General features: G+C 33.6%; 43 protein-coding genes, 1 rRNA gene and 1 pseudogene. 27 read left to right on the top strand and 18 right to left on the bottom strand.

Features of this window, described 5'->3' with window-relative positions:
• Nucleotides 1-92, top strand: a 5S ribosomal RNA gene (gene rrf, locus IWX80_RS16835); the annotation flags it as partial.
• A gap of 152 nt (nucleotides 93-244) precedes the next feature.
• Here the strand turns inward: rrf and IWX80_RS17115 are convergent.
• Complete coding sequence (locus IWX80_RS17115) at nucleotides 245-388, bottom strand: transposase (RefSeq protein WP_442899856.1); 144 nt, start codon at nucleotides 386-388, stop codon at nucleotides 245-247.
• Nucleotides 389-1,250: 862 nt separating this feature from the next.
• Between IWX80_RS17115 and IWX80_RS16825 the strand changes: the two genes are divergently transcribed.
• Nucleotides 1,251-1,793 (top strand): DUF1697 domain-containing protein, encoded by a 543-nt coding sequence (locus IWX80_RS16825; RefSeq protein ID WP_196854465.1) that lies wholly within the window; start codon nucleotides 1,251-1,253, stop codon nucleotides 1,791-1,793.
• A 423-nt stretch (nucleotides 1,794-2,216) separates the two neighbouring features.
• On the opposite strand, the gene IWX80_RS16820 is transcribed toward IWX80_RS16825, so the two are convergent.
• Nucleotides 2,217-2,954, bottom strand: coding sequence for a diphthine--ammonia ligase (locus IWX80_RS16820; RefSeq protein ID WP_196854464.1), 738 nt, complete (start codon nucleotides 2,952-2,954; stop codon nucleotides 2,217-2,219).
• A gap of 103 nt (nucleotides 2,955-3,057) precedes the next feature.
• Here IWX80_RS16820 and IWX80_RS16815 point away from each other — a divergent pair, with 103 nt between their 5' ends.
• Nucleotides 3,058-5,121, top strand: a complete 2,064-nt coding sequence (locus IWX80_RS16815) for a M1 family metallopeptidase (protein WP_196854463.1) — start codon at nucleotides 3,058-3,060, stop codon at nucleotides 5,119-5,121.
• A 36-nt stretch (nucleotides 5,122-5,157) separates the two neighbouring features.
• Here IWX80_RS16815 and IWX80_RS16810 read toward each other — a convergent pair whose 3' ends face one another.
• The gene (locus IWX80_RS16810) at nucleotides 5,158-5,679 is read right to left on the bottom strand and encodes a DUF7935 family protein (protein ID WP_196854462.1); all 522 of its coding nucleotides are present in this window, start codon (nucleotides 5,677-5,679) and stop codon (nucleotides 5,158-5,160) included.
• A gap of 126 nt (nucleotides 5,680-5,805) precedes the next feature.
• Here IWX80_RS16810 and IWX80_RS16805 point away from each other — a divergent pair, with 126 nt between their 5' ends.
• The 3 genes from IWX80_RS16805 (at nucleotide 5,806) to IWX80_RS16795 (ending at nucleotide 9,940) form a co-directional block, all read left to right on the top strand.
• Nucleotides 5,806-6,570, top strand: coding sequence for a sulfite exporter TauE/SafE family protein (locus tag IWX80_RS16805; RefSeq protein WP_196854461.1), 765 nt, complete (start codon nucleotides 5,806-5,808; stop codon nucleotides 6,568-6,570).
• Between the two features lie 328 nt (nucleotides 6,571-6,898).
• Nucleotides 6,899-9,235, top strand: coding sequence for an ATP-dependent helicase (locus IWX80_RS16800; RefSeq protein ID WP_196854460.1), 2,337 nt, complete (start codon nucleotides 6,899-6,901; stop codon nucleotides 9,233-9,235).
• An 84-nt stretch (nucleotides 9,236-9,319) separates the two neighbouring features.
• A complete protein-coding gene (locus IWX80_RS16795; protein WP_113633899.1) occupies nucleotides 9,320-9,940 on the top strand; it encodes an L-threonylcarbamoyladenylate synthase in 621 nt (206 codons plus the stop codon).
• A 277-nt stretch (nucleotides 9,941-10,217) separates the two neighbouring features.
• Here the strand turns inward: IWX80_RS16795 and IWX80_RS16790 are convergent, their stop codons facing one another.
• The 3 genes from IWX80_RS16790 to IWX80_RS16780 all read right to left on the bottom strand — a co-directional run bounded on the left by IWX80_RS16790 (nucleotide 10,218) and on the right by IWX80_RS16780 (nucleotide 12,618).
• The gene (locus IWX80_RS16790) at nucleotides 10,218-11,051 is read right to left on the bottom strand and encodes an OmpA/MotB family protein (RefSeq protein WP_196854459.1); all 834 of its coding nucleotides are present in this window, start codon (nucleotides 11,049-11,051) and stop codon (nucleotides 10,218-10,220) included.
• A 52-nt stretch (nucleotides 11,052-11,103) separates the two neighbouring features.
• A complete protein-coding gene (locus IWX80_RS16785; RefSeq protein ID WP_196854458.1) occupies nucleotides 11,104-12,105 on the bottom strand; it encodes a glycosyltransferase family 2 protein in 1,002 nt (333 codons plus the stop codon).
• A gap of 66 nt (nucleotides 12,106-12,171) precedes the next feature.
• Entirely contained in the window at nucleotides 12,172-12,618 is a 447-nt protein-coding gene (locus IWX80_RS16780; RefSeq protein ID WP_113633896.1) for a type I restriction enzyme HsdR N-terminal domain-containing protein, read from the bottom strand.
• Between the two features lie 91 nt (nucleotides 12,619-12,709).
• Here IWX80_RS16780 and holA point away from each other — a divergent pair, with 91 nt between their 5' ends.
• From holA to ettA, 3 genes are all read left to right on the top strand, one after another.
• The gene (gene holA / locus IWX80_RS16775) at nucleotides 12,710-13,714 is read left to right on the top strand and encodes a DNA polymerase III subunit delta (RefSeq protein ID WP_196854457.1); all 1,005 of its coding nucleotides are present in this window, start codon (nucleotides 12,710-12,712) and stop codon (nucleotides 13,712-13,714) included.
• A 75-nt stretch (nucleotides 13,715-13,789) separates the two neighbouring features.
• Nucleotides 13,790-13,972 carry a CAL67264 family membrane protein gene (locus IWX80_RS16770; RefSeq protein WP_113665712.1) on the top strand — a complete coding sequence of 61 codons (183 nt, stop codon included), beginning with the start codon at nucleotides 13,790-13,792 and terminating at the stop codon, nucleotides 13,970-13,972.
• 86 nt (nucleotides 13,973-14,058) lie between these two features.
• On the top strand, nucleotides 14,059-15,753 hold the full coding sequence (ettA, locus tag IWX80_RS16765) for an energy-dependent translational throttle protein EttA (protein ID WP_196854456.1): 1,695 nt from the start codon (nucleotides 14,059-14,061) through the stop codon (nucleotides 15,751-15,753).
• Nucleotides 15,754-15,817: 64 nt separating this feature from the next.
• Here ettA and IWX80_RS17075 read toward each other — a convergent pair whose 3' ends face one another.
• From IWX80_RS17075 to IWX80_RS16755, 3 genes are all read right to left on the bottom strand, one after another.
• Nucleotides 15,818-15,943, bottom strand: coding sequence for a hypothetical protein (locus IWX80_RS17075; protein WP_256371164.1), 126 nt, complete (start codon nucleotides 15,941-15,943; stop codon nucleotides 15,818-15,820).
• A gap of 78 nt (nucleotides 15,944-16,021) precedes the next feature.
• Nucleotides 16,022-16,438, bottom strand: a complete 417-nt coding sequence (locus IWX80_RS16760) for a thiol-disulfide oxidoreductase DCC family protein (protein ID WP_196854455.1) — start codon at nucleotides 16,436-16,438, stop codon at nucleotides 16,022-16,024.
• A 70-nt stretch (nucleotides 16,439-16,508) separates the two neighbouring features.
• A complete protein-coding gene (locus IWX80_RS16755; RefSeq protein ID WP_196854454.1) occupies nucleotides 16,509-18,674 on the bottom strand; it encodes an endonuclease MutS2 in 2,166 nt (721 codons plus the stop codon).
• A gap of 146 nt (nucleotides 18,675-18,820) precedes the next feature.
• Here IWX80_RS16755 and ung point away from each other — a divergent pair, with 146 nt between their 5' ends.
• Nucleotides 18,821-19,501 (top strand): uracil-DNA glycosylase, encoded by a 681-nt coding sequence (gene ung, locus IWX80_RS16750; RefSeq protein ID WP_196854453.1) that lies wholly within the window; start codon nucleotides 18,821-18,823, stop codon nucleotides 19,499-19,501.
• Between the two features lie 220 nt (nucleotides 19,502-19,721).
• Here ung and IWX80_RS16745 read toward each other — a convergent pair whose 3' ends face one another.
• The 5 genes from IWX80_RS16745 to IWX80_RS16725 form a co-directional block, all read right to left on the bottom strand.
• Complete coding sequence (locus IWX80_RS16745) at nucleotides 19,722-20,096, bottom strand: DUF4258 domain-containing protein (protein ID WP_196854452.1); 375 nt, start codon at nucleotides 20,094-20,096, stop codon at nucleotides 19,722-19,724.
• Between the two features lie 36 nt (nucleotides 20,097-20,132).
• Complete coding sequence (locus tag IWX80_RS16740) at nucleotides 20,133-21,332, bottom strand: alanine dehydrogenase (RefSeq protein WP_165151261.1); 1,200 nt, start codon at nucleotides 21,330-21,332, stop codon at nucleotides 20,133-20,135.
• A 94-nt stretch (nucleotides 21,333-21,426) separates the two neighbouring features.
• Nucleotides 21,427-21,900: a GNAT family N-acetyltransferase gene (locus IWX80_RS16735; protein WP_196854451.1), complete on the bottom strand. Its 474-nt coding sequence runs from the start codon at nucleotides 21,898-21,900 to the stop codon at nucleotides 21,427-21,429.
• An 8-nt stretch (nucleotides 21,901-21,908) separates the two neighbouring features.
• Nucleotides 21,909-22,316: a tRNA (adenosine(37)-N6)-threonylcarbamoyltransferase complex ATPase subunit type 1 TsaE gene (gene tsaE, locus IWX80_RS16730; RefSeq protein WP_196854450.1), complete on the bottom strand. Its 408-nt coding sequence runs from the start codon at nucleotides 22,314-22,316 to the stop codon at nucleotides 21,909-21,911.
• A gap of 72 nt (nucleotides 22,317-22,388) precedes the next feature.
• On the bottom strand, nucleotides 22,389-23,942 hold the full coding sequence (locus IWX80_RS16725) for a T9SS response regulator signal transducer PorX (protein WP_113633886.1): 1,554 nt from the start codon (nucleotides 23,940-23,942) through the stop codon (nucleotides 22,389-22,391).
• Nucleotides 23,943-24,345: 403 nt separating this feature from the next.
• Between IWX80_RS16725 and IWX80_RS16720 the strand changes: the two genes are divergently transcribed.
• The 4 genes from IWX80_RS16720 (at nucleotide 24,346) to IWX80_RS16705 (ending at nucleotide 26,916) form a co-directional block, all read left to right on the top strand.
• On the top strand, nucleotides 24,346-24,747 hold the full coding sequence (locus IWX80_RS16720; RefSeq protein ID WP_196854449.1) for a hypothetical protein: 402 nt from the start codon (nucleotides 24,346-24,348) through the stop codon (nucleotides 24,745-24,747).
• Between the two features lie 202 nt (nucleotides 24,748-24,949).
• Nucleotides 24,950-25,816 (top strand): alpha/beta hydrolase, encoded by an 867-nt coding sequence (locus tag IWX80_RS16715; protein WP_442899855.1) that lies wholly within the window; start codon nucleotides 24,950-24,952, stop codon nucleotides 25,814-25,816.
• Nucleotides 25,817-25,865: 49 nt separating this feature from the next.
• Nucleotides 25,866-26,405: a GNAT family N-acetyltransferase gene (locus tag IWX80_RS16710; RefSeq protein WP_196854448.1), complete on the top strand. Its 540-nt coding sequence runs from the start codon at nucleotides 25,866-25,868 to the stop codon at nucleotides 26,403-26,405.
• A 31-nt stretch (nucleotides 26,406-26,436) separates the two neighbouring features.
• Nucleotides 26,437-26,916: a GyrI-like domain-containing protein gene (locus IWX80_RS16705; RefSeq protein WP_196854447.1), complete on the top strand. Its 480-nt coding sequence runs from the start codon at nucleotides 26,437-26,439 to the stop codon at nucleotides 26,914-26,916.
• 116 nt (nucleotides 26,917-27,032) lie between these two features.
• Here the strand turns inward: IWX80_RS16705 and IWX80_RS16700 are convergent, their stop codons facing one another.
• From IWX80_RS16700 to IWX80_RS16685, 4 genes are read right to left on the bottom strand one after another with little or no spacing between them, the layout of a single operon-like run.
• A complete protein-coding gene (locus tag IWX80_RS16700) occupies nucleotides 27,033-28,433 on the bottom strand; it encodes an efflux transporter outer membrane subunit (RefSeq protein ID WP_196854446.1) in 1,401 nt (466 codons plus the stop codon).
• Nucleotides 28,423-31,593, bottom strand: coding sequence for an efflux RND transporter permease subunit (locus IWX80_RS16695; RefSeq protein ID WP_196854445.1), 3,171 nt, complete (start codon nucleotides 31,591-31,593; stop codon nucleotides 28,423-28,425). The genes IWX80_RS16700 and IWX80_RS16695 overlap by 11 nt, the downstream gene beginning before the upstream one ends.
• Before the next feature lie 33 nt (nucleotides 31,594-31,626).
• Nucleotides 31,627-32,733: an efflux RND transporter periplasmic adaptor subunit gene (locus tag IWX80_RS16690; RefSeq protein ID WP_196854444.1), complete on the bottom strand. Its 1,107-nt coding sequence runs from the start codon at nucleotides 32,731-32,733 to the stop codon at nucleotides 31,627-31,629.
• A gap of 22 nt (nucleotides 32,734-32,755) precedes the next feature.
• Nucleotides 32,756-33,253, bottom strand: a complete 498-nt coding sequence (locus IWX80_RS16685) for a GbsR/MarR family transcriptional regulator (protein WP_196854443.1) — start codon at nucleotides 33,251-33,253, stop codon at nucleotides 32,756-32,758.
• A gap of 241 nt (nucleotides 33,254-33,494) precedes the next feature.
• On the opposite strand from IWX80_RS16685, the gene IWX80_RS16680 reads away from it, so the two are divergent.
• The 13 genes and pseudogenes from IWX80_RS16680 to IWX80_RS16625 form a co-directional block, all read left to right on the top strand.
• Nucleotides 33,495-34,289: a 3-keto-disaccharide hydrolase gene (locus IWX80_RS16680; RefSeq protein WP_196854442.1), complete on the top strand. Its 795-nt coding sequence runs from the start codon at nucleotides 33,495-33,497 to the stop codon at nucleotides 34,287-34,289.
• 121 nt (nucleotides 34,290-34,410) lie between these two features.
• Nucleotides 34,411-35,640 (top strand): HD domain-containing protein, encoded by a 1,230-nt coding sequence (locus IWX80_RS16675; RefSeq protein ID WP_196854441.1) that lies wholly within the window; start codon nucleotides 34,411-34,413, stop codon nucleotides 35,638-35,640.
• A gap of 40 nt (nucleotides 35,641-35,680) precedes the next feature.
• Nucleotides 35,681-36,724 (top strand): UDP-3-O-(3-hydroxymyristoyl)glucosamine N-acyltransferase, encoded by a 1,044-nt coding sequence (gene lpxD / locus IWX80_RS16670; RefSeq protein ID WP_196854440.1) that lies wholly within the window; start codon nucleotides 35,681-35,683, stop codon nucleotides 36,722-36,724.
• The gene (locus tag IWX80_RS16665) at nucleotides 36,717-38,105 is read left to right on the top strand and encodes a bifunctional UDP-3-O-[3-hydroxymyristoyl] N-acetylglucosamine deacetylase/3-hydroxyacyl-ACP dehydratase (protein ID WP_113633957.1); all 1,389 of its coding nucleotides are present in this window, start codon (nucleotides 36,717-36,719) and stop codon (nucleotides 38,103-38,105) included. Before lpxD ends, IWX80_RS16665 begins: the two co-directional genes overlap by 8 nt.
• An 87-nt stretch (nucleotides 38,106-38,192) precedes the next feature.
• A complete protein-coding gene (gene lpxA / locus IWX80_RS16660) occupies nucleotides 38,193-38,978 on the top strand; it encodes an acyl-ACP--UDP-N-acetylglucosamine O-acyltransferase (RefSeq protein WP_196854439.1) in 786 nt (261 codons plus the stop codon).
• A gap of 58 nt (nucleotides 38,979-39,036) precedes the next feature.
• On the top strand, nucleotides 39,037-39,603 hold the full coding sequence (gene efp, locus IWX80_RS16655; protein WP_113633875.1) for an elongation factor P: 567 nt from the start codon (nucleotides 39,037-39,039) through the stop codon (nucleotides 39,601-39,603).
• A gap of 68 nt (nucleotides 39,604-39,671) precedes the next feature.
• Complete coding sequence (locus tag IWX80_RS16650; RefSeq protein ID WP_196854438.1) at nucleotides 39,672-40,601, top strand: UDP-3-O-(3-hydroxymyristoyl)glucosamine N-acyltransferase; 930 nt, start codon at nucleotides 39,672-39,674, stop codon at nucleotides 40,599-40,601.
• Between the two features lies 1 nt (nucleotide 40,602).
• Nucleotides 40,603-40,965 carry a nuclear transport factor 2 family protein gene (locus IWX80_RS16645; RefSeq protein ID WP_196854437.1) on the top strand — a complete coding sequence of 121 codons (363 nt, stop codon included), beginning with the start codon at nucleotides 40,603-40,605 and terminating at the stop codon, nucleotides 40,963-40,965.
• 94 nt (nucleotides 40,966-41,059) lie between these two features.
• Nucleotides 41,060-41,932, top strand: a complete 873-nt coding sequence (gene sucD, locus IWX80_RS16640; RefSeq protein WP_035672307.1) for a succinate--CoA ligase subunit alpha — start codon at nucleotides 41,060-41,062, stop codon at nucleotides 41,930-41,932.
• Nucleotides 41,933-42,149: 217 nt separating this feature from the next.
• Nucleotides 42,150-42,572 (top strand): hypothetical protein, encoded by a 423-nt coding sequence (locus IWX80_RS16635; protein WP_196854436.1) that lies wholly within the window; start codon nucleotides 42,150-42,152, stop codon nucleotides 42,570-42,572.
• 114 nt (nucleotides 42,573-42,686) lie between these two features.
• Nucleotides 42,687-44,780, top strand: a complete 2,094-nt coding sequence (locus IWX80_RS16630; protein WP_334682383.1) for a leucine-rich repeat domain-containing protein — start codon at nucleotides 42,687-42,689, stop codon at nucleotides 44,778-44,780.
• A 27-nt stretch (nucleotides 44,781-44,807) separates the two neighbouring features.
• Nucleotides 44,808-44,963, top strand: a complete 156-nt coding sequence (locus IWX80_RS17070; RefSeq protein WP_334682382.1) for a T9SS type A sorting domain-containing protein — start codon at nucleotides 44,808-44,810, stop codon at nucleotides 44,961-44,963.
• An 11-nt stretch (nucleotides 44,964-44,974) separates the two neighbouring features.
• A pseudogene (locus IWX80_RS16625) lies at nucleotides 44,975-46,484 on the top strand (leucine-rich repeat domain-containing protein); the annotation flags it as partial.

Raw genomic sequence — 46,484 nt, 5'->3', positions numbered from 1 at the left:
GGGGCTCACCTCTTCCCATCCCGAACAGAGTAGTTAAGCCCGCCTGCGCAGATGGTACTGCAGTTATGTGGGAGAGTATGTCGTCGCCTTTCTTTTTGGAACCCCAGCTTGAAAAAGCTGGGGTTCTTTTTTTTATAATCTTACCATCGTTAGGATAATGATGGAGCAAGTTTGTAAGTTAGGGCCTATTCAAATATTTTAATAATCTGAACAAGAAAATTAATTTTCTTACCCCACTAAATTTCTACCTAAAAGCTTTAATTTTAGTATTCAAAGATTCCGCTGAAGTATTTGTACTTCTATTGTCAAAGTAATTTAATATGGTTTGGTATTGATTAATTATTGTTTTAAACGACTTGGATCCAGATTGATTTCGTGCGTTTGGTATAATTTGGAGAGCTGATTTTTTATCATTTGTTTTTCAATGATAGTACGCAAGACTTGTGTTAGATTGTATGCTTTTTGAACATCGGGATACAATTCAAACAATAAATTGGCGCTTTTTATTTGGTCATCATATCATATCATTTTTGATTTAGTTTTGTATATAATAAGATATTTCTAACTAGTAATTGTTTTATGTTATCTCCATTTGTCAAGATTTATAACTCGAATCTTTTCCTGGCTGCTTCTATGACTACATTCTCTTGCAATACTTGTTGTAGCGATTTTTGATTCTGATTTCTTGTGAAGCTTATAAAGCTACTTTTTGTATATGGAAACAATCGGTTTTTGATACTGATTTCAGGATTTTTTTTGTAATATAGTCCATAGTTTCTGCCGTATTCAGGGTGATTTCATTACACAAGTTTCGTTATTTTAGAGTTTTTTTTCAGTGATTGAAATTATTGAACCAGCTCTAGTAGCTATTCCTACTATATCCCATTTTTACTTTTGGCTTCTTTGTTGTTTAAAATTGTATAAGTTAACCAATAGATAAGGATGTTTGGTCTAGTGATAAAAGTTTGCAAACGTTTTGGTAAAAAACAACCATTTTTTAGTGTGTTTTATTTGATTCATTTTTAACTTTATCTAAGAATGTTGTTAATTTAGTTTTATCTTTTGAGCTTTAAAGACTATTTTTTTCGGCAGATAAATCACTATGAATTTCATTTTAATTATATACGTTTTTATGTCACTTATTTATCGTTCAAACATCTGATTTTTTGTTGAGACCTGTACATAAATTGCTAAATTTACGATCTGAAAAAATTAAAAATTTATTTTAAATATAAATAAAAAATCAAAGTATGGTTCACTTATGCTTACTTCGCGGCATCAATGTTTCCGGTCACAGTATGATAAGAATGGAGGCGCTAAAAACGACTTTGGAAGACATTGGTTTTCAAAATGTGCAAACCTATATTCAATCTGGTAATGTTTTTGTGGATACCGAGGAGGAAAATCCTGCGGCTGTTGGTTTCAAAATAAAGCAGGAGATTTTCAAGGCTTTTGGTCATGAAGTTCCTGTTGTGGTGATTGGTTCCGCTGATTTAGAAGCGTGTTTCAAGAACAATCCTTTCTTGAAGGAAAAAGATATTGATACTAAGAAGCTATATGTGGCTTTTATTTCAACCACGTTACAAAGTACCAGTATAAATGATTTGAAAATTAGTCAATTCAAACCGGATGAAGCCAGTATTGATGGCAACAGAATTTTTATAAAATATGCTGTTGGCGCCGGAAAAACCAGATTCGACCAAAAATACATCGAGAAAAAACTGAATGTTATTGCAACAATCCGCAATTGGAATACGGTTACGCAATTGCTTAAAATGTACGAGGAAAGATAGTAAAATAAGGACTTTAAGTTTGTTACGACCGCTAATTCGCTAATTATAAATGGTATTGACCATCTTAAATTTGCGAATTAGCGGTATTTTTTTTGAGTCAAAACGAGGATGTTTCAGAATCTATTTTTCACATAGAAAAAAACATTTATAACTTGACGCAACCTTTTGAAAGAAATGGCATCTTAATAATGTATGTATAAAAAATGATATACTATTTTTAGTTTTTGGTAATTAAGTTAATTATAAGTGCTTATTGAACATTTTCATAAGGTTTAGTTTTGGTTAATTTTAGGATTATGAAGCACTTTTGCTAAAGAGTACTCAGAAGTTGAAAAACTTTTGATGCTCTTTTTCTATTTTCAAACCCTAATTAAAAAAATTAAGTCAATCCTAAAGTGTAAAGCTTATTAACTATTAAATGTATTATTTTCCAACCAAATCACAATACCAAAATCCATAATCAAAAGCATCAGAAGCGCTCGTATCGCAGGCGGTATCTGAGGTATCTTCTTTTTCTGGTTTTTCATATTTTCGATACACGACTTCACCAATTTCAAAATCAATTGGTTTCGAGAAAATGGGACCATCAAATGTGAACGTGTGAAATTCGCCATTTTCACCACAAACATCTACATTTTCAGGCAAATCATTGATGAAATCCTGATCAAGCACGCGACCGACAAAGCTCTTATCCAAAAATCGTTCGTTGACACAAACCACAATCGTTTTAAAACCTAAAGCTAGGAATTCTTGAATGATTTCGTGAGTTGGGATTTTCCAAAGCGGAAAAATACCTTCAAAACCTATTTCGGCCAATTTATCTTCACGGTATTTACGTAAATCTTCCAGAAAAATATCACCAAAAATAGAATGTGTTACGCCTTGGTTTTTTAGTTTATCCAATGTTTCTCGCATCACATTTTCATAGACTTCCATCGTGGGCATTTCGGGAATTTGCATGATTTCAAGCGGTAACCCAATGCTTTCTGCTTGTTGTTGTAATAATTCAACTCTTACGCCATGCATCGAAATACGCTGATGTTGTTGGTTTACACTGGTCAATAAACTGGTAATTTCAATTTCTGGATTTTGCAGTGTTTTATATAAGGCGAGCGCAGAATCTTTTCCGCTGCTCCAGTTAAATAAGGCTTTCTTTTTCAATGTAATTATCTTCTGATTTTCTGGAGGTAAACTTACAAAATTAGTCGGATTAGTTTGGGAAACCTTTGTAACTTTGGAAATCGAAGCATCAAATACCCTAATAATGAAATACCTATTCTTTTTTATTTCCACGTTCACATTTGCCCAACAAACCCAATTTTTTGATTTTAAATCGGTTCTGGGGAAAATTTCTGTAAATCCAATTGAAAAAACAGTTTCTGGAGATGTCAATTATGATTTTGACGTTTTGAAATCCATTGATACCATTAAAATTGATGCACAAAATATGGAATTTTCAGATTTGAAATTGAACGGGAAATCTATTAAATTTCTCAATACACAAAAACAATTACAAATTATTTTTCCGTTTAAAAAAGGGAAAAACAACCTAACTTTTCAGTATTTGGCTAAGCCAAAACAAACAATGTATTTCGTTGGTTCAGAAGTCAATGACAATTTACAAATTTGGACCCAAGGACAAGGAAAATATACCAGTAATTGGTTTCCCAGTTTTGATGATGTGAATGAAAAAGTGGTTTTCAATTTGAATATTGTATGCAATAAAAAGTATCAGGTAATTTCAAATGGAATATTGAAATTTAAATCAACACTTGATGGACTTTCGGTTTGGCAATACCAAATGCAAAAACCGATGAGTTCTTATTTGCTAATGCTTGCCATCGGAAAATTTGAAAAAATCAGTCAAAAATCTAGGTCCGGAATTCCTTTAGAAATGTATTTGGAACCAAAAGACGCTACAAAATTTGAACCAACCTATAGAGATTCAAAACGGATGTTTGATTTTTTAGAAAAGGAAATAGGAGTAAAGTTTCCTTGGGAAATATACAAACAAGCGCCAGTTAGGGATTTCTTGTACGCAGGAATGGAAAATACATCAGCAACACTTTTCAACACGCGTTATGCAGTCGATTCTACAGGTTTTGAGGATAGAAGTTACACAAATGTCAATGCGCATGAATTAGCGCATCAGTGGTTTGGAAATTTAGTCACTGCCGAAAGCGGAAAACACCATTGGTTGCAGGAAGGTTTTGCAACGTATTATGCGCTGCTGGCCGAAAAGGAAATTTATGGAGAAGATTATTTTTATTCCAAATTATATGAGTCGGCTCAACAATTAAAATTCGCTTCCAGAACCGATACCATTCCTGTTTTGAATGCCAAAGCCAGTTCATTGACTTTCTATCAAAAAGGCGCTTGGGCACTTTTTGTTTTACATGAAGAAATAGGAGATAAGGCGTTTAAAAAAGCGGTGAAAAACTATTTGAAAAAACATGCGTTTCAGAGTGTGAATACACAAGATTTCTTTGCTGAAATCAAAAAAGTATCAAGTTATGATTTGGATAATTTTAGTAAAGTATGGCTTGAAACTACTGTTTTCAACACACAACAAGCCAATAGTTTATTGCTAAAAAATAAAGTAATTCAGACGCTGTTTGAAGTTGATAAATTGAAAAATAAACCGTTATCAGAGAAAAGAGATTTTCTGGAAAAAACAATGCAATCTGACGTTTATTTTTCTGTAAAAGAAGCGATTCTGAATCAATTGAAAAATGAAAAATGGGAGGATAAAAAGAGTCTTTTTATTTTAGCTTTAGCAACTAAAAATGTGCAATTACGTCAAACAGTTGCTGCAGCATTGAATGAAATTCCAGAGAGTTTCAGAACGCAATATGAAACTTTATTAGAGGACAAATCGTATCAAACACAAGAACTGGCGCTCTATAATTTATGGAACAATTTTCCAGAGCAGCGCATTCAATACCTTGAAAAATCAAAATATTGGATGGGTTTCAATGATTACAATTTGAGGACTTTGTGGCTGTCTTTAGCACTTTCAACACCAAATTATACGGTAGATAAGCAAGCTTTGGAAACCGAATTAATGCAATATTCATCAATTGATTATGAAGCGAATACCAGGCAAAATGCTTTGGAGAAATTGCTTGCTTTCAAAATAATAAATGATATTGTTTTGAAAAACCTTGTAAATGCTACCACGCATCACATGTGGCAATTCACTAAATTTGGTAGAGATAATATTAGAAAACAACTTAAAAATCCTGAAATGAGAGTTTCTTTCGAAAAAATTGTCCCGGATTTAAATGAAGCCGAACAATTTCAGCTGAACCGATTATTGAAAGAATAAGTTTTGAATCAAAAGGGATTTAACAAACTTATATGTTTACCACATTTGGCTCACTTCATTTTTGATGTAAGCTAAAGCCGCATTGCTAGGAGATTGCTTTTCCATCAAATCACTTAAAAGTACCTCACGCAATTTATCGGCATTGTCAACACGATCACTCATATTCGCTTTTCGAATCATTTGAATAGTACTGTTTTTTGCCGTGACAATGATTGTCCAGCATTCGTCTGACATATATATTTGCTGCGTTAAATTATGCTCAAATTCCTGTTCGATTTGTGCAATTATCAAATTTTCGTAATCGTTTTTATCATTAGAAATAGGAGCAATTCGAATCAATAATTTAGTAGGATTGATGCGTTCCATAAATAAAACCATGCGTTCATAAGCTTGTAAACGCAGCGGTAAAGCGTCTTTTTGAGCTTCTTTTTGCAACAACCAGCGTCTGGTATTTTGTTGGTCTTTAAAATAAGAATTGAACAAATAATAAGCTACTCCTCCGGTAACTAATGAAGGTAGTGTGTAAGCCAATATTTCTATAAAATTGATTGAATCCATCTTTGATTTGAAATTTTAAAAGCAAAAATATACTATTTCGAATAGAAATCAATATCTATTTAATAGCAATAAACCGATCCGAATAGTATTTTTGTCCATCAAACAGGAATATTTAAAATTAATAAAATGGAAACCTACATTTTAGTTTTACTTTGTTTAGCGGCCTTTGCTGCAGGATTTATTGACGCAATTGTGGGCGGTGGCGGATTGATTCAAACACCCATGGGATTGATTTTGTTACCCAATCTTCCTGTTTCAACCGTAATTGGAACCTTGAAAGTTCCTGCTTTTAGTGGTACTTCCTTTGCGGCATATCAATATCTGAAAAAGGTAGATATGAACTGGAAACTATTGTCGATTATGATGCTTTTGGCCTTTCCTTCGGCATTTTTGGGTTCTACTTTATTGACGTATGTGAGTAATGATTTCATGAAACCGTTATTACTGGTTGTTCTTTCTTTTTTAGTGATTTATACGTACGCTAAGAAAAATTTCGGGCAACACATAGAAAAAAATCATTCCCCAAGAACCCAAATTTGGAATGCTGTCGGAATCAGTTTTGTAGTTGGTTTGTACGATGGATTTATCGGACCGGGAACCGGAAGTTTTTTGGTTGTGGCTTTTATTGCTATTATGGGTTTCGATTTTTTGCACGCTTCCGCAAATGCTAAAATGGTGAATCTGGCGACAAATTTTGGTTCTATTTGTTTGTTCATTTTAAAAGGAAAAATCATTTGGGCAATAGCACTGCCCATGGCCGCCAGTAATGCTTTGGGAGGCTGGATTGGTGCAAAATTAGCCATCAATAAAGGCAATAGCTTCATTCGGATTTTCTTTTTGGTTGTGGTTGTGGGGACTTTAATCCGTTTTGCGTACGATGTGTTTTCTTAATTATGGATGTTAAACATATAAGTCAGATAAGTTTTTAGTTTAAATTAAAGCAATTAAAATCACTATTTCATTTAGGCAAAACATAACTTCACAAAGATCGATTTAGCTTATATGAGCACTAATATCAATTATTTGAAAAATAATTTTCTTTAACTTATATGACTTATATGTGGAAAATCAAATATGGTTTTTTATAAAATATAGTGCATAAACGTACTACTATTTCTTATCTGGTTCAACAAATAAAGAATGGTTTTTTAGCTTCATTTAAAATTACACTTTTACATCTTTAATGCTTATTTTTGCATACAATACTATAAAAATTTCCATGCACAAATATATCGATCAACTTAATGAAGCCCAACGCGAACCCGTTCTCCAAAAAGACGGCCCCATGATAATTATTGCGGGTGCAGGTTCCGGTAAAACACGGGTGTTGACTATTAGAATTGCTTATTTGATGAGTCAGGGTATCGATGCATTCAGTATCCTATCGCTTACATTTACAAACAAGGCGGCCCGAGAAATGAAAAAACGTATCTCGGATATCGTAGGCGCTGGTGAGGCAAAAAATCTTTGGATGGGAACATTTCACTCGGTTTTTGCTCGAATTTTACGCTCGGAAGCCGAACATCTTGGCTATCCTTCTAATTTTACTATATATGATTCTCAAGATTCTTTGCGTGCCATTTCCGGTATCATCAAAGAAATGCAGTTGGACCGCGATGTGTACAAACCAAAACAGGTTTTAGGGCGTATTTCGAATTTTAAGAATAGTTTGATTACCGTAAAAGCGTATTTCAACAATCCAGATTTACAAGAAGCTGATGCGATGTCGAAAAAGCCTCGAATGGGTGAAATATATCAAAATTATGTAGACCGTTGTTTTAAAGCAGGTGCTATGGACTTTGATGATTTATTATTAAAAACCAACGAATTACTGACTCGTTTTCCAGAAGTTTTGGCCAAATATCAAAACCGTTTCCGTTATATTTTGGTGGATGAGTACCAAGATACGAATCACTCACAGTATTTAATCGTGCGGGCTTTATCTGATAAATTTCAGAATATTTGTGTGGTAGGCGATGATGCGCAAAGTATCTATGCCTTTCGCGGTGCAAACATCAATAACATTTTGAACTTCCAGAAAGATTATGAAGGCGTAAAAACCTTTAGATTGGAACAAAATTACCGTTCGACAAAAAATATTGTTGAAGCTGCAAATACCATCATAGATAAAAATAAAGTAAAACTGGACAAAATAGTTTGGACCGCGAATGATTTTGGTCCAAAGATAAAAGTACACCGCAGTTTAACGGATAATGAAGAAGGCCGTTTTGTTGCTAGTACTATTTGGGAGCAAAAAATGCAAAATCAGTTGCCTAATGGCGCTTTTGCTATTTTGTATCGTACCAATGCACAATCTCGTGCGATGGAAGATGCGCTGAGGAAAAGAGACATTCCGTACCGAATTTATGGCGGACTTTCATTTTACCAAAGAAAAGAAGTGAAGGATGTTTTGTGCTATTTGCGATTGGTTATTAATCCAAAAGATGAAGAAGCTTTGGTTCGGGTAATCAATTATCCGGCACGTGGAATCGGGAATACAACGATCGAAAAACTGACTATTGCAGCCAATCACTACAAGCGTTCGATTTTTGAAGTCATGCAAAACATAGAACGAATTGACTTAAAACTGAATTCGGGAACCAAGCAAAAACTGTTGGATTTTGTTACGATGATTCAGAGTTTTCAGGCTATAAATGAAAATCAGGATGCGTTTTATTTAGCTGATCATGTTGCCAAAAAAACTGGATTGATTCAGGAATTAAAAAAAGATGCTACTCCGGAAGGAATGGCTAAAATTCAGAATATTGAGGAGTTATTAAACGGGATCAAAGATTTCACTGATGGCCAAAAAGAAGTAGATGGAGCTCGTGGCGCTTTGTCTGAATTTATGGAAGATGTGGCTTTGGCAACCGATTTGGATAAAGACACTAGCGATGAAGATCGTGTGGCCTTGATGACCATTCACTTGGCAAAAGGATTAGAGTTTCCACATGTTTTTGTAGTTGGAATGGAAGAAGATTTGTTTCCGAGTGCCATGAGTATGAGTACGAGAAGTGAATTAGAAGAGGAACGACGCTTGTTTTATGTAGCTTTGACCCGAGCCGAGCACCAAGCGTATTTAACGTATGCACAGTCAAGATACCGTTGGGGGAAATTGACCGACAGTGAACCTTCCCGTTTTATTGAAGAAATCGACAGTCAATATCTGGAATATATGACACCTCCTGAAAATAATTACAGGTACAAACCGATGATTGACAGTGATATTTTTGGAGATGTAGATAAGTCCAAACTGCGTTTGGCAAAACCAGCGAATGGAACTCCTCCGACCAAATATAGTTCAGATAATGAACCAAAAGCAGAGATAAATGTTCGTAAATTGAAGCCTGTCAGCAATAATGCTGCTTCAGGAAGTGCTAATTTATTTGATAATAAACTCGTTGCCGGGAATATTGTAATGCACGAACGCTTTGGAAAAGGCGAAGTTTTAAACCTTGAAGGAGTAGGAGCAGACAAAAAAGCCGAAATCAAATTTGAAGTTGGCGGAATAAAAAAATTATTGTTGCGTTTTGCGAAACTGGATATTATAGGGTAAAAATTTGTTTCAAGTTTAAGGTTTAAAGTTGTCAGTTAAAAGAACTTTAAGCCTTAAATATTTTAAACTTTAAACTAAAATAAAATGGCTCAATTTATAAAAATATACGAAGACAAACCCAATGAAGCTGCAATTGCTAAAGTGGTTAAGGTTCTAAAAGAAGGTGGTTTGGTGATTTATCCAACGGATACCGTTTACGGTTTGGGATGTGATATTACCAATACGAAAGCGTTGGAACGCATTGCAAAGATAAAAGGAGTGAAGCTGGACAAAGCTAATTTTTCCTTCGTTTGCCATGATTTAAGTAACATCTCTGATTATGTGAGACAAATTGACACAACCACTTTTAAAATTTTAAAAAGAGCGCTACCGGGACCATATACCTTTATTTTACCGGGAAATAATAACTTACCTAAGGAATTCAAAAAGAAAACAACTGTGGGAATCAGGGTTCCTGATAATGCTATTGCTTTAGAAATTGTAAAGTTGCTAGGAAATCCTATTGTTTCTACATCGATTCATGATGATGATGATGTGATAGAATACACCACTGATCCGGAACTTATTTTTGAGAAATGGCAAAACTTGGTTGACTTAGTTATTGACGGTGGTTATGGTGATAATGTTGGATCTACCATTATAGATTTATCGGGTGACGAACCAATTGTAGTTAGAGAAGGAAAAGGAAGTTTAGATATTTTATAAAATCTAAATCTTTGGCAAAATATTTGCTTCTGTATTATAAATTTCTATATTTACCTAGAAATTACATTATATTAATTACAAAATAATAGCATGTTATTCTTAATTATATTTAATTGGTTGTTAAAGAAAAATTGAGGATACATAGAGGCAGGTCTTTGGACCTGCTTTTTTCGTTTATATATTGGTCGAATTTAAACAATTTGTTAATTTAAATAAACTTAAGCATAAAAAAAACGCCTCAATTTTGAGGCGTTTACTTTTGAATATAAAAACAAAATTACGGTCTTTGTTTTTTCATTTCTTTTTCAATCATTTCGTAAAACTGATCAATTTTAGGTAAAACTACAATACGAGTTCTTCTGTTACGAGATCTGTTTTCAGCAGAATCATTTGCTACTAAAGGAATGTAAGAACTTCTTCCTGCAGCGATTAATTGCTCTGGTTTAACACCCAATTGATTCGTTAATACACGAATGATAGAAGTAGAACGTTTCACACTTAAATCCCAGTTGTCTAATAAAACACCTGAACCATTGTAAGGAACGTTATCAGTGTGTCCTTCTACCATACATTCGAAGTCTGGTTTGTCATTAACTACTTTTGCAACTTTCGCCAAAACCATTTTAGCTCTGTCTGTTACTTCGTAGCTTCCGCTTTTGAATAATAATTTATCAGCAATTGAGATGAAAACAACTCCTTTTTCAACATTTATTTCGATATCTGGATCAGATATTCCTACTGAACTTTTCAAACTAGTTACTAATGCAAGTGTTACACTGTCTTTTTTAGTTAAAGCATCCTGCATTCTACTTATTTTTAAATCTTTCTCTTTGATAGACTCTAAAGCTTTTTCAATGTTTTGAGCACCCTTAGTTGACAATACAGTCATGTCTTTCGAAACGCTGATTAAACCTTGATTTTGCTCTTTTAAAGTAGCCGCTGTTGCTGCAAGACCTGCTTTTTCTTCTAAGCAAGTATTTAATTTTACAGTTGCTGTATTTAGTAAATCTTGAGTTTCTTTGTTTCTAGCTTCTAATTCAGTGTATTTCTTTTTAGAAACACATGAAGTTAAAAGGGCCATTACTGATAAGGCAATTACGATTTTTTTCATAAATTTTTTAAATTTAGATTAAAGGTTAAGGACAAATTTAGCTTTTTAAAATTTATTTGATTCTAAATAAATCGTTAAAAACTTTTAATTTTCTAATGAAGTATAAGTAAACGATACTTTTAACGGTATAGTATGCTGATTCTTGAAATTCATCTCTTTTTTTATAATTATCAGAAAAATGGCTATAAAAAGACCCATGTGCTTTCAATATTGCCCAAAAATGTTTGAACTTTCCTTGGGTTAAAAACTGAATTCCTGCAATTCCGTCCAAAAGCATTCTGCCTAAAAGTATCTTGTATAGTTGCTCTTTCGGAAGATTTTTGGTCAGCATCAATAAAGAGTTTCTAAAATTTAAAAACGTTTTCATTGGATGGCCTTGCTGTAAAGTGGCGCCTCCTACATGATAAACCACTGCTTCCGATGTGTATTTTATTTTGTAACCCTTGTTAATGGCGCGCCAAGACAAGTCAATCTCTTCCTGATGCGCGAAAAAATCATCATCAAAACCATTTAGTGTTTTATAAACAGAACTTCGGATAAAAAAACAAGCTCCTGATGCCCAAAATATTTCACGAGTATCATCATATTGACCGTTATCTTTTTCTAAAGTATCAAAAATACGGCCCCGACAAAAAGGATAACCATATTCGTCAATAAACCCACCAGCAGCACCAGCATATTCAAAGTATTCCTTGTTTTTGAAATCAAGTATTTTGGGTTGAATAATAGCAGTTTTTGGTTCGTTCTCGAAAGTATCAAGAATAGGTTGCAGCCAATTCTCTGTCACTTCAATATCAGAGTTTACTAATGCATATATTTCAGCATCAATGTATTTTAAAGCTTCATTGTAGCCACTTGCAAAACCTAAGTTACTGTCGTTTTTTACAATTTTTACCGATGGAAAAAAAGCTTTGATATAAGAAATAGAATCATCAGTTGAAGCATTATCAGCAACATAAATTGTAGCTTGTGGAGAGTAATTAACTATAGATGGCAGAAACTTTTCAAGCAATAAAATTCCATTCCAATTTAGTATGACAACAGCTATATTCATTTTTGTTTTTATATTTTCAGATTTTAGACTTTATAAATTTTAAAATTTCAAGAAGTCGAAAGTAAGCTAATTATTATAATTTGGTAGATTCTCTAGAAATGCATATTTCTCGTTTTCAAAATCCATTTGGCAAAAGTAATGATTCAATCCATTGGTTACCATCAGGAATTGGGCTTTCATCGTCATGTTATAACGGGCAATTTGGTCGAAAGTCGCTTGTGCAATTTTGATTTCTGGCGCTTTGCATTCAATTAAGATGAAAATAGAGCCATCAGGATTGAAAACCACGACATCGTATCTTTTGCGCAAGCCATTGACTTTTAAAACTTTCTCGACATTAATCAATGATTTTGGATATTTTTTTTCTTCCAATAAAAACTGAACTACATGTTGACGAACCCATTCTTCGGGAGTAAGAATGATAAATTTTTTCCTGATTTCATCAAAAATGGAGACTTTATTTTCGCTATTTTTGAACCGAAAGTTATAAAGTTGAAAATTTAGTTTTTGCATATAGCAAAAGTATTAAATAAGTTTAAAATTTAAAGTTTAAAGTTTCATTCGAATCAACAAACTTTAAACTTCAAACTTTAAACAAAAAGGAATGGACGAGGTTATAAAAATTGTAAATGATATAAAAAGCGGGAACATCAAACCCATCTATTTTTTGATGGGTGAAGAACCGTATTATATTGACAAACTATCAGATTATATTGAAGAAAAAGTCTTATCCGAAGAGGAAAAAGGTTTCAATCAAACGGTTTTATACGGAAGGGATGTCACTATAGAAGACATTATTTCGACAGCCAAACGCTATCCAATGATGGCGGAACGTCAAGTGGTCATCGTAAAAGAAGCTCAGGATTTAATCCGAACTATAGATAAGCTCGAAAGTTACGCTGATAATCCAATGGCAACAACAGTATTAGTTTTTTGTTATAAATACAAAACATTGGATAAACGCAAAAAAGTAACCAAGTTATTAGCGAAAAACGGTGTCGTTTACGAAAGTAAAAAACTATACGAGAACCAAGTAGGAGATTGGATCAAACGTGTTTTGTCAGGCAAAAAATATTTAATTGAGCCTAAAGCAAATGCCATGTTGGTAGAATTTCTTGGGACAGATTTGAGTAAAATAAATAATGAACTCGAAAAATTACAAATTATTTTGCCAGTTGGAAGTACGATAACTCCAAAGGATATTGAGGAAAATATAGGGTTCAGCAAAGATTTTAATGTTTTTGAATTGCGAAAAGCACTTGGCGAACGCAACCAATTAAAAGCCTATACGATTGCTGAAAATTTTGCCCAGAACCCTAAAGATAATCCAATGGTGGTAACGACGAGTCTGGTTTTTAGTTTCTTTATTCAATTATTGAAATATCATGGTTTGAAAGATAAAAATCCTAAGAATGTAGCAGCAGTTATTGGTGTAAATCCATTCTTTTTGAAAGAGTATGATGTGGCTTTGAAAAATTATCCAATGAAGAAAGTCAGTCAAATTGTAGGTGCTTTAAGAGACATTGATGTCAAAAGTAAAGGAGTTGGCGCAAATGCGATGTCCCAATCTGATTTGTTACGAGAAATGCTTTATAAAATATTTAATTAAAGGGCAAAAATTTCCGATATTTGCACTCCCGTTCCGAGGCTTCGGAATTGGATCATTAAAATAAATTCCACAATTATGTCAATGAATAAAAATACGATTCTGGGTTGGGCCACTCTGATAATGATAATCATGGGCTTATTGCTTATTGCATTAGGTGCTTTTAGATATGATGATGTAGCAGGATGGGGCTTCGCAGCAGTAGGTGTTGGCTTTTTAGCTAATGCGTGGGTGTTTAGTTCACTCAAGGGAAGACTTTAGTTAATCAAAAATTACGAATTTAAAATTGAAAAAATTAGATAAGAACTAATTATCTAAAAGTATAATAATCAGAAAATCTATAAAAAATGGCAGACGATAAAAAAGTGATATTCTCAATGTCAAAATTGAGCAAGACCTATCAAGGAGCAGATAAACCAGTACTTAAAAACATCTATTTGAGTTTCTTTTATGGAGCTAAGATTGGTATTTTGGGATTAAATGGTTCTGGGAAATCCTCCTTATTAAAAATTATAGCAGGTGTTGATAAAAACTATCAAGGTGATGTAGTGTTTGCACCAGGTTACACAGTTGGTTATTTAGAGCAAGAACCTATTTTAGATGACAGCAAAACAGTAATCGAAATTGTAAGAGAAGGAGTTGCTGAAACAATGGCTGTTTTAGATGAGTTCAATAAAATCAATGATAGTTTTGGTTTGCCGGAAGTCTATGAAAATGCCGATAAAATGGAGCAATTGATGGATCGTCAAGCGCTTTTACAAGATAAAATTGATGCATTGGGTGCTTGGGAAATCGATACCAAACTGGAAATTGCCATGGATGCATTACGCACGCCAGAAGGAGATACGCCAATCAAGAATTTATCTGGTGGTGAGCGTCGTCGTGTAGCTTTATGTCGTTTGTTGTTGCAACAACCTGATGTTTTGCTTCTGGATGAGCCTACGAATCACTTGGATGCGGAAAGTGTACTTTGGTTAGAAGAACATTTAGCACAATATGCAGGAACTGTAATTGCAGTAACGCACGATAGATATTTCTTGGATAATGTTGCTGGTTGGATTTTGGAATTAGACAGAGGTGAAGGTATTCCTTGGAAAGGGAATTATTCTTCTTGGTTGGACCAAAAATCAAGCCGTATGGCATTAGAAGAAAAAGTAGCTTCGAAACGTAGAAAAAACTTAGAACGCGAGTTGGACTGGGTTCGTCAAGGTGCCAAAGGACGTCAAACGAAACAAAAAGCGCGTTTGCAGAACTACGATAAATTATTGAATGAAGACCAAAAACAATTGGATGAAAATCTGGAAATTTACATTCCAAATGGTCCACGTTTAGGTACTAATGTAATTGAAGCTAAAAATGTTGCTAAAGCATTTGGAGATAAATTACTGTATGATAATTTAAATTTCACATTGCCTCAAGCAGGAATTGTTGGGATTATCGGACCAAATGGTGCTGGTAAATCAACAATTTTCAAAATGATCATGGGTGAAGAGAAACCAGATTCAGGAGAGTTCTTAATTGGGGATACTGTAAAAATCGCTTATGTAGATCAAGCGCACTCCAACATAGATCCTAATAAATCAATTTGGGAAAACTTCGCTGACGGTCAGGAATTGATTATGATGGGCGGAAAGCAAGTAAATTCAAGAGCTTATTTGTCACGATTTAATTTTGGTGGTGGAGAACAAAACAAGAAAGTTTCGATGCTTTCTGGTGGAGAACGTAACCGTTTACATCTTGCAATGACTTTGAAAGAAGAAGGAAACGTACTTTTGCTGGATGAGCCTACCAATGATTTAGATATCAACACACTTCGTGCATTAGAAGAAGGTTTGGAGAGTTTTGCAGGTTGTGCGGTAGTTATTTCTCACGACAGATGGTTTTTGGACAGAATTTGTACACACATTCTAGCTTTCGAAGGAAACTCTGAAGTATATTATTTTGAAGGTGGTTTCTCTGATTATGAGGAAAACAAGAAAAAACGTTTAGGTGGTGATTTAACTCCAAAACGATTGAAATACAGAAAATTAATTAGAAGTTAGTTTTTCTAAATATAGATAATAGCAGCAAGAGGATGTCCGTAAAGGCATCCTCTTTTTTATGCTGTTATTTTTTTCTGTCGGAATTCATCATAATGAAAACTGCTGAAATAATTCCTACGATGACTAATCCGAATACGACAACCATTATAAAAGTTCCGTTATCCCAAGAAAAAAGTGTGGTGTCTTTCATGATCCATTTATTTTTAAGATTTTTCAAATATATTATTCTTGTAAAATAAAAGGTATGATAATTATCATGATTGGGTGTTTAATCTAAAAATTTGGCTTGGAGCTCCTTTGTAGGAATCAAGCAAGTTTCCTTTTCCCCATACCATTTGTACCGGTTTTTAGCGATATAATCATAAATATAGTTACTGAAAGAAGTGGGTAATATTGAAAACAGTGAAGCAAAATAAAATATTCCTCCCAAATGTTTAGCAATTTCTAAGGCAGCTTCTGATTTATAGTAGTAAGCAAAACCAGGCTGATACAAAATAATACTATCTGTTTTTTGTGTGTCAATACCCAAGTGTTTTATTATTTTTTGACCTAAATCAGATTGCAAAGCTACAAACCGGAAAACATCTTTAGTATCATGCTTAATAATCGTTTGCACCGCCGAATCACACAGATTGCAAACGCCATCAAAGAGAATTATTTTTTTGTCTTTAGGAATATTGAGCATAATTTAAAATTTAAAATTCAACATTTAAAATTATTAACGGAGTTGAAATTTATTTTCGTCTGAACACTCCTTACTTTTTCCCCGCTTCAACAAATTCTAGTGCTTCCAGACTGACTTTTGAAGTAAATACCCCGTAGTTCACTGTTACTTTGTTTTTTTCAATAGAATCAATCGTTCCTACTGCTTTTCCATCAAACATTCTCACGCGATCACCTACTTTTAGAATTGGTTTTGGTTTTTCAATCACGACTTTCAATTTCTTCTCTTTCTTTTCTTTTCTGATTTCCTCCACTTGAACCGTCACTTCTTGAATCACTTCTTTTTTCTTTTCAATCAGCGCTTTTGTCTCTTTTGTTGTGGCTTTCTTGCGCTTTGAATTTTCAATTTCAATGATTTTCAAAAACTCACCAAGCAGTTCTTTCTTGTTTTTATTGTTGAAATATTTCTCCGAAATGTCTTCAATTTTTTGGCCAATATAAATGGTTTTCTGGTTGCTGTCGTACAATTCTTGATAGCTTTCCAGTTTCTGTTTGATTTTTACATTAATGGTTTCCATTTTCTTGCCTTCTTCACGCGCTTTTGTTTCTTCTTCTTTAAGCGTTTGCGAAGTTTTCTCCATTTTAGAACGTTCTTTCTGAAGTGTTGCAATCGTTTTATCAAAACGTACTTTTCCAACTTCAATTTTCTTTTTCGCCCGATTGATTAAGCTGAAAGGAATTCCATTTTTTAAAGCTACTTCAAACGTAAAGGAACTTCCTGCTTGGCCCAAAACTAATTTGTATAATGGCTCTAATGTTTTTTCATCAAAAAGCATGTTGGCATTGGTGGCAAAAGGCAGTTCGTTCGCCAGAATTTTTAGATTTGAATAATGCGTTGTAATAATCCCAAAAGCTTCTCGATGATAGAATTCTTCTAAGAAAATTTCGGCTAAAGCACCTCCTAATTCTGGATCTGAACCGGTACCAAATTCATCAATAAGGAACATGGTTTTTCTATTGCACTTCTTTAGAAAGTAGTTCATGTTCTTTAATCGGTAACTGTATGTACTTAGATGATTTTCAATAGATTGATTATCACCAATATCTGTTAAAATTCGATCGAATAAAAACGTTTCACTGCGTTCGTGCACTGGAATCAACATTCCGGATTGCAGCATTAATTGCAGTAGTCCTACGGTTTTTAACGAAATAGTTTTCCCTCCCGCATTAGGCCCTGAAATCACTATGATTCTACTTTCCTGACTTAATTCAATAGTTTGCGGATGCGTAATTTCGTTTTTTTGTTTGTTGTTCAAATACAGAATTGGATGGAAAGCATCTCTAAAATAAAGGCGGCGTTCCTCTGTAATTGTTGGCAAAATTCCATTGATTTTATTGGCATATTTTGCTTTCGCAGCAATTACATCAATATCACTAAGAAAATCCTGGTATTTGATTAAAAGCGGTAAATATGGGCGAATATAATTAGATAACTGTTTTAAAATTCGGGTAATTTCTTCTTTCTCTTCGTATTCAAGATTACTCAATTCTCGGGAATATTGTAAAGTAGCTTCTGGTTCAATATAAGCAATACTTCCTGTTTTGGAACTGCCCAAAATTGATCCTTTTACTTTACGGCGATACATCGCTAAAACTGCTAAAACTCGCCTGTTTTGAACAAAACTTTCTTTGATATCGTCTAAATATCCTAACGAATTGTAGTGCGTCAAAGCAGTTCCAAAACTTTGATTGACTTTTCCACGAACAGCATTCATACTGCGACGGATGTTCAATAAATCCGGTGATGCATTGTCTTTAATTTCGCCATATTTATCGACTACTTCGTCCACCATCGTGATGATTTCTTTAGTCAGTTCGACTTGGTTTGCTCTTGCGTTTATATTTGGATAATAATCCTCGAATTTTCTCAAAAAACTCAACAGGAAATTTACCGTTGAAGAAATGGTAGCGATTTTTCTAAAACTGCCCACTTCCAAGAAACTGTCTTCAATGGCCAGAAACTTTATTTCATGCGTGACAGCATCAAAACCATGATTGGGAATCGCATTGTTATTTTGGAAAGACGAAACATATTCTGAGGTTTGCATTAATGCTTGCATCAACGTTTCCTTGTCTTTAAAAGGGGTTATTTCTAATGCTTTTTGTTTTCCAATGTCAGTATTACAAATGGTCGAAATGGTTTCGAGAACCGTTGGAAATTGTAAATCTTGTAATGTTTTTTCGGTGATGGATATCATTTATCGTATAATTCTTTTCAACACAAAAATAGCTAATAGTTAAGACTATTTAACAGACTTTCACAAAGAATTAATGAATGTTTATTATCCTTTTTATGATTCAAAAAAAATATTCTCTCTGTATCTTTGCTTTTTAATATTTAACTATGCAAATCAATCTAAATCCCACTTGGCAATCCATTTTATCAGATGAAATCCAGAAACCCTATTTTCAGGAATTAATGGAAACGGTTGATGAAGAATATAAAAATCATACTTGTTATCCTCCTAAAGAATTGATTTTTGCTGCATTTAATTATTGCAGTTTCAATGATGTAAAAGTGGTTATTATTGGTCAAGATCCTTATCACGGCAAGGGCGAAGCCAATGGTTTGTGTTTCTCTGTGAATGATGGTGTTCGAATTCCGCCTTCGTTACGCAATATTTTCAGGGAAATGAGTGAAGATTTGGGAACTATTTTCATGCCCACTTCCGGTAATTTAGAAGCTTGGGCAAAGCAGGGTGTTTTGTTGTTGAATGCTTCGCTGACCGTGAGAGAAGACAATGCGAATAGTCATAAACACTTAAAATGGAATCTTTTTACGGATGCAGTTATCCAGAAAATTTCGGAAGAAAAAAAGCATGTTGTTTTCTTACTTTGGGGTAATTTCGCCCATAAAAAAGGACTAAAAATAGACCGAACAAAACATCTGGTTTTAGAATCCGGGCATCCTTCGCCAATGAGCGCCAATCAAGGAAAATGGTTTGGGAATAAGCATTTCAGTAAAACGAATGCTTATTTGAAACAAAATGGATTGGGATTAATTAATTGGATTTCAGTAGATTAATTGTGTTTTTTGAAAGCGTAAATTGGTGTTTTACATGTTTTGCGTGAGTGATGGAAGTGGAGCTCTTTTTTGAGAGGCGTTTGAGCCTCCAAAAAAAGCGGTAACGTACAGCACGACCCGAAGTTGCGAGGAGGAACGACGAAGCAATCTTTAGGGTCACGCCCAAATTAAAATAGTTTTATTTGAAAAATTTAACCGTAAATAGAACTAATTAAAATGCCTATTTTTTTATAATATCCTCTAAAACAGCTTTATCAGCGTAATTAATGACTTTCAAAGTTACCTCTTGGTTTTTGATTGTTTTACCTTCTATGATGTATAGCTTTCCTTTTTTAAGTTCGATATTACTATTGTCGAAATCTACGTCACCAAATTGCAATGTGTTTTTAATATCAGCAGTGTCAATCCATTTTTCAGCCAAAATCACTGAAGCTTTATCCGAATAATAAAACGGTTTGTTTCTCAAATCATTTAAAACTCTTGCATTTGGGAAATAGTTACAACGGGTATCTTTACCACTGAAAACTAACGCTACAAAAAACAGTCCTATTACTAAACCTACTAGATAATAGGCGAAACGATGTATAAACTTCATGAATTAAATTTTTGGCAAAGGTAGAAGAAAGTTTTCTTAAAAAACAATTAAATTGATGTCGTTATAAGGCAAATCAAACCATTCGCCTATGGAAGTATTAGTGAGGATTCCGTGGTACATATAAACGCCATTTTTCAACCCTTTATCGCAACGAATAGCACTTTCAATGCCGCCATCTTCAGCAATTTTCATCAGGTAAGGGGAAATTATATTGCTAATGGAAAGCGATGCTGTTTTAGAATATCGGGAAGGTATATTAGGCACGCAATAATGCAAAACATTGTTTTTGATAAACGTAGGTTTCTCATGTGAAGTCACTTCCGAAGTCTCAAAACAACCGCCGGTATCAATACTTACATCCACAATTACAGCTCCATTTTTCATGTGCTCTACCATAGTTTCCGTAACGATAACGGGACAACGTTCTTTGCCTCGCATGGCACCAATGGCTACGTCACAACGTCGTAACGCTTTTAGCAAAGCTTTGGGTTGTATGGTGGAAGTGAAAATCCTTTGGTTTAAATTATTTTGCAAACGACGCAATTTGGTAATAGAATTATCAAAAACTTTGACACTGGCTCCTAAACCAATTGCGGTTTTAGCGGCAAATTCCCCAACGGTTCCTGCGCCTAAAATAACCACATCAGTAGGAGGGACGCCGGTAATGTTCCCGAATAATAATCCTTTTCCAAATTCATTGGTAATCATCAACTCGGCTGCAATAAGAATAGAAGCCGTTCCGGCAATTTCGCTCAAGGATTTCACCGCAGGATACGTTCCGTCTTCGTCCTTGATGTATTCAAAAGCTAGTGCGGTAATTTTCTTTTTCGTTAACGCTTCAAAATACGTTTTCTTACGCGTTTTCAATTGAATGGCGGACAGCAGAATTGTCTGCGGGTTCATCATTTCAATTTCGGCAAGTGTGGCTGGTTCCACTTTCAAAATCATGGGGCAACTGAATACTTTTTTGGTGTCATTAGTAATTTCGGCACCTGCATCAGAATATTCTTTGTCAGTATAACTCGAACTCAATCCCGCTCCCGCTTCAATCATCACGCGATGACCATGATAGGTAAGCGAGTTAACAGCATCTGGTGTAAGACAAATTCGGCGTTCCTGATAACTCGTTTCTTTTGGAATCCCAATAAAAAGTTCGCTTTTTTGTCTTGCAATCTCCAGTTTTTCCTCTTGGGGTAAAAGCTGTTGTTTTGTGAATGGCGTTATAGTTATTGACATTGATGTTGTTAAATTAAGGGTACAATTTACGTAAAAAGTTTTATAAACAGTACAAATTCAATAGTGTTAAATTCATTTGGAATGTAACAGAATCTCACCGAATGATTCTTTCCATTTTAATATCGGCTCGTTCATAAACGCCATCTTCCAACGGTACTTCTACGAAACCAAATTTTTCATACAAATGAATAGCCGACAATAATTTCCTGTTCGAATATAAAATCAGTTTTTCCATTCCTTTTGCTTCAGCAACAGCAAGACAATGCAGCATCAGTTTTTTACCAATTCCTAATCCTTGAACACCATCTGTAACGGCCATTTTACTCAGCTCGAAAGTCGTATCGTCAATTTTTATTAAAGAAACCGTTCCTACGATTTCATCTTTATATTTCGCATAAAAAATCATTCCGCCTTTGTCTATAATCTGACCTTGCGGATCTGAAAGTACGATTTCATCTTTGGGTTCAACCCTAAAATGTTTTTGCAACCATTCCAGATTTAATGTCTTTATAGCTTCTTTGTATGTCGGAGAAAAAGGTATAATTTCAATAGTATTGTCTACACTCATGTTTACTTTCAGCTTAAAGTTAAAGAACGTTTTCCATCAGCGAGCAGCGAAATATTGATAACCGAATGTACCTCGGGAATCAAATTTGGAATCTTCTCTGCCCATTCTATAAAGCACCAATTACCGGAATACAAATAATCATCAACACCCATATCCATAGCTTCTTCTTCTTTGTTTAATCTGTAAAAATCAAAATGATAAACCAGCTGATTATCATCGGCTTCATATTCATTAACTAAAGAAAAAGTTGGACTGCTTGTAGCGCCAGTTACACCAAGCGTTTTACACAATTGCTTGATCAACGTTGTTTTTCCAACCCCCATTTCTCCGTGAAAAAGAATCACTTTTTTAGGGTTATTGGCAATAATTTTTTGCGCCACTTCTTCGAGTTGGTCAATAGAAAAAATGATATTCATTCTTATAAAATTGTTTAAAGTTTACAGTTTAAGGTTCTTGCCGTAAACTGAAAACTGAGACTGACTACTTTTTTATTTCGGGTTAAAAACTAAAAACGGAATAATCATTTCTTCCAATGAAATTCCTCCGTGCTGATACGTGTTTTTGTAATAACTCACATAATGATTATAGTTGTTGACATACGCCAAGAACAAATCATTTTTTGCAAAAATATAAGAACTACTCATATTTATGGTAGGCAAACCAATATTTTTTGGCTCTTTTACGGCATAAACATCTTTGTGTTCGTAGGTCAAACTGCGTCCGGTTTTATAACGTAGATTTAAACTCGTGTTTTTATCACCCACCACTTTCGATGGATTTTTTACATTTATTGTCCCGTGATCGGTGGTTAAAATTAATTTGAAACCCATTTTTTGGGCCTGTTGAATGATTTCTAAAAGTGGTGAATTCTTAAACCAACTCAACGTTAGCGAGCGGTACGCTTTATCATCTGAGGCCAACTCTTTCACCACATCCATCTCTGTTTTGGCATGCGAGAGCATATCGACAAAGTTGTAAACTACGGTCACTAAATCATTATCTTTTAAGGCTTTGAAGCTTTCGGCTAATTTTTTTCCACCTGCAAGACTGGTAATTTTAAAATAGTCTTCCTTTATATTTAAGCCCAATCGTTTCAACTGCGCCGTCAAAAATTCGGCTTCAAAAAGGTTTTTTCCGCCTTCTTCCGGGTCATTTTTCCAGTATTGCGGAAACTGTTTCTCCATTTCTAATGGCGTTAAACCAGAGAAAATCGCGTTTCTCGCATATTGTGTCGCCGTAGGAAGAATAGAGTAGTAAGGCACTTCTTTTTCTAGCTTGTAGTAATTTCCCACTACACTTTCAAAGGTTTTCCACTGGTCGTAACGCAGGTTGTCAATCACGACAAACAAAATGGGCTTGTCTTTTTTCTTGAGTTCAGGAAGTACTAATTCTTTGAATAACGTATGTGATTGAACCGGTTTATCGGCTTTTGGTGCAAACCAATCCTCGTAATTGCGCTCAATGAATTTTCCAAATTGCGAATTGGCTTCTGTTTTTTGGGATTCCAAAATTTCAATCATACTCTGATCATCGATATTTTCCAATTCCAGTTCCCAAAAAATCAATTTCTTGTACAATTCAATCCAGTCTTCATAAGAATTCACCATCGCCATTTCCATGGTGATTTTTCTAAATTCCTTCTGATAATCCAGCGTAGTTTTTTGCGAAATTAATCGGGAATGATCCAGATTTTTCTTCAAACTCAACAAAATCTGGTTCGGATTCACGGGCTTGATCAAATAATCAGCAATTTTAGAACCTATGGCTTCCTCCATAATGTATTCTTCCTCGCTTTTCGTAATCATAATCATGGGAACCGAAGATTTTTTCTCTTTCATTTCTGACAGGGTTTCCAAACCGCTCATTCCGGGCATATTTTCATCCAGAAAAACGATATCAAAATTGTTTTCCTCAAAAATCCCGATGGCGTCAAGTCCGTTGTTACAGGTTGTTACCTCGTAATTTTTCTTTTCCAGAAATAGTATATGTGGTTTCAAAAGGTCGATTTCATCATCAACCCAAAGTATTTTTATTTTATCCATAATTGTATCAACAAGAGTTCTAACGTACTAAATTAAAGTGCCAAATTACATTTTTTTGTAACGGCTACCTGCTAATATTATGATAATTTTTTAACACACTTACGCTACATCTTATAAAACCGAAATTCGCTTTTGGTTTGTTTTAGATTTGTTTCTGGGCGTGCCCCATCCTCCGTAAACTCCATCTGGGTCGGGCTGTACGCTGTATCTTTCCTTTTTAAAGAAAAAAGGAAAGGATGCCGCTTCCATCCCTCACGCACTTGCGAGAATGATTGGGGTTTATAAGAACGTTTGAGAAGGGGAGTTTTTGAAAACACAATTGTATTCAATTATTTGTAATTAATTTATTATATATTTGGAATTAATGTATTTGTCCAATGTTAACAATTCTTAAAATTTAATTATGAGAAAAATTATTTTTATTTTGTCTATAATGACAGGTTTAAGTTGTAAATCACAAAAAATTGAAGCTAGAGAAGTAAACAATTTTGAATTAAATAACTTTATTGGAAATATAAGTGAATTTAAATCATATACTTTAACTGATATTTTATTCAATATTGTTATTGTTAAAAACATATCAGGAAGTGCAAATAACAAAGAATCGGGTGAAGTTTCAAATAATATATATTTATCAAAATGTGAATTTGGAGAACTCCCAATTTGCAAATTATACATGTTGGAGAATTTTATCAATTTAAATATTGAAAAGGTATATGAAGATAGAACTAACATCAAAATTGACATTACATCTGGAAATTATAAGCAACGTAAATCGAATACAATTTTAATCTCGATAAATTAATATAGTCAATCTTTTTTAAATTTTTGGTTAAAAAATGACTTTCCAAAAGTAAATTTCGGATATTTTTTTGTTTACCTTCTTCCTTTGAACACGAGCATCTCGCTCATGTCCTCAAACAAAAATTGAAAACTATTACAAAAAAACGAACAATATATAAGAATGTTGCACACATTCATTTTTAAAAATATTCAAAATAAACAAAATGATGAAACCAATATTGATTTTAATAGTGCTCTTTTTTACAGTAGCTTCAAATTCTCAAAATAATAAGCCAAAAGAGAATAGTAAACCTTTTGTTCTGGGAAGCATCGAAGAAATACATTCAAAAGTATTATCCGAAAAAAGAATACTAAACATTTATTTACCAGAAGGATATCAACAAAATGATACCATCACTTATCCGGTAATCTATTTACTGGATGGTTCCGCTGATGAAGATTTTATTCACGTTGTTGGGCTTTTTCAATTTAACAGTTTTTCATGGATCAATAGAGTTCCAAAATCAATTGTTGTTGGAATTGCAAATTTGGATCGTAAAAGAGATTTTACATATCAAACCACCATTGAAGCAGACCAAAAAAGACATGCAACTGCTGGGAAATCGGCAAATTTCATTTCCTTTTTAGAAAAGGAATTACAGCCGTATATTCAAAAGAAATACAAAACAAACGATTCAAAAACCATTATTGGACAATCATTAGGCGGACTTTTGGCTACTGAAATTTTACTTCAGAAACCCAATTTATTCAATAAATACATCATCATAAGTCCTAGTTTGTGGTGGGATAATGGCTCTTTGTTGCGTCAAAATTCAGTTATTTATCAAGAAAACTTTAATAAAAAAATTGATATTTACATAGGAGTTGGAAAAGAAGGACTTGCACCAAGTGAGATTCCGCATGTTATGGAAGTAGATGCAAATCTATTAACAGAAAAATTAAAAAGCACAAAATCTAAAACGGTAACAGTAAATTTTGACTATTTGCCACAGGAAGACCACGCCACGATAACACATCAAGCTATTTTTAACGCTTTGATAATTTTGTATCCGATGAGCACGGAAAAGTAAAAGATACTTTTATAATTGGACTGACTGTATTAATTTTAAAAAACAAAAAATGAACATCGAAATTCTCAAAACAGAACGATTGATTTTACGACCAATTACTGTAATGGATTTGGATTATATTCACGAATTGCATTCTTTGAAAGAAACAGATGAATTCAATACGTTAGGAATTCCGGCAAATATCGAAGAAACAAAACTTCTGTTAGAAAAGTGGATTTCTGAAAACAATAAAGAACCTACGACCCATTTTACTTTTGCGGTCGAATTAAATGCCGGAAACCAAATTATTGGATTAATTGGAATCAATTTAGGGAAAGTGAAATATAAAAATGCCGAAGTTTGGTTTAAATTTCACAAAGACCATTGGAACAAAGGCTTCGCTACGGAATCTTTAAAAGAAATACTCCGTTTTGGTTTCAATGAACTCAATCTGCATCGGATTGAAGCGGGATGTGCCTTGGGAAATATAGGTTCCATCAACGTTTTGGAAAAAACCGGAATGACAAGAGAAGCCCACACCCGAAAATTATTGCCATTGTCATCCGGCTGGTCTGATAATTACGGTTACGCTATTTTATCAACTGATTAGTCATTTGTTCAATCTTAAAAAGCAACATTTTATGAATCCTAGAATTGAAACATTACCGGAGAAAAAATTAATTGGCAAACGAATAACACTTTCGTTATCCAATAATAAAACCGCAGAACTTTGGAAAAATTTTATGCCAAGACGAATGGAAATTCAAAATAGTATTGGAACCGAATTGTATTCCATGCAAAAATATGATGCGTCCTATTTTAAAGCTTTTAATCCCAATACTGAATTCGAAAAATGGGCCGCCATTGCTGTAGCGGATTTCGATGAAATTCCAGAAGGTATGGAACCAATTATTTTGGCTGGAGGATTGTACGCAGTTTTTATTCATAAAGGAGATGTGACGACTGCTTCAAAAACATTTGAGTATATTTTCGGAACTTGGTTGCCCATCTCTGAATATGTTCTGGATGATAGAATGCATTTTGAATTATTAGGAGAAAAATACAAGAATAACGATCCAGAATCCGAAGAGGAAATTTGGATTCCAATCCAACTGAAATAAAAATTTTGATTAATTATCAAAAGAACAATTGCTATAAAAAGACAAAACCACTGCCGGTACAAAGAGCAGTGGTTTTGAAGAAACAGGAATCAATAATAATTAGTCAAGCAATCTCATTATTGCCAGCCACCACCAAGGGCTCTGTACAATTGAATTATCGCTTTATATTGTTGAAATTTATTGTCTATCAAACTTAGTTCTGCATTCAAAGCATTGTCTTTTACTGTCAAAACTTCTAAATAATTGGCTAAACCGTACGTCAATAATTCATCCGAATAATCGGTGGCTTTATTCAAAGCATCGACTTGTTTTTCTCTAACAGTAAGTTTATACGTCTCATTATTGTATTGTGCCAAAGCGTCCGAAACTTCTTTTCCAGCGGTCAATAACGACTGCTCAAACTGAAGATAGGCTTTTTCCTGATTGGCTTTTGCAATTTCAAACCTCGTTTTAATTTGGCGTTGATTGAAAATTGGTTGTGTCAATCCCGTAATTACATTAGCGAAAATTGAATTGGCACTGAACCATTCTTTCAAATCGATACTCTGAAGTCCGCCAGTTGCAGTAACTTTCAATGTTGGATAAAAATTACTTTTGGCCACATTTGTCTGTTCAAAGTTTGAAATCAAGTTGTATTCAGCTGCAATAACGTCAGGTCTGTTTCTCAACAATGTCGCAGGAACGCCAAGTGTAATTGTTGGTTGTATGGATTGTGACTCAAATGTGCTTCTTTCGATTTTAGCGGAACCTTCACCCATAAGAATACTTATGGTGTTTTCAAGAATAATGATGCTATTCTTTAAATCGGCAATGATGATTTGAGTAGCATATTTCTGAGCTTCGGTTTGCTTAACGCCAACTTCAGTTACATTTCCCGCTTTTTTCAATGCTACAATAGTTTCAACACTTTTGTCTCTGTTTACCAAGGTTTTCTCCGCTAATTTTATTTGCGCATCAACCGAAAGCAATTGGTAATACGTCGCGGCAATGTTAGCAATCAACTGTGTTTTTACGGCTTGATTGGCAGCGGTTGTTTGCAAATATGCAGCGTTTGCAGCGCGCTTGTTGCTTCTTATTTTTCCCCAAATATCAGCTTCCCACGAAAGATTTCCTGTTAACTGATATTGATTGGTACTTCTGTCTTGCAACAATGCACCAAACTGACTATTCCTAGAAAGTTCCTGATGAGTCCAGTCGGCACCGGCAGAAAGAGTAGGGAAGTACCCTGCTTTTCCTTGTTTCATCGTCGCTTCTGCCGCTGCAATATTTTGCATGGCAATTTTGATATCCAAATTATTTTCTAATCCTTTCTTGATATATCCTTGCAAAATCGGATCCGTGAAAACGTTTTCCCAAGCAACATTTGCAAGTGAAATAGTATCGGTTGAAACAATTTCGTTTCGGTATAAATTTTCCGTTTTTAATTCCGGTCGTTCGTATTCTTTGGCAACAAAGCACGATTGCATTACAGTTGCGGTTACAACAAGTACTGCTATTTTGGCTAACTTATTCTTCATTTTCTTTGTTTAAAAGTGCAACATCTGAATTCTGATTTTCTACAGGAAGTGGTTTTGTAGAAATTTTTTCCTGTAAGGTTTGGAAAACAATAAACAATACCGGTATAACAAAAACTCCAAAAATAGTTCCTATTAACATTCCGCCAATAGCTCCAGTTCCAATAGCATTGTTTCCAATAGCTCCAGCTCCTTTAGCTAACATTAAAGGCAATAATCCAAAGATAAATGCAAATGATGTCATCAATATTGGACGCAAACGCGCGACTGCACCATGAATAGCAGCTTGCGTAATACTCATTCCTTTTTTTCTGGAATCTACAGAAAACTCGACAATCAAAATGGCGTTCTTAGCGAGTAATCCAATAAGCATAATAAGTGTTATTTGTAAGTAAATATTATTGCTCACATCGAATAAGTAAGCAAATAAGTACGCTCCTGCTAAACCAATTGGCAATGAAATTAGTACGGCAAAAGGCAACATATAACTCTCGTATTGAGCGGCTAACAAGAAATATACAAATACCAAACACAATAGGAAAATATACAATGTTTGACCGCCTGCACTTATTTCCTCACGTGTCATTCCTGAAAACTCATAACCATAACCAATAGGTAAGTTTTGACTTGCCACTTCCTCGACTGCTTTGATGGCATCACCAGAACTGAAACCTTCGTTTGGTGCACCTGTGATTTTTACAGAAGTAAACAAATTGAAACGCTCTATAGCTTGAGGACCAAATACTTTTACTAACGTCACAAATTGTGAAATAGGTGCCATTTGGCCGTTTTTATTTCTGACCAATACTTGATTTAATGACTCTGGATTACTTCTAAATTCAGGTTCAGATTGGTAAACTACACGAAATTGTTTTCCAAATTTGTTGAAATTAGAAGCATAAACGCCACCATAATATCCTTGCATCGTTCCTAAAACATCAGTAACTGTTAAACCTGATTTTTTTATGGAAGCAACATTCAAATCAATTCGGTACTGCGGATAATTTGGAGAAAAAGAAGTAGTCGCATATTTGATTTCAGGACGACTGTTTAAAGCTGCCAAAAATTTATTATTTACTTCACTTAATTCCGAAATTGTTCCTCCTTTTTGATCTTGTAATTGAAATTCAAAGCCATTGGTGAAACCAAAACCAACAAGCGTAGGACGAGCAAAATACAGTACTTTTGCATCTTTTACTGAAGCGGTTCGCTTAAATAATTCCTGTACAACTGCATTTATTTCTTGATTCGTTTCTTTACGTTCTGCCCAAGTTTTCAATTTTACGATTACCATTCCGTAGTTGCTACCGGTACCACTTAGTAAACTTCGACCTGAAATACGAAGCACTTCTTTTATTTCAGGAATGTCTTTAACTTTATTTTCAATTTGTAATAAAACCTCTTCTGTTCTTTCTAATGAAGTTCCTGGCGGAAGCGAAACATCTGAAAGAATTGCACCTGTATCTTCACCTGGAACAAAAGCCTTTGGTGTAATATTTAATAACAAGATAAAAATCCCTGTAAAGATGGCAATTCCTAAAAATGCCAACCATTTTCGTTTTATAAAAAACTCAACAGACCTTTTATATTTAGCGGTTGTGGTTTCAAATCCAACATTAAATGCAGTATAAAAACGTTCTGCAAAACCTTTTTTCTTAGCACTTTTATCGTGTTCTTTTAAGAAAATGGCACATAAAGCCGGGGAAAGTGTCAAGGCGTTAATAGCTGATAATACAATTGAAACAGCTAAAGTTATTCCAAATTGCTTGTAAAAAACTCCCGCAGATCCACTGATAAACGAAACTGGAATAAATACCGCCGACATAACTAGCGTAATGGAAATAATCGCACTACTGATATCTTGCATGGCACTGTGAGCCGCTTTTTTGGGATCATGTTCTCCAGCTTCCATTTTGGCATGGACGGCCTCAACGACGACAATGGCATCATCGACCACAATTCCTACAGCGAGTACTAAGGCAAAAAGCGTTAGTAAATTTATTGTAAAGCCAAATAAACTAAGGAAAAAGAACGTTCCCACAATTGCAACAGGAACAGATATTGCCGGTATTAGAGTTGATCTCCAGTCTTGTAAGAAGATGAAAACTACGATAAATACTAATATAAAGGCTTCAATTAAGGTATGAATAACTTTAGTAATAGATTCGTCCAGGAAGTCATTTGCATTAATTAATGTGGCATATTTTACTCCTTTCGGAAAATTTACTTCCGCTTCGTCTAATACTTTTAACGAACCTTCAATTACTTCTTGTGCATTAGATCCTGCAGTTTGAGCAATTGCAATCGCAATGGATTTGTTTCCGTTTGTGTACGCATTACTGGCATAGTTTACAGCTCCCAATTCGATTTTTGCAACATCGCCTAACTTAAGGATTTCTCCGTTTTCGGTTGAACGAACAATAATTTCTTCAAACTCTTTTACATTTTGTAAACGTCCTTTGTACTTTAATGCATATTGAAAAGATTGGTCACCACTTTCACCTAACTGACCTGGAGCGGCTTCAATATTCTGCTCAGCCAATAATGCTGTAATGTCCGAAGGAACAAGTCCATATGCACCCATTACATCTGGCTTAAGCCAAATACGCATGGAGTAGTCTTTTTGTCCAAAAATCATTGCTTCTCCAACTCCAGCTACACGTTTTATTTTTGGTAAAATATTAATGTTAGCATAATTTTGAAGAAACGTATCATCATAGTCGGGGTTGTCACTGTATAATGATAAAATCAAAATATTATCACTTTGTCTCTTTGAAGTTGTAACACCGGCTCTTGTAACTTCCTGCGGTAACAAAGGTGTAGCACGTGAAACACGATTTTGCACATTTACAGCTGCTAAATCTGGATTTGTGCCTAATTTAAAGTAAATATTAATGGCTGCCGAACCATCGTTATTTGATGTTGAAGTCATGTAAGTCATGTCTTCCACACCGTTGATTTGTTCTTCTAATGGAATTACCACCGAGCTCATTACCACTTCGGCACTGGCTCCTTGATAATTTGCTGATACAGTTACTGTAGGTGGTGCTATTTCTGGATATTGTGAAACTGGAAGTGAGATTAACCCTAAAACTCCCAAAATTACGATGATAATAGATATCACCGTTGACAATACCGGTCTGTCAATGAATTTTGAAAACATATTTTGTTATTTATTCAATAGTTAGTGTATGAATTATTTTTTTGTAGGATTGATTATGGTATTAAAATCAACTACTTCAGGTTTAATAAGGGTTCCTTCAGTTACAATCCCAACACCTTCAACAAGTATTTTATCATTTAGATTTAATCCACTGTCCACTACAAAAAATTTACCTCCAGGAATTGCGCGAACTACAATAGGAACCGCTTGCACTTTGTTATTTTTATCCACAACAAGTGCAATACGCTTGTCTTGTAATTCAAGTGTTGCGTTTTGCGGGACAATAATAACATCTTCTAAATTTGTTGGGATCTGTATCGTTCCACTTCCTCCAGAACGCAACAATTTGTTACCGTTTGCAAAGCGTGCTCTTACATTAAACGATCCTGTTTGTGCATTGGCTTGTCCGCTAAAGGTTTCAATTTTTCCCTTTTGTTCGTAAGTCATACCATTACTCAAAACCAAATTCACCGCTTCCATTTTGTTGATTTTTTCTTGAAAAGATTTTCCTTCAGCATTCATCATGATATCCAATTGTTCTTTTTCATTCACTGAAAAATAAGCATAAATGGTACTTACATCTGAAATTCGGGTTAACGGTTCAACAGTTTGGCTGCTTACATAACTTCCAAGTCTTAAAGGTAAATTACCTACAATTCCATTCACGGGACTTTTTATAGTAGCATAATTAATTCTGGCAACTATACTTTGATACGTGCTTCTAGCACTGGCTAAATTTGCTTTTGCAGTTTCTAATTGCACATCGCTGATAATGTTACGTTCTACCAATGGGATTAAACGATTAACCTCCACTTGAGCAGCAGCAACTTTTGCTTTTGCAGCACCAGCTTCTTGGGTTGCTGTTTGTGTCTCTAATTTAAAAAGCAATTGCCCTTTTTTAACTTCTTGGCCTTCTTGTACATATATTTTTTCAATATATCCATCCACTTTTGCACGAATGTCAATGTCTGTAATTCCTTCTAAACTGGCAGGATATTCCGCTAATAAAGTGGTATTAGAGGTTCCTATTTCGACCACTTTGTAGGACATAACTGGAGGAGCCGTTTGAGCAGTTTCTTTTTTGCAAGAGAGTAAGCTTATTGATAACAAAATTACACTTATAAAATATTTCTTTTTCATGCGGACTATTTACTAAAATTGATTAATTATTTTTACTGTTATTGATTTCTATTTCTTTGAATTTTTCGATGGTTTTAATCAAAAGTTCCTCTACTTCGCAAACATGGGCTTTATAGGCTTTTACATTTTCCATATTGCATTGTTCTTCTGCACAGGAAATAGTTTGCTCTCTGTAGGTGATTAATTTGTCAATTATTTTTTTTTCAAAATCAAGGATTTTGATATAATTAGAAAGTCTTTCGCTGAATGGAGACGGTTTAAAATATTTTTTACGATCACCGCTTACTGTGTAGTAATTTATTTTATCCATCTTTAGCAGTAGATTCAAATTTGTAGAAATAGAGCTTTTACTAGCAGCCATTTTTTCTACTATCTCTTCAAATGTTAATCCGGTCTTGCAGCCATCAACTATTAGTAATCCAAGAATTCTGGAACCTAGTGGCGGTAAATTGTATAATAACTCAAAATGAATTCCGAACATCTCGATGAGTTCTTCTCTCTCTTTTTGGATTGTTGACATGATTTTTTTTGCAAAAGTAAAGTTAGTTCATAATTTACCGAACTAAACGAACTTAAAATTATGTTAATTTTTAAGAAAACGATTTCTCTAGAATGTACTGTCTTTCGAATAAAAATATAAAGTTTAATCCTCAATTAGTTATATTTAAATTAAAAGTTAGTTCGTGAAAAAAAAATGCTTAATATTGAAAAGAGAACTATTACACACTATTTATATTTTATTAAACCAAATGAATTTAACTATGAAACCTAAAATCTTTAAGAACTCTTTTCTAATGCTTGCGTTATTTTCTGCTACAGCAGCTATGGCGCAACACAAATATGTGAATACACCGCCGGAAGTTTCACCAATGCAAATGAAACCTGAAATGACTGAAATTTGGGAACCGGAAGTAAAAGTAATTACTCCAGCTAAAACCCTTGGAAATGCTCCTTCGGATGCAATTATTTTATTTGACGGTAAAAATCTGGATCAATGGGTAAGTCAAAAAGATGCCAGCAAACCTGCAGCGTGGAAAATTGTTGACAAAGATTATATGGAAGTTGTTCCGGGTTCTGGAGCCATTCAAACCAAAATGGCTTTTGGTGATTGTCAGTTGCATCTGGAATGGAGTGCGCCGGATGTTGTTTTAGATGGCGGACAGGCAAGAGGGAACAGTGGTGTATTTTTCCAAAATAGATATGAATTACAAATATTAGATTCCTACAATAACAGAACCTACAGCAATGGACAGGCGGGAAGTATTTATAAAGACCATCCGCCGTTAGTAAACGCTGTAAAAACACCATTAGAGTGGAATGCTTATGATGTAATTTATACGGCACCTCGATTTAAAGCAGATGGCAGAATTGATGCTCCGGCTAGAATCACCGTATTTTTGAATGGCGTTTTGGTACAAAATAACACTACAATCAACGGATTGACACTTTATATTGGTTTACACAATTATCCATCGTCTCATGGTGAAGATGTTATTTCGCTTCAAGATCATGATTCTAAAAATCAATTCAGAAATATTTGGATTAGAAAACTTTAAAAAAGTAAACCAACGGAGCGCAACAAACGCTCCGTTTTTTTTGCTCTAAATCAGAAGCAGGAACGTTTCTTTTTTGAAATCTAAATTACTTATATTTGTTGACCTTAAAAACAAACTTATAGTGAGTCAAATCAATAAGCTGAAAATATTCAATGATCCCATTTATGGGTTTATTACCATTCCAAATGCCTTAATCTACGATTTAGTTCAGCATCCCTATTTTCAAAGATTGCGTCGAATTTCCCAAATGGGATTGTCGTATTTAGTATATCCTGGTGCCAATCACACCCGTTTTCATCATGCTTTAGGTTGTATGCACTTAATGCAAAAAGCAGTTGATGTATTGCGTTTCAAAGGAGTTTCAATTTCTCCCGAAGAAGAAAATGCGTTGTATATTGCTATTTTATTGCATGATATCGGGCACGGACCGTTTTCGCATGCAATGGAAAAAAGCATTGTTGAAGATGTGCATCATGAAGAAATATCGCTTTTATTCATGAACCAATTGAATGTGGAATTTAACGGTCAGTTGAGTTTGGCAATTCAGGTTTTTAAAGGAGAATACAACAGAAAATTCATGTTGCAGTTGATTTCGAGTCAGTTGGACATGGATCGAATGGATTATTTGAAACGCGATAGTTTTTATTCAGGAGTGGCAGAAGGAAATGTCAACTCAGAACGACTGATTCAAATGATGAATGTGGTTGATGATTATTTGGTGATTGAAGAAAAAGGAATTTATTCTGTAGAGAAATTCTTAATGTCCAGACGCTTGATGTATTGGCAGGCGTATTTGCACAAAACGAGTTTAGTGGCAGAGTTAATTTTGATGAAAATCTTAAAACGTGCCAAAGAATTAACCTTGAAAGGACTGCAATTGCCTTGTAGTGAACCACTATTGTTTTTCATGCAAAACAAAGTCACAATTGATACCTTTGATTCTGAAACCTTGGATTTATTTGCTCAATTAGATGATTTTGATATTATTGGGGCTTTAAAAGCCTGGCAAAAACAGGATGATTTCATACTGTCGTCTTTGAGTAAAATGATAGTAAACCGAGATCTATTGAAAATAAAATTAACCAGTGAAAAAGTAGCGATTGAAGAATTGCAGCCGCTTAAAGAAAGATTTGCATTGGAAAATAATATTTCGTTACTGGAAACTAATTATTTTATTTTTAAAGGGAAAATAAAAAACCAAGCCTACAGCAAAGAAGCGGAACCAATACGTATTTTGAAAAAAGACAGTACAATTGAGGACGTCATAGAATCTTCTGACCAGCTGAATTTAAAATCGTTATCTAAATTAGTGACTAAGTATTATATCTGTTTCCCAAAACAACTGTTATAAAAACGTCATTTAAAATCTATTTTTTTATATTTTTGTCGGGATGAAATTTACAGCAGAACAAATAGCGGGGATTTTAGAAGGAGAAGTTGTTGGGAATCCCATGGCTGAAGTTTTTAGATTGTCAAAAATTGAAGAAGGTGCTGAGGGATCACTTACTTTCCTTTCAAATCCTAAATATCTTAATTATATATATTCTACAAAAGCCTCTGTAACAATTGTTAACGATACTTTTGTTCCGGAATCACCTTTGACAACCACATTGATAAAAGTGCAAGATGCTTATGCGGCATTTTCTAAATTATTAGAATTTTACAATCAGGTGAAATTAAATAAAAGTGGTATAGAGCAGCCTTCTTTTCTTTCGCAAAGAGTAAAATACGGAGATAATTTATATCTTGGTAGCTTTAGTTATGTGGGACAAAATGTAGTTTTGGGTGAAAATGTAAAAATTTATCCTAATTGTTTTATTGGTGATAATGTGGTAATTGGCGATAATGTATTGTTATTCGCTGGTGCAAAGATATATTCGGAGACCGTAATAGGGAATAATTGTACGATACATTCCGGAGCAATTATCGGAGCTGATGGTTTCGGTTTTGCACCAAATCCAGACGGAACGTATACTAAAATCCCGCAAATAGGCAATGTAATTATTGAAGACAATGTTGATATAGGTTCTTGTACTACAATAGACAGAGCTACAATGGGATCTACAATTATTAGAAAAGGAGTAAAGCTTGACAATCAAATTCAGATTGCCCATAATGTAGAAATTGGCGAAAATACCGTAATTGCTGCTCAAACAGGAGTTGCAGGTTCTACAAAAATTGGAAAAAATGGGATGATTGGAGGCCAAGTTGGAATATCCGGACATTTAAATATTGGGAATAATGTTAGAATCCAAGCGCAATCGGGTGTAGGTCGAAATATAAAAGATAATGAAATCTTGCAAGGAAGCCCTACATTTGGATACAATGATTTTAGTAAATCGTATGTTCATTTCAAGAATTTACCAAAAATTGTTGCAGAAATAGAAGAATTAAAAAAACAAATATTAAACCAAAAAAATGGAAACAATGGTTAAACAGAAGACCATCAAAACAGAAATTTCGCTAACTGGAGTTGGATTACACACAGGAAAAGAAGTAAAAATGACTTTTAAACCTGCTCCAGTGAATAATGGTTTTACTTTTGTTCGAGTAGATCTGGAAGGACAACCTATTATTGAAGCAGATGCAAATTATGTTGTAAACACGCAAAGAGGAACTAATTTAGAAAAATTAGGAGTAAAAATTCAGACACCTGAACATGTTTTAGCAGCATTAATTGGTTGTGATTTAGATAATGTTATTATCGAACTGAACGCCTCTGAACTTCCTATAATGGACGGTTCATCTAAATATTTTGTGGAAGCACTTGAAAAAGCAGGTTTTGAAGAGCAAAATGCAAAAAGAAATGTATATGTGGTCAAAGAAGTAATTTCTTTTACTGACGAAGCATCAGGAAGTGAAATTTTAGTAATGCCAAGCGATCATTATTGTGTAACAGCGATGGTTGATTTTGGAACTAAAATTTTAGGAACCCAAAATGCAAACATGAAAAGCATTGCTGATTTCAAAACTGAAATTTCAGAGTCCAGAACCTTTAGTTTCTTGCATGAATTAGAATCTCTTTTAGAAAATGGATTGATAAAAGGTGGTGATTTAAATAATGCTATTGTTTATGTTGATAAAGAAATTTCAGCGTCTACAATGGAAAATTTAAAAGTTGCTTTTGGAAAAGACGAAATTACCGTTAAGCCAAATGGTATTTTAGATAATCTTACATTACATTATCCAAATGAAGCTGCAAGACACAAATTACTTGATGTAGTAGGTGATTTGGCTTTAATTGGAACAAGAATTCAAGGAAAGGTAATCGCGAATAAACCAGGACATTTTGTAAACACACAGTTTGCGAAAAAAATGGCGAAAATCATAAAAATTGAACAAAGAAATTATGTTCCTGTTTATGATTTGCACCAAGAACCATTGATGGATATTCATAAGATTATGGCGGTACTTCCTCACAGACCACCGTTTTTATTGATTGACAGAATCATTGAAATGTCTGAAACCCATGTTGTAGGAATGAAAAATGTAACGATGAATGAAAATTTCTTCGTTGGTCATTTTCCTGAAGCTCCTGTAATGCCGGGTGTTTTAATTGTTGAAGCAATGGCACAAACGGGAGGAATCCTTGTATTAAGCACTGTTCCTGATCCTGAAAATTATTTGACTTATTTTATGAAAATTGATAATGTTAAATTCAAACACAAAGTATTACCTGGTGACACTTTGATTTTTAAATGTGATTTAATCACGCCAATCAGAAGAGGAATTTGCCACATGCAAGCGAACGCTTATGCAAATGGAAAACTGGTTGCTGAAGCGGAATTAATGGCGCAAATTGCAAAAAAACAATAGATTTAGATGGAAAACGTTACAATTGAATCTCAACAAGAATCAATTGGAGTTTTTTATTCTAATAAATATAAAAATAAATAATAGCTGATGAATCAACCACTAGCCTATGTTCATCCAGGCGCCAAAATAGCCAAAAATGTTGTCATCGAGCCATTTACAACCATACACAATAATGTAATTATTGGAGATGGAACTTGGATTGGTTCAAATGTCACCATAATGGAAGGGGCAAGAATTGGAAAAAATTGCAATATATTTCCGGGTGCTGTAATTTCAGCAGTTCCTCAGGATTTAAAATTTGGCGGGGAAGAATCTTTGGCAATAATTGGAGATAATTGTACGATTAGAGAATGTGTTACTATTAATAGAGGAACGATTGCATCAGGTCAAACTACGTTAGGTAACAATTGTTTGGTAATGGCAACCGCACATATTGCGCACGATTGCCATATAGGGGATAACGCTATTATTGTGAACGGAGTCGCTTTGGCTGGCCATGTTACCGTTGGTAAATACGCCGTTATTGGTGGTTTGGCAGCAATTCATCAATTCATCCAAATTGGAGATCACGCGATGATTTCTGGTGGATCTTTAGTAAGAAAAGATGTGCCTCCATATACAAAAGCAGCAAAAGAACCTTTATCTTATGTTGGGATTAATTCCGTAGGATTGAGAAGACGCGGTTTTACAACTGAAAAAATCCGTGAAATACAAGATATTTACAGAATTCTGTATCAAAAAAATTACAATACCACTCAGGCTTTGGGAATTATTGAAGCAGAGATGGAAGCGACACCTGAAAGAGATGAAATCATTGATTTTATTCGAAATTCATCAAGAGGAGTAATGAAAGGATATTCTGGGAACTACTAAAAAATAAAGTAATTTCAGTTACCAAAAAATAAAATAGTAATAAAAAATAAACAATATAATGGCATCTACATCAGATATTAAAAACGGATTGTGTATCAAATACAACAACGATATTTACAAAATCATTGAATTTCTTCACGTAAAACCTGGAAAAGGTCCAGCTTTCGTTAGAACTAAATTAAGAAGTTTGACTAACGGAAAAGTTTTGGACAATACGTTTTCAGCGGGTCACAAAATCGAAGAAGTTCGAGTTGAAAATCATAAATTTCAGTTTTTATATCCAGAAGGTGATCAATTTCATTTTATGAATACAGAAACTTTCGAACAAATTACTTTGAACAAAAACATTCTTGATTCCCCGGATTTATTGAAAGAAGGAGAAAATGTAATGGTAAGTATCAATACAGAGACTGATTTACCTCTTTCTGTTGATATGCCGGCATCTGTAATTCTTGAAGTTACTTATGCGGAGCCTGGAATCAAAGGAAATACAGCTACAAATGCAACAAAATCAGCAACTGTTGAAACTGGGGCAACTGTAAATGTTCCTTTGTTTATTAATGAAGGAGATAAAATTAAAATTGATACTGCATCAGGTTCTTACATGGAACGTGTAAAAGAGTAGATTACATTGTTCAGTATTCAGTTTGAAAATGAGCTGAATACTGAATATTGAAACCGAACATTAAATTTATGAAATTCCAAAAAGTTTACACTTTAGAAGAAATTGCTACTATCATCGACTGTGAATATGTTGGTGATAAAGATTTTCCAGTGACTGGAATGAATGAAATTCACGTTGTTGAATCTGGAGATATTGTTTTTGTAGATCATCCTAAGTACTATGACAAAGCATTAAATTCAGCGGCAACAATAGTTTTAATCAATAAAAATGTTGCTTGTCCAGATGGAAAAGCATTGTTAATTTCTGAAGATCCTTTTAGAGATTTCAATAAATTAACAAATTATTTCAAGCCTTTTCAATTTTCGAATGTTTCAATAGCTACTTCAGCTTCGATAGGTGAAGGAACTGTAATACAACCTAATACATTTATTGGGAATCATGTTGTTATTGGAAAAAACTGTTTAATTCATTCAAATGTTTCCATTTATGATTATACCGTTATTGGGGACAATGTAATCATTCATGCAGGAACTATTTTGGGTGCTGATGCATTTTACTACAAAAAACGTCCTGAAGGATATGATCAATTACTTTCTGGTGGTAGAGTGGTCATCAAAGATAATGTAGGAATTGGGGCGCTTTGTACTATTGACAAAGGAGTTACAGGCGATACCACTATTGGTGAAGGTACAAAAATTGACAATCAGGTACATGTTGGGCACGACACTGTTATTGGAAAAAAATGTTTAATTGCTTCTCAAACCGGAATTGCAGGCTGTGTGATTATTGAAGACGAAGTTACTATTTGGGGACAAGTAGGAACGACCAGCGGAATAACAATAGGAGCTAAGGCAGTTATTATGGGACAAACTGGTGTCACAAAATCTGTTGAAGGTGGGAAATCCTATTTTGGTACTCCAATAGAAGAATCAAGAGAAAAATTGAAACAACTGGCTAATATTAAGAAGATTCCAGAAATTTTAAATAAACTAAAATAATATGTCTGCTAAAGAAATCGTTCAGCAATTTTACAAATCAGATGCTCTCATTGATAGCGAGGTCATAAAAGATTTTTTGCATCCGGAAGTAATTGTTGAGTGGAACAGCAGTAAGGGATTTGTAGAACTAAACTATGATTCTTTAGTAAATTTATCTGCTGAGCTAAGCAAAGCTTACGTCCGTTCGAAAGTTCGTATCAGTCACATTTTATCTGAAAATGATTTAATTTCCGTTCGTTATTCTCATTTTGTGAAAACGATTGAGAATCCAAGAGAAGAGATGTTATTGGCACATTTTATTGTTATTTGGCAAATAAAAGACAATAAATTATTTCGAGGGTATCAAATGAGTCAATTATCATAATTTAGTGTCAAAAAACTGAATGCCGAAGATTGATTAGTGCTTACTATTTTATACTTTTGCATAACCATTTTAAAAACTACATAAAAAATATATCATGAGTGTTTTAGTTAATAAAGATTCCAAAATAATTGTTCAAGGTTTTACAGGAAGCGAAGGAACTTTCCATGCTTCTCAAATGATTGAGTACGGTACTAACGTTGTTGGTGGTGTAACTCCAGGAAAAGGGGGAACAACTCATTTAGACAGACCAGTTTTCAATACTGTAAAAGATGCTGTAGAACAAGCAGGTGCTGATACAACTATCATTTTTGTACCGCCGGCTTTTGCTGCAGATGCAATTATGGAAGCTGCAGATGCTGGGATAAAAGTAATTATTGCAATTACCGAAGGAATTCCTGTTGCTGACATGATAAAAGCAAATAGTTATGTTAAAGAAAGAAACGCAAGATTAATCGGTCCAAACTGTCCTGGAATTATTACTCCGGGTGAAGCTAAAGTTGGTATTATGCCAGGTTTTGTTTTCAAAAAAGGAACTGTTGGTATTGTTTCTAAATCTGGAACATTAACGTACGAAGCAGCTGACCAAGTGGTAAAACAAGGATTAGGAATCACTACTGCAATTGGTATTGGTGGAGACCCAATTATTGGAACTACTACAAAAGAAGCGGTTGAATTATTGATGAATGACCCAGAAACAGAATGTATCGTAATGATAGGTGAAATTGGTGGACAATTAGAAGCTGATGCTGCTCATTGGATTAAAGCTGATGGTAACCGTAAACCAGTTGTAGGTTTCATCGCAGGAGTTACTGCTCCTCCAGGACGTACAATGGGACATGCTGGTGCAATTGTTGGTGGATCTGATGATACTGCTGAAGCTAAAAAACAAATTATGAGAGAATGTGGAATTCACGTAGTAGATTCTCCAGCTGAAATTGGTAAAAAAGTAAAAGAAGTTTTAGGTTAATCTAAACTTCAATTAAATATTTTTAAAAGCCTCACAATTTGTGGGGCTTTTTTATTATTAATTGAATTAAAGAAATATCTTTGCACTTTATTAAATATTTCTGTTTATACAGATTCAATTGTAATAAGAACAAACATAAACGAATGGTTTCTAATGGACCTCACGATTTTGTGGGGTATTTTTTTGTCGAAGCCAGTTCAAATAAAAATAAAATAATATGTACAAAGAGTTAAAAAATTTCAAAGTTACCAATCAGTTTTCATTTACTACAGAAGATAGTTTAGCAGAAGTTTGCAACGCATCAGAAGGTTCTGGAGTATTTTTAGTGTATTCAGTAGGTGACGAAAAAGAACTAATTATGGTTGGTTCCACTGGAACTGTTCAAAATAATGGAACTTTGAAAATTAAAAATGGTGGTTTGAACGATAAAATCGTTGAAGGACACCAATTTGCAAAAACAGGAAGAAAATATTCATGGCCAGCACAAATGAAAATTGAAGATATCAGCACGCTTGAAGTAGTTTGGTATGAAACATTCAATGATGAAACTAAAGTGATTCCAACATTCGTAGAAGGACAAGTTTTACAGAATTTCCTTGATGAAAATGGAAGATTGCCAAAATGGAATGTAGCTTTCTAGGACATTTCAATCAATATATTTATAAATGAGCTTTACTCCGGTAAGGCTTTTTTTATAGGAAAAAAAAATTATTACTAATTGATTTTTATATATTTGATTACTTTAATTTATGAAATGAAAAAACTTTACTTTTTACTTATTGGATTTTGTTTATTTGGAACTGTTAATGCTCAGGTTATAAATATACCGGACGGCAATTTTAAGAATAAATTACTAGAATCAAATGCAGAAAATTACATCGCAACCAATAGTGATGGTAAAGGAATTAAAATTGATAGTAATAATGATAATGAAATACAAAGAGACGAAGCTTTAGTAGTACAAGGATTGAGACTTGATGGTGCAGGCATTTCTGATTTTGATGGTTTAGAATATTTTATAAATATTAAAATTTTAGACTTCAACTTTAATAAAATCACTAGCTTCGATGCAAGTAAATATATTTTCATTAAGGAACTGAATTGTTTTGGAAACGAATTAATTGATTTGAATTTGAAAGGCCTGAAAGATCTTGAAACTTTGAGATGCTGGTCAAATAAAATAGAAATATTAGATCTATCTGGATTAACTAATTTAAAATTTTTAGATTGTAATAATAATAGTGTTACTCATTTGGAATTTACAGACAATTCTAATATTGGATATATAAATTGTTCTGTAAATCCGATTAAATCTTTAGATGTGTCAGGACATACCAAATTAATTTCTTTGTTATGTATAATGAATGATCTAATAGCAATTGACGTCTCAAAATGTACTAAATTGTCCGAACTAGACTGTTCTTCAAATAAAATAACAACCTTAGATCTTTCAAGTTGTCATAATTTATTTCAATTTAACTGTAATTTCAATCTCCTGGAATCCTTATTTATTAAAAATAATTTCACAACAAACTATAATTATTATATTAGTTTCAATCCAACATTAAAATATATTTGTGTAGATGAAGATGAATTATTAGATATACAATCTAAAGTTAATAATTTGCTGTATACGAATTGTGTTGTTAATTCCTATTGTTTTTTTAGACCGGGCGGAGTTTCTTATACAATTAAAGGAAAATCTAAAGTAGATGCAGATAATAACGGTTGTACTATAAATGCTGATGTTTATAAAAATTTAAAGTTTAAAATAACTGATGGGACTAATACAGGAAACTTTATTTCAGATTCATCAGGAAATTATTCAATGCCTATTCAAGCAGGAACTCATACAATAACTCCAATTATTGAAAATTCCAATTATTTCAACATTTCTCCAAATTCCATAAATGTTACTTTTCCAGCACAAACGAGTCCTTTTAATCAAGATTTTTGTGTTACTCCTAATGGCGTTCATAACGATTTAGAAGTGACAATTTTACCGCTGATTCCTGCAAGACCAGGATTTGATGCAACTTATAAAATCATATATAAAAATAAAGGAACAACAATACAATCTGGTATGGTAGTTTTAACCTTTAATGATGAAGTTTTAGATTACGTTTCTGCAACACCAAATTTTGATAATCAAATAACCAACAAACTAACTTGGAATTATTCGGAATTACAATCTTTTGAAACCAGGGAAATCAATGTTACATTGAATGTAAATTCTCCTATGGAAACTCCTGCGGTGAATAATGGAGATCGATTGAGTTTTAATGCGTTGATTACTCCTATAACCTCTGATGAAACACCAGTAGATAATTCATTTGCTTTGCGCCAAAGCGTGGTGGGTTCTTTTGATCCTAATGACAAAACCTGTTTAGAAGGAGATGTTCTCACTCCAGAGTTGATAGGGGAGTATGTGCATTATTTAATCCGATTTGAAAATACAGGAAATTATGCTGCTCAAAATATTGTCGTGAAAGATTTAATTGATTTAAGCAAATTTGATATTTCAACTTTAGTAGCAACAAAAGCCAGTCACGAATTTATGACTAAAATATCCGATGGAAATAAAGTAGAATTCATTTTAGAAAACATCAATTTGCCTTTTGACGACGCTATAAATGATGGGTATATAGCTTTCAAGATTAAAACATTGCCAACGCTGGTAACTGGAGATTCATTCACCAATGAAGCTAATATTTATTTTGATTATAATTTACCAATCCTGACTAATAAAGTGACATCTACTTTTAAAACGTTAGGAACTCAAGATTTTGAGTTTGCAGATTATTTTAGTGTGTATCCAAATCCAGTTCACGATATTTTAAATATTTGAACAAAAAATAATATTGAACTTAAGATTATGACGATTTATGATCTTTTAGGACAAATAGTTATTGCAGTTCCAAACGCTCAGAATATTTCAAAAGTAGATATTTCAAAATTGTCAACTGGTAATTATTTCTTGAAAATGAATACTGATAAGGGAACTTCAAGCTTTAAAATTATTAAAAAATAAAAATTCAATTTATGAAGCAAATCTACTTTTCGGTTTTTTTATTATTTATATTTGCTTCCCTTCAGGCGCAGATTGTTACTATTCCAGATGTTAATTTTAAAAATAAATTACTTTCATCAAACAGCACAAATTCGGTTGCATACGATAGTAGTTTTAATTTTATTAAAATAGATGCTAATAATAATGGCGAAATTGAGGTCGAAGAAGCTTTAAAAGTAAGTAGGTTGCAAATTGATAATTCAAATATTTTTGATTTTTCAGGAATTGAGAAATTTGCTAATTTGAAGTATTTATACTGTTCAAATAATAAGGCAACAACTTTAAATATTTCAGGTTTAAAAAATTTATATTTATTGGATTGTGAAAACAATATGTTGTCACAGTTAAGTACTTCAAATTGTTCCAATCTATCTGATCTTAAATTAGGAAGCAATCCACTAACATCATTAAATTTATCAGGTTGTAGTTCAATAGTAACATTAAACTATTTTGGTTCAAAATTAGAAGATTTAAATGTTACAGATTGTGTTAGCTTATTTACGTTAAATATTGGAAATAATTTATTAAAGACACTTGATTTGAGGACATTATCTTCTCTTACAAATCTGAATGTAAATAATAATAAATTAGAAAATATTCTTTTTAATGAAACCGAGAGTGTCCTTACTTATATAAGTTGCTCGGGAAATTTACTTACAGATATTAGAATTTCAAATATGCCATATTTGACTGAAATAGATTGCTCCTTTAATAAAATCACTGCAATAACTTTGAAGAATTTGCCGAAATTTACTACTATAAATTGCGTAAATAATCAATTAGTATCTTTAAATATTGAGAACACTAAAATTTTGGAGAATATATATTCTAATAATAATCTACTTGAAACTATCGATTTGACTTCATTCTCAATGTTAAGACGATTATATTGTGACAATAATCAATTAAAAACGATTAATGCTAATAATTTAAGTCATTTAGAAGTTTTTCATTGTAGTAATAATAATATTGGTTCATTATTTTTAAAAAATGGAAGTTATCAATATGATACTGATTTTAGCAACAACCTAAATTTGGAATACATATGTACAGATGAAGGATTGGAAGCTTCTACTTTTCACAGATTAATTGATTCCTATGGTTATAACAATTGTGAGATTAATTCGTATTGTAATTTTAATCCTGGAGGAATTTTCTTTGAGATGCAAGGAAAAATTATTTTAGATAGCAATAAGGACGGATGTAATGCTTCGGATTTTGGGTATTCAAATTTAAAGTTTTCCGTTTCAGATGGAAATGAGGTAGGTAATGTTATTACAAATGCAATAGGTAAATATTACATTCCTGTGCAACAGGGAAATTACACGATTACTCCAATCCTTCAAAACTCAAATTATTTTACAATTTCACCAACTTCTATGTCTATTGATTTTCCAGCGCAAACCAGTCCTTTTAATCAAGATTTTTGTGTTACTCCTAACGGGATTCATAACGATTTAGAAGTGACGATTTTGCCGCTTA

This window comes from Flavobacterium sp. CAN_S2 (assembly GCF_015752255.1).
In the GTDB taxonomy this organism is placed as follows: domain Bacteria; phylum Bacteroidota; class Bacteroidia; order Flavobacteriales; family Flavobacteriaceae; genus Flavobacterium.
The sequence above is the reverse complement of the archived record's forward strand: the minus strand, read 5'-3'. Positions and strand labels throughout refer to the sequence as shown.

Coding starts and splice junctions, on each gene's coding strand:
- lpxD (WP_196854440.1), top strand. CDS start 35,681: ATGAAATTTACAGCAGAACAAATAGCGGGGATTTTAGAAGGAGAAGTT.
- holA (WP_196854457.1), top strand. CDS start 12,710: ATGGACGAGGTTATAAAAATTGTAAATGATATAAAAAGCGGGAACATC.
- tsaE (WP_196854450.1), bottom strand. CDS start 22,316: ATGAATATCATTTTTTCTATTGACCAACTCGAAGAAGTGGCGCAAAAA.
- ettA (WP_196854456.1), top strand. CDS start 14,059: ATGGCAGACGATAAAAAAGTGATATTCTCAATGTCAAAATTGAGCAAG.
- IWX80_RS16795 (WP_113633899.1), top strand. CDS start 9,320: ATGGCTCAATTTATAAAAATATACGAAGACAAACCCAATGAAGCTGCA.
- IWX80_RS16810 (WP_196854462.1), bottom strand. CDS start 5,679: ATGGATTCAATCAATTTTATAGAAATATTGGCTTACACACTACCTTCA.
- IWX80_RS16720 (WP_196854449.1), top strand. CDS start 24,346: ATGAGAAAAATTATTTTTATTTTGTCTATAATGACAGGTTTAAGTTGT.
- IWX80_RS17070 (WP_334682382.1), top strand. CDS start 44,808: ATGACGATTTATGATCTTTTAGGACAAATAGTTATTGCAGTTCCAAAC.
- IWX80_RS16780 (WP_113633896.1), bottom strand. CDS start 12,618: ATGCAAAAACTAAATTTTCAACTTTATAACTTTCGGTTCAAAAATAGC.
- IWX80_RS16630 (WP_334682383.1), top strand. CDS start 42,687: ATGAAAAAACTTTACTTTTTACTTATTGGATTTTGTTTATTTGGAACT.
- IWX80_RS16680 (WP_196854442.1), top strand. CDS start 33,495: ATGAAACCTAAAATCTTTAAGAACTCTTTTCTAATGCTTGCGTTATTT.
- IWX80_RS16690 (WP_196854444.1), bottom strand. CDS start 32,733: ATGAAAAAGAAATATTTTATAAGTGTAATTTTGTTATCAATAAGCTTA.
- IWX80_RS16785 (WP_196854458.1), bottom strand. CDS start 12,105: ATGAATATAGCTGTTGTCATACTAAATTGGAATGGAATTTTATTGCTT.
- IWX80_RS16650 (WP_196854438.1), top strand. CDS start 39,672: ATGAAATTCCAAAAAGTTTACACTTTAGAAGAAATTGCTACTATCATC.
- IWX80_RS17075 (WP_256371164.1), bottom strand. CDS start 15,943: ATGAAAGACACCACACTTTTTTCTTGGGATAACGGAACTTTTATAATG.
- sucD (WP_035672307.1), top strand. CDS start 41,060: ATGAGTGTTTTAGTTAATAAAGATTCCAAAATAATTGTTCAAGGTTTT.
- IWX80_RS16760 (WP_196854455.1), bottom strand. CDS start 16,438: ATGCTCAATATTCCTAAAGACAAAAAAATAATTCTCTTTGATGGCGTT.
- IWX80_RS16685 (WP_196854443.1), bottom strand. CDS start 33,253: ATGTCAACAATCCAAAAAGAGAGAGAAGAACTCATCGAGATGTTCGGA.
- IWX80_RS16735 (WP_196854451.1), bottom strand. CDS start 21,900: ATGAGTGTAGACAATACTATTGAAATTATACCTTTTTCTCCGACATAC.
- ung (WP_196854453.1), top strand. CDS start 18,821: ATGCAAATCAATCTAAATCCCACTTGGCAATCCATTTTATCAGATGAA.
- IWX80_RS16645 (WP_196854437.1), top strand. CDS start 40,603: ATGTCTGCTAAAGAAATCGTTCAGCAATTTTACAAATCAGATGCTCTC.
- efp (WP_113633875.1), top strand. CDS start 39,037: ATGGCATCTACATCAGATATTAAAAACGGATTGTGTATCAAATACAAC.
- IWX80_RS16710 (WP_196854448.1), top strand. CDS start 25,866: ATGAACATCGAAATTCTCAAAACAGAACGATTGATTTTACGACCAATT.
- IWX80_RS16815 (WP_196854463.1), top strand. CDS start 3,058: ATGAAATACCTATTCTTTTTTATTTCCACGTTCACATTTGCCCAACAA.
- IWX80_RS16705 (WP_196854447.1), top strand. CDS start 26,437: ATGAATCCTAGAATTGAAACATTACCGGAGAAAAAATTAATTGGCAAA.
- IWX80_RS16745 (WP_196854452.1), bottom strand. CDS start 20,096: ATGAAGTTTATACATCGTTTCGCCTATTATCTAGTAGGTTTAGTAATA.
- IWX80_RS16635 (WP_196854436.1), top strand. CDS start 42,150: ATGTACAAAGAGTTAAAAAATTTCAAAGTTACCAATCAGTTTTCATTT.
- IWX80_RS16665 (WP_113633957.1), top strand. CDS start 36,717: ATGGTTAAACAGAAGACCATCAAAACAGAAATTTCGCTAACTGGAGTT.
- IWX80_RS16725 (WP_113633886.1), bottom strand. CDS start 23,942: ATGGATAAAATAAAAATACTTTGGGTTGATGATGAAATCGACCTTTTG.
- IWX80_RS16825 (WP_196854465.1), top strand. CDS start 1,251: ATGGTTCACTTATGCTTACTTCGCGGCATCAATGTTTCCGGTCACAGT.
- IWX80_RS16715 (WP_442899855.1), top strand. CDS start 24,950: ATGATGAAACCAATATTGATTTTAATAGTGCTCTTTTTTACAGTAGCT.
- IWX80_RS16805 (WP_196854461.1), top strand. CDS start 5,806: ATGGAAACCTACATTTTAGTTTTACTTTGTTTAGCGGCCTTTGCTGCA.
- IWX80_RS16755 (WP_196854454.1), bottom strand. CDS start 18,674: ATGATATCCATCACCGAAAAAACATTACAAGATTTACAATTTCCAACG.
- lpxA (WP_196854439.1), top strand. CDS start 38,193: ATGAATCAACCACTAGCCTATGTTCATCCAGGCGCCAAAATAGCCAAA.
- IWX80_RS16740 (WP_165151261.1), bottom strand. CDS start 21,332: ATGTCAATAACTATAACGCCATTCACAAAACAACAGCTTTTACCCCAA.
- IWX80_RS16790 (WP_196854459.1), bottom strand. CDS start 11,051: ATGAAAAAAATCGTAATTGCCTTATCAGTAATGGCCCTTTTAACTTCA.
- IWX80_RS16700 (WP_196854446.1), bottom strand. CDS start 28,433: ATGAAGAATAAGTTAGCCAAAATAGCAGTACTTGTTGTAACCGCAACT.
- IWX80_RS16800 (WP_196854460.1), top strand. CDS start 6,899: ATGCACAAATATATCGATCAACTTAATGAAGCCCAACGCGAACCCGTT.
- IWX80_RS16770 (WP_113665712.1), top strand. CDS start 13,790: ATGTCAATGAATAAAAATACGATTCTGGGTTGGGCCACTCTGATAATG.
- IWX80_RS16695 (WP_196854445.1), bottom strand. CDS start 31,593: ATGTTTTCAAAATTCATTGACAGACCGGTATTGTCAACGGTGATATCT.